This window comes from Azospirillum formosense, from assembly GCF_013340925.1.
GTDB classification, from domain to species: Bacteria; Pseudomonadota; Alphaproteobacteria; order Azospirillales; family Azospirillaceae; genus Azospirillum; species Azospirillum formosense.
Map to the genome: position 1 here is coordinate 1 of NZ_WHOR01000006.1, position 54,949 is coordinate 54,949.

Annotated in this window: 49 protein-coding genes, 1 tRNA gene and 1 pseudogene; 38 read left to right on the top strand and 13 right to left on the bottom strand. The window is 68.9% G+C overall.

Annotation, left to right across the window (positions count from 1 at the left end):
* Nucleotides 1-70 precede the first annotated feature (70 nt).
* Both GBZ26_RS01655 and GBZ26_RS01660 read left to right on the top strand, forming a co-directional pair.
* The gene (locus GBZ26_RS01655) at nucleotides 71-319 is read left to right on the top strand and encodes a hypothetical protein (protein ID WP_247884747.1); all 249 of its coding nucleotides are present in this window, start codon (nucleotides 71-73) and stop codon (nucleotides 317-319) included.
* A 124-nt stretch (nucleotides 320-443) separates the two neighbouring features.
* Nucleotides 444-1,625, top strand: coding sequence for an aminotransferase (locus tag GBZ26_RS01660; RefSeq protein WP_174437311.1), 1,182 nt, complete (start codon nucleotides 444-446; stop codon nucleotides 1,623-1,625).
* A 6-nt stretch (nucleotides 1,626-1,631) separates the two neighbouring features.
* On the opposite strand, the gene GBZ26_RS01665 is transcribed toward GBZ26_RS01660, so the two are convergent.
* A complete protein-coding gene (locus GBZ26_RS01665) occupies nucleotides 1,632-2,297 on the bottom strand; it encodes an ATP-dependent Clp protease proteolytic subunit (RefSeq protein ID WP_174437312.1) in 666 nt (221 codons plus the stop codon).
* 167 nt (nucleotides 2,298-2,464) lie between these two features.
* On the opposite strand from GBZ26_RS01665, the gene GBZ26_RS01670 reads away from it, so the two are divergent.
* From GBZ26_RS01670 to GBZ26_RS01715, 10 genes are all read left to right on the top strand, one after another.
* On the top strand, nucleotides 2,465-3,304 hold the full coding sequence (locus GBZ26_RS01670; protein ID WP_174437313.1) for a CE1 family esterase: 840 nt from the start codon (nucleotides 2,465-2,467) through the stop codon (nucleotides 3,302-3,304).
* A gap of 102 nt (nucleotides 3,305-3,406) precedes the next feature.
* Nucleotides 3,407-4,261, top strand: coding sequence for an ABC transporter ATP-binding protein (locus tag GBZ26_RS01675; RefSeq protein WP_051140198.1), 855 nt, complete (start codon nucleotides 3,407-3,409; stop codon nucleotides 4,259-4,261).
* A 24-nt stretch (nucleotides 4,262-4,285) separates the two neighbouring features.
* Nucleotides 4,286-5,095, top strand: coding sequence for an ABC transporter permease (locus GBZ26_RS01680; protein WP_174437314.1), 810 nt, complete (start codon nucleotides 4,286-4,288; stop codon nucleotides 5,093-5,095).
* 33 nt (nucleotides 5,096-5,128) lie between these two features.
* Nucleotides 5,129-6,148, top strand: a complete 1,020-nt coding sequence (locus GBZ26_RS01685; protein WP_174437315.1) for an ABC transporter substrate-binding protein — start codon at nucleotides 5,129-5,131, stop codon at nucleotides 6,146-6,148.
* A gap of 121 nt (nucleotides 6,149-6,269) precedes the next feature.
* Nucleotides 6,270-6,701 (top strand): ArsC/Spx/MgsR family protein, encoded by a 432-nt coding sequence (locus tag GBZ26_RS01690; RefSeq protein WP_174437316.1) that lies wholly within the window; start codon nucleotides 6,270-6,272, stop codon nucleotides 6,699-6,701.
* A 33-nt stretch (nucleotides 6,702-6,734) separates the two neighbouring features.
* Nucleotides 6,735-8,849 carry a hybrid sensor histidine kinase/response regulator gene (locus tag GBZ26_RS01695; protein WP_174437317.1) on the top strand — a complete coding sequence of 705 codons (2,115 nt, stop codon included), beginning with the start codon at nucleotides 6,735-6,737 and terminating at the stop codon, nucleotides 8,847-8,849.
* Nucleotides 8,850-8,862: 13 nt separating this feature from the next.
* Nucleotides 8,863-10,815 (top strand): response regulator, encoded by a 1,953-nt coding sequence (locus tag GBZ26_RS01700; protein ID WP_174437318.1) that lies wholly within the window; start codon nucleotides 8,863-8,865, stop codon nucleotides 10,813-10,815.
* A gap of 145 nt (nucleotides 10,816-10,960) precedes the next feature.
* Nucleotides 10,961-13,585, top strand: coding sequence for a hybrid sensor histidine kinase/response regulator (locus tag GBZ26_RS01705; RefSeq protein WP_343207192.1), 2,625 nt, complete (start codon nucleotides 10,961-10,963; stop codon nucleotides 13,583-13,585).
* Between the two features lie 14 nt (nucleotides 13,586-13,599).
* Entirely contained in the window at nucleotides 13,600-15,489 is a 1,890-nt protein-coding gene (locus tag GBZ26_RS01710; RefSeq protein WP_174437319.1) for a response regulator, read from the top strand.
* A gap of 232 nt (nucleotides 15,490-15,721) precedes the next feature.
* A complete protein-coding gene (locus GBZ26_RS01715) occupies nucleotides 15,722-17,407 on the top strand; it encodes a methyl-accepting chemotaxis protein (protein ID WP_174437320.1) in 1,686 nt (561 codons plus the stop codon).
* A gap of 19 nt (nucleotides 17,408-17,426) precedes the next feature.
* Here GBZ26_RS01715 and GBZ26_RS01720 read toward each other — a convergent pair whose 3' ends face one another.
* Nucleotides 17,427-18,305: an alpha/beta hydrolase gene (locus GBZ26_RS01720; RefSeq protein ID WP_174437321.1), complete on the bottom strand. Its 879-nt coding sequence runs from the start codon at nucleotides 18,303-18,305 to the stop codon at nucleotides 17,427-17,429.
* Nucleotides 18,306-18,382: 77 nt separating this feature from the next.
* Nucleotides 18,383-19,027 (bottom strand): dienelactone hydrolase family protein, encoded by a 645-nt coding sequence (locus GBZ26_RS01725; RefSeq protein WP_174437322.1) that lies wholly within the window; start codon nucleotides 19,025-19,027, stop codon nucleotides 18,383-18,385.
* A gap of 200 nt (nucleotides 19,028-19,227) precedes the next feature.
* Between GBZ26_RS01725 and GBZ26_RS01730 the strand changes: the two genes are divergently transcribed.
* Entirely contained in the window at nucleotides 19,228-19,677 is a 450-nt protein-coding gene (locus tag GBZ26_RS01730) for a cupin domain-containing protein (RefSeq protein ID WP_343207193.1), read from the top strand.
* Nucleotides 19,678-19,699: 22 nt separating this feature from the next.
* Here the strand turns inward: GBZ26_RS01730 and GBZ26_RS01735 are convergent, their stop codons facing one another.
* Nucleotides 19,700-21,166, bottom strand: a complete 1,467-nt coding sequence (locus tag GBZ26_RS01735) for an FAD/NAD(P)-binding protein (protein WP_174437323.1) — start codon at nucleotides 21,164-21,166, stop codon at nucleotides 19,700-19,702.
* Nucleotides 21,167-21,386: 220 nt separating this feature from the next.
* Between GBZ26_RS01735 and GBZ26_RS01740 the strand changes: the two genes are divergently transcribed.
* Together GBZ26_RS01740 and GBZ26_RS01745 are read left to right on the top strand one after the other, a co-directional pair.
* Nucleotides 21,387-21,686, top strand: a complete 300-nt coding sequence (locus GBZ26_RS01740; RefSeq protein WP_174437324.1) for a hypothetical protein — start codon at nucleotides 21,387-21,389, stop codon at nucleotides 21,684-21,686.
* A gap of 58 nt (nucleotides 21,687-21,744) precedes the next feature.
* Complete coding sequence (locus tag GBZ26_RS01745; RefSeq protein ID WP_174437325.1) at nucleotides 21,745-25,074, top strand: PAS domain-containing protein; 3,330 nt, start codon at nucleotides 21,745-21,747, stop codon at nucleotides 25,072-25,074.
* Between the two features lie 16 nt (nucleotides 25,075-25,090).
* Here the strand turns inward: GBZ26_RS01745 and GBZ26_RS01750 are convergent, their stop codons facing one another.
* Together GBZ26_RS01750 and GBZ26_RS01755 are read right to left on the bottom strand one after the other, a co-directional pair.
* On the bottom strand, nucleotides 25,091-25,618 hold the full coding sequence (locus tag GBZ26_RS01750; RefSeq protein WP_174437326.1) for an isopentenyl transferase family protein: 528 nt from the start codon (nucleotides 25,616-25,618) through the stop codon (nucleotides 25,091-25,093).
* 96 nt (nucleotides 25,619-25,714) lie between these two features.
* The gene (locus tag GBZ26_RS01755; protein ID WP_174437327.1) at nucleotides 25,715-25,999 is read right to left on the bottom strand and encodes a hypothetical protein; all 285 of its coding nucleotides are present in this window, start codon (nucleotides 25,997-25,999) and stop codon (nucleotides 25,715-25,717) included.
* 92 nt (nucleotides 26,000-26,091) lie between these two features.
* On the opposite strand from GBZ26_RS01755, the gene cutA reads away from it, so the two are divergent.
* Nucleotides 26,092-26,406: a divalent-cation tolerance protein CutA gene (gene cutA, locus GBZ26_RS01760; protein ID WP_174437328.1), complete on the top strand. Its 315-nt coding sequence runs from the start codon at nucleotides 26,092-26,094 to the stop codon at nucleotides 26,404-26,406.
* A 121-nt stretch (nucleotides 26,407-26,527) separates the two neighbouring features.
* Nucleotides 26,528-27,742 carry an MFS transporter gene (locus GBZ26_RS01765; protein ID WP_174437329.1) on the top strand — a complete coding sequence of 405 codons (1,215 nt, stop codon included), beginning with the start codon at nucleotides 26,528-26,530 and terminating at the stop codon, nucleotides 27,740-27,742.
* 4 nt (nucleotides 27,743-27,746) lie between these two features.
* Here the strand turns inward: GBZ26_RS01765 and GBZ26_RS01770 are convergent, their stop codons facing one another.
* From GBZ26_RS01770 to GBZ26_RS01780, 4 genes are all read right to left on the bottom strand, one after another.
* Nucleotides 27,747-28,409 carry an SPOR domain-containing protein gene (locus tag GBZ26_RS01770; RefSeq protein ID WP_174437330.1) on the bottom strand — a complete coding sequence of 221 codons (663 nt, stop codon included), beginning with the start codon at nucleotides 28,407-28,409 and terminating at the stop codon, nucleotides 27,747-27,749.
* A 145-nt stretch (nucleotides 28,410-28,554) separates the two neighbouring features.
* Nucleotides 28,555-29,844, bottom strand: coding sequence for an O-acetylhomoserine aminocarboxypropyltransferase (locus GBZ26_RS01775; protein ID WP_038528179.1), 1,290 nt, complete (start codon nucleotides 29,842-29,844; stop codon nucleotides 28,555-28,557).
* Nucleotides 29,845-29,862: 18 nt separating this feature from the next.
* The gene (locus tag GBZ26_RS30070; RefSeq protein WP_246653587.1) at nucleotides 29,863-30,381 is read right to left on the bottom strand and encodes a CoA-binding protein; all 519 of its coding nucleotides are present in this window, start codon (nucleotides 30,379-30,381) and stop codon (nucleotides 29,863-29,865) included.
* Entirely contained in the window at nucleotides 30,378-31,196 is an 819-nt protein-coding gene (locus GBZ26_RS01780) for an enoyl-CoA hydratase (protein ID WP_174437331.1), read from the bottom strand. The genes GBZ26_RS30070 and GBZ26_RS01780 overlap by 4 nt, the downstream gene beginning before the upstream one ends.
* A 261-nt stretch (nucleotides 31,197-31,457) precedes the next feature.
* On the opposite strand from GBZ26_RS01780, the gene GBZ26_RS01785 reads away from it, so the two are divergent.
* From GBZ26_RS01785 to GBZ26_RS01810, 6 genes are all read left to right on the top strand, one after another.
* A complete protein-coding gene (locus GBZ26_RS01785) occupies nucleotides 31,458-31,928 on the top strand; it encodes a PaaI family thioesterase (RefSeq protein ID WP_109070212.1) in 471 nt (156 codons plus the stop codon).
* Between the two features lie 196 nt (nucleotides 31,929-32,124).
* On the top strand, nucleotides 32,125-32,589 hold the full coding sequence (gene rplM / locus GBZ26_RS01790) for a 50S ribosomal protein L13 (RefSeq protein WP_014240247.1): 465 nt from the start codon (nucleotides 32,125-32,127) through the stop codon (nucleotides 32,587-32,589).
* Nucleotides 32,590-32,593: 4 nt separating this feature from the next.
* The gene (gene rpsI, locus GBZ26_RS01795; protein WP_014240248.1) at nucleotides 32,594-33,076 is read left to right on the top strand and encodes a 30S ribosomal protein S9; all 483 of its coding nucleotides are present in this window, start codon (nucleotides 32,594-32,596) and stop codon (nucleotides 33,074-33,076) included.
* Between the two features lie 135 nt (nucleotides 33,077-33,211).
* Complete coding sequence (gene argC, locus GBZ26_RS01800) at nucleotides 33,212-34,264, top strand: N-acetyl-gamma-glutamyl-phosphate reductase (RefSeq protein WP_174437332.1); 1,053 nt, start codon at nucleotides 33,212-33,214, stop codon at nucleotides 34,262-34,264.
* Nucleotides 34,265-34,299: 35 nt separating this feature from the next.
* Nucleotides 34,300-34,818: a gamma carbonic anhydrase family protein gene (locus GBZ26_RS01805; protein ID WP_094306453.1), complete on the top strand. Its 519-nt coding sequence runs from the start codon at nucleotides 34,300-34,302 to the stop codon at nucleotides 34,816-34,818.
* A 213-nt stretch (nucleotides 34,819-35,031) separates the two neighbouring features.
* Nucleotides 35,032-35,619, top strand: a complete 588-nt coding sequence (locus tag GBZ26_RS01810) for an OmpA family protein (RefSeq protein ID WP_174437333.1) — start codon at nucleotides 35,032-35,034, stop codon at nucleotides 35,617-35,619.
* A 179-nt stretch (nucleotides 35,620-35,798) separates the two neighbouring features.
* Here the strand turns inward: GBZ26_RS01810 and GBZ26_RS01815 are convergent, their stop codons facing one another.
* Entirely contained in the window at nucleotides 35,799-37,598 is a 1,800-nt protein-coding gene (locus tag GBZ26_RS01815) for a PHA/PHB synthase family protein (RefSeq protein WP_174437334.1), read from the bottom strand.
* 233 nt (nucleotides 37,599-37,831) lie between these two features.
* Between GBZ26_RS01815 and GBZ26_RS01820 the strand changes: the two genes are divergently transcribed.
* From GBZ26_RS01820 to glpX, 6 genes are all read left to right on the top strand, one after another.
* Entirely contained in the window at nucleotides 37,832-38,227 is a 396-nt protein-coding gene (locus tag GBZ26_RS01820; protein ID WP_174437335.1) for a hypothetical protein, read from the top strand.
* A gap of 359 nt (nucleotides 38,228-38,586) precedes the next feature.
* Nucleotides 38,587-39,039, top strand: a complete 453-nt coding sequence (locus tag GBZ26_RS01825) for a MarR family winged helix-turn-helix transcriptional regulator (RefSeq protein WP_246653589.1) — start codon at nucleotides 38,587-38,589, stop codon at nucleotides 39,037-39,039.
* The gene (locus GBZ26_RS01830; protein ID WP_174437336.1) at nucleotides 39,036-40,385 is read left to right on the top strand and encodes a multidrug effflux MFS transporter; all 1,350 of its coding nucleotides are present in this window, start codon (nucleotides 39,036-39,038) and stop codon (nucleotides 40,383-40,385) included. Before GBZ26_RS01825 ends, GBZ26_RS01830 begins: the two co-directional genes overlap by 4 nt.
* Before the next feature lie 154 nt (nucleotides 40,386-40,539).
* Nucleotides 40,540-41,814, top strand: a complete 1,275-nt coding sequence (locus GBZ26_RS01835) for an LL-diaminopimelate aminotransferase (RefSeq protein ID WP_174437337.1) — start codon at nucleotides 40,540-40,542, stop codon at nucleotides 41,812-41,814.
* Nucleotides 41,814-43,121, top strand: coding sequence for a homoserine dehydrogenase (locus tag GBZ26_RS01840; protein WP_174437338.1), 1,308 nt, complete (start codon nucleotides 41,814-41,816; stop codon nucleotides 43,119-43,121). Before GBZ26_RS01835 ends, GBZ26_RS01840 begins: the two co-directional genes overlap by 1 nt.
* A 43-nt stretch (nucleotides 43,122-43,164) precedes the next feature.
* Nucleotides 43,165-44,157 (top strand): class II fructose-bisphosphatase, encoded by a 993-nt coding sequence (glpX, locus tag GBZ26_RS01845; protein WP_174437339.1) that lies wholly within the window; start codon nucleotides 43,165-43,167, stop codon nucleotides 44,155-44,157.
* A 147-nt stretch (nucleotides 44,158-44,304) separates the two neighbouring features.
* Here the strand turns inward: glpX and GBZ26_RS01850 are convergent, their stop codons facing one another.
* Nucleotides 44,305-45,396, bottom strand: a complete 1,092-nt coding sequence (locus GBZ26_RS01850) for a glycerol dehydrogenase (RefSeq protein WP_174437340.1) — start codon at nucleotides 45,394-45,396, stop codon at nucleotides 44,305-44,307.
* A gap of 224 nt (nucleotides 45,397-45,620) precedes the next feature.
* Between GBZ26_RS01850 and recJ the strand changes: the two genes are divergently transcribed.
* The 4 genes from recJ to GBZ26_RS01870 all read left to right on the top strand — a co-directional run bounded on the left by recJ (nucleotide 45,621) and on the right by GBZ26_RS01870 (nucleotide 49,033).
* Nucleotides 45,621-47,420, top strand: a complete 1,800-nt coding sequence (gene recJ, locus GBZ26_RS01855; protein WP_174437341.1) for a single-stranded-DNA-specific exonuclease RecJ — start codon at nucleotides 45,621-45,623, stop codon at nucleotides 47,418-47,420.
* A gap of 123 nt (nucleotides 47,421-47,543) precedes the next feature.
* Nucleotides 47,544-47,619, top strand: a tRNA-Glu gene (locus GBZ26_RS01860).
* Nucleotides 47,620-47,865: 246 nt separating this feature from the next.
* Nucleotides 47,866-48,705 (top strand): aldo/keto reductase, encoded by an 840-nt coding sequence (locus tag GBZ26_RS01865; protein WP_174437342.1) that lies wholly within the window; start codon nucleotides 47,866-47,868, stop codon nucleotides 48,703-48,705.
* A 121-nt stretch (nucleotides 48,706-48,826) separates the two neighbouring features.
* On the top strand, nucleotides 48,827-49,033 hold the full coding sequence (locus GBZ26_RS01870) for a hypothetical protein (protein WP_114859934.1): 207 nt from the start codon (nucleotides 48,827-48,829) through the stop codon (nucleotides 49,031-49,033).
* A 91-nt stretch (nucleotides 49,034-49,124) separates the two neighbouring features.
* Here the strand turns inward: GBZ26_RS01870 and oxlT are convergent, their stop codons facing one another.
* On the bottom strand, nucleotides 49,125-50,426 hold the full coding sequence (oxlT, locus tag GBZ26_RS01875) for an oxalate/formate MFS antiporter (RefSeq protein ID WP_174437343.1): 1,302 nt from the start codon (nucleotides 50,424-50,426) through the stop codon (nucleotides 49,125-49,127).
* 488 nt (nucleotides 50,427-50,914) lie between these two features.
* Here oxlT and GBZ26_RS01880 point away from each other — a divergent pair, with 488 nt between their 5' ends.
* The 5 genes and pseudogenes from GBZ26_RS01880 to GBZ26_RS01900 all read left to right on the top strand — a co-directional run.
* A complete protein-coding gene (locus GBZ26_RS01880) occupies nucleotides 50,915-51,844 on the top strand; it encodes a histone deacetylase family protein (RefSeq protein WP_174437344.1) in 930 nt (309 codons plus the stop codon).
* Nucleotides 51,845-51,999: 155 nt separating this feature from the next.
* On the top strand, nucleotides 52,000-52,482 hold the full coding sequence (locus GBZ26_RS01885; RefSeq protein WP_174437345.1) for a GNAT family N-acetyltransferase: 483 nt from the start codon (nucleotides 52,000-52,002) through the stop codon (nucleotides 52,480-52,482).
* Nucleotides 52,483-52,742: 260 nt separating this feature from the next.
* Nucleotides 52,743-53,768, top strand: coding sequence for a 2-dehydropantoate 2-reductase (locus GBZ26_RS01890; protein ID WP_035673330.1), 1,026 nt, complete (start codon nucleotides 52,743-52,745; stop codon nucleotides 53,766-53,768).
* A gap of 99 nt (nucleotides 53,769-53,867) precedes the next feature.
* Nucleotides 53,868-54,323, top strand: coding sequence for a CBS domain-containing protein (locus GBZ26_RS01895; protein WP_174437346.1), 456 nt, complete (start codon nucleotides 53,868-53,870; stop codon nucleotides 54,321-54,323).
* A 253-nt stretch (nucleotides 54,324-54,576) separates the two neighbouring features.
* Nucleotides 54,577-54,949: pseudogene (locus GBZ26_RS01900) on the top strand (NAD(P)(+) transhydrogenase (Re/Si-specific) subunit alpha); the annotation flags it as partial.

Sequence of the window (54,949 nt, forward strand, 5' to 3'; positions counted from 1 at the left end):
GGCGGCCGGCCCCATGCTGCGGCTGGTGCAGCTCGGCACATAGACGACGGCCGGCGCGTCGGCGGGCGCCTTGGCCTGGGGCAGCGGCGTGAAGTTGGCCGAGGGGGGGCAGGGGGGGCGGCCGATGGTGGGCGGGGAGTCCGGCGTGGCCGGTCTGGCGGGCCTGCTCTGCGCCGCGGCGGACCCGGCGACCCGAGCCAGTCTGGGCCTCGCCCCCGACGCCCGCGTGCTGGTCTTCGGATCGGAAGGGGCGACCGACCCCGAGGTCTATGAGTCCCTGGTGGGCCGCAAGCCGGACGCGGTGCTGGGCGGCGCCTGACCCCTGCTCGGCCCTGCCGGGCCTGCCATGCGCGTTCCCCTGTTCTGGTCCCTTGCGCGAGCCCGGCGGGGCGTCCACCATGGCGCCCCATAAAAATCGGACCCCGCAGACTGGACATCAGGGAATGGACCGCAGAGACGTCAACCCGCTCGTCGCCGCCACGGAGGCTCCGCCCATCGCCGAGGCGTGGCGCTGGGTCGAAGGCCGCAGCTTTCCGGCGGACAAGCCGCTGATCGACCTCTGTCAGGCGGTGCCCGGCTATCCGCCCGCCGACGCGCTGACCGCCCATCTGGCCGAGCAGGTGCGGGCGCCGGACACGGCGCGCTACACCGCCATCGACGGCATCCCGCCGCTGACCGCCGCGCTGGCCCGGCGCACCGGCTCGCTCTACGGCGCGGAGGTCGCGGCGAACGAGGTGCTGATCACCGCCGGCTGCAACCAGGCCTTCGCCGTCGCGGTGATGGGGCTGGCGCGGGCCGGCGACAACGTCATCCTGCCGGCGCCCTGGTACTTCAATCACAAGATGACGCTGGACATGCTGGGCATCGAGGCCCGGCCGCTGGCGTTGCGCGAGGAGAACGGGCTTATCCCCGACCCGGCGGAGGCCGAGCGGCTGATCGACGCCGGCACCCGCGCGCTGGTGCTGATCTCCCCCAACAACCCGACCGGCGCCATCGCCCCGCCCGACGCCATCGCGGCGCTGTACGAGCTGTGCGAACGGCGCGGCGTCAAGCTGCTGCTCGACGAGACCTACCGCGACTTTCCGGATTGGCAGGGGCGGGCGCCGCACGGGCTGTTCCAGCGGCCCGGCTGGCGGCGCACGCTGGTCCAGCTCTACAGCTTCTCCAAGGTCTACAGCCTCGCCGGCTACCGGGTCGGCGCGGTGATCGCCGACGCCGGCCTGCTGTCCCAGGCGCGCAAGGTGATGGATTGCCTCGCCATCTGCGCCCCGCATGTCGGACAGAAGGCGGCGCTGTTCGGACTGGAGACTCTCGACGGCTGGGTGGCGGAGAAGCGGGGCGACATCCTGGCCCGCGTCCACGCCTTCCAATCGGCGATGGAGGCCAGCGGCACCGGGTACCGCATCGCCAGCATCGGCGCCTATTTCGCCTATGTCCGGCATCCCTTCGCCGGCAAACGCGCCCACGACGTGGCCGAGGGGCTGGCCCGCGATCACAACATCCTGTGCCTGCCCGGTTCCATGTTCGGTCCCGGCCAGGACGATTATCTGCGCTTCGCCTTCGCCAACGTCGACGCGGCGGTCATGCCGGAGATCGCCCGGCGCCTCAGGGAAAGCGAAGCGTAAACGACGTCAGCGGATCAGGTGGGTGACGATGTTGGCGCCCACCGCCGCCAGATGGTCGGCGTTGTCGCGGTAATCGAGGCTGCCGGAGAAACCGCCGGCGGCCCGCACCCGCTCGATCCAGGCGGGGGCGACGCCCAGAGCGACCAGACGCTTCACCATCTGGTCGGTGGAGCGCAGCGTCATGCGGCCGTTCTCGGCCAGACGCGGGGCGTGCACCATGAACTCCGCGGTCGGCGCGGCATAGCGCGGGTAACCGGCCAGATAGAGGCCGACGCACATGCTCTCGCAGGACTGCCCGCCGGCCACGCGGGTGGCGACGGCACGCCCGGCCTGCCGTTCCGCCAGCATCAGGTCGATCATACGGTAACCCGCGGTCGTGAAGCCGCCGGGACTGGACAGTTCGACCACCACCGGCTGGCCGGCCGGAACGCTGCGCAACGCATCGGAGAAGCGCTGCTCAACGGCCGGGGTGATGATGCCGTCGAGACGCAGCGTGGTGGAATCCATCTGATCGACGCGGACCAGCGTGGCGTCAGGGAAGTCGGAGGCGACGGGCGGCGGCGCCGGGTTCGGACGGTTCACCGACAGGCTGTCGGCGGTCGCGGCCCCAGACGAGCCGACGGCCAGCAGCAGCCCCAGAACCATCATGCGTGCAGTCGCGCGAACCGGCATCGAAACCTCCTTGCTCTGGGAAGGAGGGTGCCGGGAAATGCTTGCGTGATGGTTAACGCCAAGCCTGCCCAAAGGTGCAACGTCCTTCGCCGCAGGCTGTTTATGGAGGAAGGCGATCGTTTGGGCTGTGAATGGTGAAACAATTTTGCGCATTTTGCGCTACGGCCGTGCTGATTCTGTGGGCCTTCCAGGGCTTATCGGCGGAATTGGTTAACAATGTGGCGCCGCAGCAATTTTCGCGCGGCTGCGGAGCGCCGACGCCGGAGACGGCGCCCGACCATGTGACCCTGGACGGCGCGGCGCGCGGCATGATCGTGGCCGTGCCGGAGGGTTACCGCTCCGACCGTCCGCACAGCCTCGTCGTCGCCTTCCATGGGCGGACCAACAGCAACGCCGAGGTGCGGCGCTACTTCGGCCTGGAAGAGCAGGCGGAGGAGCCGGCGATCATCGTCTATCCCGCCAGCTTGAAGGACGCCCGCGGCTTGAACGTCTGGTCCGACCCCGGCGACCCGCCGGACCGGCTGCGCGATTTCCGGCTGTTCGACACCGTTCTGGAGAGTATGGCGGCGTCCTACTGCCTGGACCTGGGCCGGGTGTTCGTGGTCGGCCATTCGCTGGGCGGGTCCTTCGCAAACAGCCTCGCCTGCGCGCGGGGCGGGGTGATCCGCGGATTGGCCAGCGTCGGAGGCGGGGCCGCGCGGCCCAAGGACTGCGGCGGGCCGGTCGCCGCCATGGTCCTGCACAACCCGCGCGACGAGCAGGTGCCGCTGTCCGAAGCCCTGCGCCTGCGCCGCGCGCTGCTGGCCCAGGACGGATTGCCGACGGGCAGCGAGCTCGACGAGCCGCGCCGCTTCAATTGCCGCCGCTACGGCGCCGACGGAGAGACGAACCTGGTGCTGTGGTGCCCGCTGGCCGACGACCGGACGCGCAACGGGCGCTTTTACCCGCACCAATGGCCGCAAGGGGTGGGTCCGGCGATCATGGCGTTCTTCGCGCGTCTGGATTGATTCCCATCGTCCGCGGAAACGATTGTTGCCAGCGCCCATTGCCGATACCGTCTCATTCCGCCAAGATGCGGTGAAAACGACCATCAGGGACGGAACGCATTGATGTCAGACAGCGCCGCCGTGGCGGCCGCCCTGCGGACGGAGGGGGCGGACAAGGCCGCGCTCCGCCTGGACGGCGTGACCTGCACCTTTCCATCGCCCGACGGACGCGGGCAGACCTACACGGCGGTTCAGGGCGTGACCCTGTCGGTTGCCGCGGGGGAGTTCGTGTCCATCGTCGGGCCGACCGGCAGCGGCAAATCGACGATCCTGAACGTCGCGGCGGGGCTCCTCGCCCCCAGCGCCGGGCGCGCCCAGACCTTCGGGGAGCCGGTCGACGGCATCAATCCGCACGCCGGCTATATGTTCCAGGCGGACGCCCTGATGCCCTGGAAGTCGGCGCTTGAGAACGTTGCCGCCGGGCTGGAATTCCGCGGCGTGCCGCGGCGCGAGGCGGAGGAGCGCGCCCGCCCCTGGCTGGCCCGCGTCGGGCTGGACCGTTTCGGCGACCGCTACCCCCACCAGCTCTCCGGCGGGATGCGCAAGCGCGTGGCGCTCGCCCAGACGCTGATCGTCGATCCGAAGATCGTGCTGATGGACGAGCCCTTCTCGGCGCTCGACATCCAGACCCGGCAGTTGATGGAGAACGAGCTGCTCGACCTGTGGTCGGCGGACCGCAAGTCGGTGGTCTTCATCACCCACGACCTGGAGGAGGCCATCTCCATGTCCGACCGGGTGCTGGTGCTGTCCGCCGGTCCCGGCGCCCGGCTGATCGGCGAGTACCGGGTGGATCTGGAGCGCCCGCGCGACGTGGCGGAAATCCGCATGACGCCGCGCTTCCTCGACCTGCACCGGGAAATCTGGGGGCAGCTGCGCGAGGAAGTGCTGAAGGGCTACGCCCAAACCAAACTGAAATAACGTCCAAGCCGACGTGAGGACCCCATGGCCGTGGCCCGTGTGAAACGCCTGCCGAGCCGCCCGGTGATCTTGCTTCTGCAGGTCGCCGTGCTGATCGGTTTCTTCCTGATCTGGCACGTCCTGACCGCGACGAAGATCCTGAGCCCCTTCTTCTTCGGCACGCCGCTGGCGGTGCTGGAGCGCACCTGGAGCGACTTCGCGTCCGGGGTGATCTGGTACCATCTCGGCATCACGCTGCTGGAAACCGCGCTGGCCTTCGTCATCGGCACGGTGGCGGGAATCGCCTTCGGTTTCTGGTTCGCCCGCGCGCCCTTGGTCTCCATCGTCTTCGACCCCTACATCAAGGCGGTCAACGCGCTGCCCCGCGTGGTGCTGGCGCCGATCTTCGCGCTGTGGCTGGGCCTCGGCATCTGGTCCAAGGTGGCGCTGGGGGTGACGCTGGTCTTCTTCATCGTGTTCTTCAACGTCTACCAGGGCGTGAAGGAGGTCAGCCCGGTCGTGCTGGCCAACGCGCGGATGCTGGGGGCGAGCAACCGGCACCTGTTCCGGCACGTCTATCTGCCGTCCGCCCTGTCCTGGGTCTTCTCCAGCCTGCACACCGCGGTCGGCTTCGCCATGGTCGGCGCGGTGGTTGGCGAGTATCTCGGCTCCGCCGCCGGCCTCGGCTACCGCATCCATCAGGCGGAAGGGGTGTTCGACACGGTCGGCGTCTTCTCCGGCATGCTGGTGCTGACGATCTTCGTCGTGGTGATCGACACCGTGGTGACCGTCATCGAGAAACGCCTTCTGCACTGGCGCCCGCAGGAGGCGCAGACGACCAACGCGCAGGGATGACCGCGCCGTAGAAAAACATTTGGGAGGGAAGCCATGCGTATGAAAAGCGTGATCGCCGCCGCGGCGGTGGTCCTGGCCTTCGGGATCGGCGGGGCGAACGCCCAGCAGGTCGAGAAGAAGGACCTGAAGCTGGCGGTCGGCGGCAAGCCGCTGCTCTATTACCTGCCGCTGACGGTGGCCGAGCGGCTCGGCTACTTCAAGGAGGCCGGGTTGAACGTCGAGATCAACGATTTCGGCGGCGGCGCCAAGAGCCTCCAGGCGCTGGTCGGCGGTTCGGCGGACATCGTGACGGGTGCCTTCGACCACACGGTGCAGATGCAGGCCAAGGGCCAGCCGATCACCGCCGTCGCCCTGCTGGGCCGCTATCCGGGCATCGTCCTGGCCGCGGTCAACAAGGCCGGCACGATCACGTCGATCAAGGAGTTGAAGGGCAAGAAGATCGGTGTGACCGCCCCCGGCTCCTCGACCAACTTCATGGTCAACTATCTGCTGACCCAGCACGGCATGACGCCGGAGGACGTGTCCTTCATCGGCGTCGGCGGCGGCCCCAGCGCGGTGGCCGCGGTGAAGCGCGGCGAGATCGACGCCATCGCCAACCTCGACCCGGTGATCAGCCAGCTGGAGGCCGACGGCGACGTCACCACCATCGCCGACACCCGGACGGAGAAGGGCACGCTCGACACCTACGGCGGGCCGTACCCGGCGGCGGTGCTCTACACCACGCCGGCCTTCATCAAGGAAAACCCGAAGACCACCCAGGCGCTGGTCGACGTTTTCGTGCGGACGCTGAAGTGGCTGGACCAGGCCAAGACCGAGGACGTCCTGAAGGTCCTGCCGCCGGAATATTTCCTCGGCAACCAGACGCTCTACGCCCAGGCCTTCGAGCATTCGAAGCCGACCTACTCGCCCGACGGCCGCTTCTCCCAGGAGGGGGCGGAGGCCGCCTACAAGGTGCTGAAGGCCTTCGACAAGGCGGTGGCGGCGACGGACATCGACCTGTCCAAGACCTACACGAACGCCTACGTCGAGGAGTCGCTGAAGCGCATCAAGTGATTGGCGAACAGCCGATCCGCTCGACAATCCGGGGGTGCGACATTCCGTCACCGGCACCCCCGGTTTCCGCGCCGGTAGACTGGACCTAATTCGTCCTGTTTCGATGCGGAGCACCAACCCCATGACGGAAGTGATCTTTTACGGTCTGTCCGGCTGCACGGCGAACGCCAAGCAGAAGCTTCAGCTCCAGGCCGCCGGCCACACGCTGGTGGAGCGCGATCTGGCCGCCGAGCCCCTCACCGCCGAAACCCTGCGCCCCTTCTTCGAGGACCGTCCCGTCGAGGACTGGTTCAACCGCCGCGCCGCCGCCGTGAAGACCGGCGCCGTGAAGCCCGGCGAACTGGACGAGGAGTCGGCGCTGGCCGCCCTGCTGGCCGACCGCGACCTGATCCGCCGCCCGCTGCTCCAGGTCGGGGCGGACCGCAAGGCCGGCTTCGACCCCAACACGCTGCACGCCTGGATCGGCCTGACCGCGTCCGGCGAAAGCTGCGACGACAAGCATTCGCGCGGCGTCTGCGACCACGGCCATCACCATTTCCCGAAGCAGGGCTGAGCGCGGAATCAACTGGCGGGGAGACCGGGGGTGATGGTTGAATGCCGGGTTATGGACCGGCCCGACCAAGAGCTTGCGGAACTCCTCGACACCCTGGGCGCGCGGCTGTCCGCCGCGCCGCCCGGCGCGCTGGATCACCTGCGGGAGCCGTTGCGGGCGCTGCGGAGCCAGCTCGACGCGGTCTTGGAGGCCCCGACGAGCCCACATCTGGGCGATGGTGAGGGCAAGGGCGAGGGCGAGGCGCATTTCCGCGCGCTGCTGTCCGACGCCATCGGCTGCGTGTCCGAAGGGTTCGTGCTGTTCGGCGCCGACGGGCGGCTGGTGCTGTGCAACGACCGCTACCGCGCCGCCTACCCGCTGCTGTCCGACCATCTGATTCCCGGCGTCCGTTTCGCCGACCTGCTGCGGGTCGCGGTGGAGCGGGGGGCGGCCGGCGACGATCTGGGCGATCCGTCCGACTGGATCGCCGAGCGGCTGAACCGCCACACCCGCAGCGGGCCGCCGACCGACCACCGGCTCGGCGACGGGCGCTGGTACCGCATCAGCGAGCACGCCACGCGCTTCGGCGGCGTGGTCAAGATCCTCACCGACATCACCGAACTGAAGCGCCACGAGGAGGCGCTGGCCGACAGCGAGGCGCGTTACCGCCGGCTGGTCGAGATGGCGCCCTACGGCATCCTGATCTGGGACGGGCTGCGGCTGCGCTTCACCAACCGCTCCGCCGCGCTCATCCTGGGAAACAGCGATCCCGACGCCATGCTGCGCATCCCGCTGGTCGAGGCGACGGAGTTCGACGGGGTGCAGCGCCTGTTCGACTGGCTGCCCCCGCCCGGCAGCGGACTGGAAGCCCCGCCGCCGGTCGAGGCCCGCTTCGTCACCGCGCAGGGCGCCCTGCGCGAGCTTGAGGTCGGCATCCACCCCTTCGCGGTCGAGGGAGAGGCGGCGTGGTTCCTCGTCCTCACCGACATCACCGGGCGCAAGCAAGCGGAGCGGGCGATCCAGCAGGCGCAGAAGATGCAGGCCATCGGCCAGCTGGCCGGCGGCATCGCCCACGAGTTCAACAACATGCTGACGGCCATCGGCGGCTTCGCCCAGATGGCCCGCCGCGCTCCGCAGGACCGCCCGCGGGTCGAGCAGTGCCTGACCGAGATCGTCAAGGCGACCGACCGTGCCTCCGGCCTGACCGCCCAGCTTCTCAGCTTCGGGCGGCCCGGCCAGACCGACGCGGCGCGTCCCGTGCGCGTCGGCGCGGTGATCGACGATCTGCGCCGCTTCCTCGGCCCCACGCTGGGCGAGCGCCACCCGCTGCGGACCGAGGGCGCCGGGGGAGGGGCGGTGGTGACCATCGACCCTGCCCTGCTGCACCAGTCGCTGCTCAACCTCGTGCTCAACGCCCGCGACGCCATGCCGGAGGGCGGGCCGATCACCATCGCGGTGGAGCGGACGGACGATCCGGGAGTCACCATCACCGTTGGCGACACCGGTTGCGGCATCGACCCGGCGGTGATCGACCGCATCTTCGAACCCTTCTTCACCACCAAGGAGCCGGGGGCCGGGACCGGGCTGGGGCTGGCGCTGGTCTATTCCACGGTCGCGCGGGCGGGTGGCGACGTCGAGGTGGACACGGATCTGGGGCGCGGCACCGTCTTCACGCTCCGCTTCCCGGTGGAGGACGTCGCGGAGCCGCAGGACGCGGACGCTCCCGATCTGGGCGCCTTCGGTCTTGACGACGCGTTCCCCCTCGACGCGGAGGGCGACGAGATGGAGGGGCTGTCGATGGCCGCCACCGTCCTTCTGGTGGAGGACGAGGCGCAGGTGCGCGACTTCATCCGCCTGACGCTGGAGGACATGGGGATGCGGGTGGTCTGCGCCGCCGACGGCACCGAGGCCCTGCGCGCCTACGCCGACCATGGCGGGGCCTTCGATCTGCTGGTGACCGACCTCGTGATGCCGCAGGTCGGTGGGGCGTCGGTGGCGCGCGCCCTGCGCCGGGAGAATCCGGACCTGCCGGCCGTCCTGATGTCCGGTTACCCGCCGGAGACGGAAAGCCTGGACGACCTGCTGGCAGAAGGATGCCGCACCGTCTTCCTGCGCAAGCCGATCAACCCGGACGAACTGGCCGACACGATCCACGCGCTGCTGATCTGATGGCGGGGCATCGATGAGCGCCGTTCCGCCGTCCTCCACCCTTTCGACCGATGGCATTCCCATCGGCGTCTACGACGTCGACGCGCTCCTCGGCGAGCTGAGCGGCGACGCGCCGGTGGAGTCGCCGGAGTCCGCCGTCTGCGTCCGGGTCGAGGAGATCTTCACCCCCGCCGCGCGTTTCCTGATCGCGGAGGAACTGGCGGAGTTCCTGGAGGCGCGCGGCATCACCCCGACCGAGTTCCTGCACAAGGTGGAGCCGCAACGCTCCTTCCTCGACTGGCCGCGCCGCGCGCAGGTGCTGGAGCGGGTGGCCCAGCGGCAGGCCCGCCCCGGACGCCGCTCTCCCGCCATGCGGCTGGCGGAGCTGAAGCGGCTGGAGCAGGAGGTTTTGGCCGTCACCGCCCGGCGCGCCCACAGCGGCACCTCCCTGTCCATCGACGCCAAGCAGTTCGCCGCCACGGTGGCCCAGACCATGGCACGGACGCCGGGCTTCGCCGGGCGTCACGCCATCGATTGCTGGCTGTCCGCCTGGCTGGGGGAGGGGCGCAACCACGAGCTTCGGCTGGTGCGCATCCTCTCGCTCGACGGGGACGGGCTGTCCGGCGAGGGAATCGCCATCCTCGACCAGGTCGTCGGCGAGATGCTGGCCAACGGGCTGGTGGTCGAGGCGCTGTTCGGCTGGGCGGACGGGCTGCGCGGCGTGCTCGACGCCGTGGCGATGGTCTGGCGGGGCGAGGCGCCGTCGCACCCCGACGCCCCGGCGGTCCTGCACCGCCTGTCCGCCTTCGTCGCCCGCCATCAGGCGCGCGCCGCCCGGTTGGGGCTGGAGGCCGGTGTGCACCACGCCCTGTTGGGGGACGCGCCGCTGTCCGGCACCAAGGCGGAGCCGAACAGCGTGGCGGCGGTGCTGGACGAGCTATCGGCGATCAGCCTTCTCGCCTCGCGCCTGACCGTGAAGGGCGGGGTGATCGGCGGGGAGCGCACGACACGGCTGATCGACCGGCGGGTGGCGCTGCTGCTGTCCGGCGCGCGGCTGGAGGCGGTGCTGCACGCCAAGAGCCACTACGCCCGCATCGTCGATCTGCTGGCCTTCGAGGGGGCGGTGTCGGGGGAGCGCAGCCGGCGCATGATCGTCGCCCACTTGCGCCGCCATCTGGAGGCCCGTGACTTCACCCAGCGCCTGTTCGAGACGGCCCGCACGCCGCGCGCCCGCATCAAGGCGCTGGCCGACCTGCAACGGCGCGTGGCGCGCTCCACCTTGCCGGAGGCGCTGCGCGAGCGCTACGTCCGCATGCTGGACGAGATCCAGAACACCTTCCTGCGCACCAACAAGGTCTTCGCCCGCATCGCCAAGGACCGCCCGCCCCACGTCGACGAGGTCATGGAGTTCGCCAGCCTGCTCGCCGAGGGCGCCTTCACCGAGGGGAAATGCGTGGCGGCGGCGCGCGAGCTGGTCGGACACCATGTCCGCTCCACCGCCTTCCTGCGCGGCTACCTCGCCCGCTGCAAGGACGCGACGGAGCAGCGGGCCGAGCGCTTCGCCCAGTTCTTCGCCACGCTGGCCGGCGCCGGCCTGCCGATGCTCGCCATGAACACGCTGCGCGTCCTGCTGGCCGACGACGAGCCGGCCGCGCGCGGCTATGTCGAGATGATCCTGCGCGATCTCGGCATCACCGACCTGACCATCGCCCAGGACGGGCGCGAGGCGCTGACCCAATTCGAGGAGCGGCAGGGCGCCTTCGACCTCATCGTCTGCGACTGGAAGATGCCCCGTCTGTCGGGGCTGGATTTCCTGAAGCTGGTCCGCGCGGTGCGTCCCGACATGCCCTTCCTGATGGTCACCGCGCTCGCCACCATCATCGCGGTGGAGGAGGCCATGGCCCACGACGTCACCGCCTACATCGCCAAACCCTTTTCTCCCGAACAGCTCGAGGAGAAGATTCTGGTTCTGGTCAACCGGCGCTGAGCGGTGAAAATCGTATGCTCACGGTAGAATCCAATCGTACGAAGGCGAACAGCGAAACCGGCTGTTAACGGCTCACCTCCTATTACGGGTCTATGCAAGGCACGCCTTGCGCGTCGGTACACCCATGACGATGGAGCGGAGCTCCGTGGATCTTTCCGGCCGGGGCGGGCTGCCCCCCACCGACACCGACCTCGACGTCCGTGCCGTCCGGCCGGCCGGGGAAGCGGCGCCGCGCCGCGGGCTGGGCGGGCTGACCGACCTGCTGTTCCTCATGCTCGGCGCGGCCGGCCTGCTGGCCGTGATGATGCCGGAAGAGGGCCGCGACCGGCTGATGCTGCCGCTCGGCGTGATGACGCTGGCGATGGCGGCGCTGGCCGTGCTGTCGGTGCGCCGCGCCCGCGCCGCGGCGGCGGCGCAGGATCGCTCCGCCCGCCTGCTGCGCGCCGCGAACGAGGAGCTGGCCGCCAGCCGCCAGCGCTTCCGCGACTTCGCCGAGGCCGCGTCCGACTGGTTCTGGGAAAGCGCCGCCGACCACCGTTACACCTACGTGTCGGAACGGCTGCCGGCGCTTCTCGGCGGCGACCCGGAGCCGGTGTTCGGCGATTCGCTGCTCGACCTCGGCGCGCTGGTCGAGGACGCCGACACCTGGCTGGACCATCTGGCCGACATCGAGACCGGGAAGGCCTTCCGCGACCTGGAGGTCACGCTGCGCGACGGGGCGGGCGACACCCGCGTCTTTCGCATCAGCGCCCAGCCCTTCACCGACGCGGACGGTCGGTTCGCCGGCTACCGCGGCACCGGGATCGAGACGACCACGGAGACGCTGGCCCTGGTCGAGGCGCGCTTTATGCAGTCGGTGGTGCACGACGCGCTGTCCAGCATCTCCGAGGGCTTCGTGCTGTTCAGCCCGGACGACCGGCTGATCTTCTGCAACGAGCGCTACCGCAGCGCCTATCCGAACCTGGCCGACGTGCTGGTGCCCGGCACCGCCTTCAAGGACATCCTGCGCGCCGCCGCCGAGCGCGGCGGGTACGAGGGCGACGACCGCGAGATGGCCAACTGGATCGCCGAGCGGATGAAGCGCCATCTGCTGCACACCGATCCGGTGGACGGGCGGCTGTCCGACGGGCGCTGGTACCGCATCAGCGAGCACGCCACCGGCTCCGGCGGCATCGTGAAGATCCTGATGGACATCACCGAGCTGAAGCGGCGCGAGGAACAGCTCGCCGGCCAGACAGAGCGGCTGGAGGCCACCGTCAGCGCGCTCAGCGAGAGCGAGAAGCGCTACCGCCAGCTGGTCGAGCTGGCGCCCTACGGCATCGTCCTCTGGGACCGTCGGGCCATCCGCTTCGGCAACGCCGCCGCGGCGTCCATCCTGGGCGTGGGCGGCAGCGGCGGGCTGGAGGGGGTGGACCTCAACCGCTTCATTGTCGAGGCGGAGACGGTGACGGCGCGGCTGGGGCTGGGCGCGGAGGGCGAGCACCAGAGGGTGGAGTGCGCGGTCGCCCGCCCGTCGGGGGAGCACCGCCATGTCGAGATCGGCGCCTTTCCCGCGGTCTACCAGCGGGAGGCGGCGGTTCTCCTGGTGCTGAACGACGTGACCGAACGCCGCCGCGCCGAGGCGGAGCTTCAGAAGTCGCAGAAGATGGAGGCCGTGGGCCGCATGGCCGGCGGCATCGCCCACGAGTTCAACAATATGCTGACCGCCATCGGCGGATTCGCCCGGCTGGCCGAGCGGGCGCCGGACGATCCGGCGCGCGTCACCACCTGCGTGCGGGAGATCGCCAAGGCGTCCGACCGGGCCGCCGCGCTGACCGCCCAGCTTCTCGACTTCTCGCGCCGTCGTCCGTCGGACGAGACGGAGGTGGTGGCGCTGGCCCCGCTGGTGCGTGACCTGAAGATCTTCCTGAAGCCGCTGATGAGCGCCGGAATCGACCTGGACATCCGCATCGGCGACGGCGACGCCCACGCCGTCGCCAACCCGGTGATGCTGAACCAGGCCATCCTGAACCTCGCCCTCAACGCGCGCGACGCCATGCCCGACGGCGGGCGCCTGACCATCGCGCTGGACAGTGCCTTGCCGGATGGCGCCTTCTTTGAGCGCCACGGCGCGCTGGCGCACGGGCGTTACGCCGTGATCCGCGTCATCGACGAGGGCTGCGGCGTGCCGGAGGCGGTGCGCGACCGCATCTGGGAACCCTTCTTCACCACCAAGGAGCCGGGCAAGGGCACCGGCCTCGGTCTGTGGATGGTCTACGGCACCGCCCGGCAGGCTGGCGGGGCGGTCGAGATGGAGGCCGGAGCGGATGGGCGCGGCAGCGTCTTCTCCATCCATCTGCCCGCCGTCCCCGCTCCCGTTCCGGCCGGTTCGCTGGCGGACGGGCTGGGGCTGGGCGAGGACGAGGGTGCCGCCATCCTGCTGGTGGACGACGAAGAGTCCGTGCGCACCTATGTCCGGCTGGCGCTGGAGGAGGCCGGCTGCACGGTGACCGAGGCGGTGGACGGGCTGGACGCGCTGGAGCGCTGGGACGAATGCGGCGGGCTGTTCGATGCCGTGGTGTCTGACATGTCGATGCCCCGCATGAACGGTCTGGAGTTGAGCCGCGCCCTGGCGGAGCGCAATCCGGACCTGCGCATCCTCTTCCTGACCGGCTACGCGTCCCATGAAACGGCGGCGGACATGACGGCACAGCCGGGCCGCCGGATCGTCATGAAGCCAGTGGCCCCGGACCGCCTGATCGAGGCGGTGCGCGGGCTTCTGGCCGAATGAGACGGGGTTAGGGCATGGCATCGGACCAAAGCATCGCGGACGGTCGGGACAGCGGCCGCGACACGGACACGGATGGCGGAAGCGACGCCGCCGTCTGCCGGAGTCCGGACGACTTCTATACCCCGCAGGGCCGCGACAGCATCGGCCGGCATTGCCAGCGCTATTTCGACGAGAACGCGCTGACCCCGACCGAACTTCTGCACTCCCCCCGCCACCAGCAGAGCCTGTCCAACATTCCGACCTTCGTCGCCATCCTGCAGCAGGCGGAACGGGCGATGGATCGCAAGGGCGCGCTGACCGCCCTGGTCAACGAGGTCGCCCGGCTGACCCGCGAGCGGTTGAAGGACGCCCAGCCGCCGGACCTGACGCCGGCCAGCTACGCCGCGACGGCGGAGCGGCTGATCGCCGCCCGCGACGCCTTCACCGGGCGCTTCATGGTCGATGCGGCGCTGACCACGCACCTGTACCAGGGCCGCAGCTTCGCCGAAAAGGCGCGGCTCCTTCTGGAACTGGCGGACGGACTGGAGGACGCCGACGCGCTGGCCCCGCTCGACCGCCTGCTCGGCGAGATCCTGCGCAGCGACACCGGCACCGCCTCCTGTTCCCTGGACGCGCCCTTCGTGGACCGGGTGGACATGATCGTGTCGCTGATCGCCGGGGACAAGCCGCTGTCCGACGAGGCGCCACCGGTCTTCCGGGGGCTTGAGACGCTGGTGCGCCGCACGGCCATGCCGGTGCTGAGCGACAGCCTGATCGTCGCGCTGCGCCGCGAATTGTCGAAGCCCGACCGCTTCACCATCACCAGCGCCGGCGACCTGTTCGGGGTGGAGGCGGTGCAGCGGGAGATCATGGCGCTGAGCCAGGTGTCGCAGCGGCTGCGCACGGGGGAGGGCTATTTCGGCGGCGCCCGGACGGAGACGGCGCTCCAGCGGCGCAGCGCGCTGCTCGTCAACGAGGACACGCTGCCCGAGATCACCAAGGGACGGACGCTGATGCAGAAGCTCCGCATCCTGTTCGTCCTGCAGAGGATGCCGCTGTCGCCCAGCGCCGAGCGGGCGGTGAACGGCTATCTGACCCAGTTCTTCGACGGACGGGATTTCGCCGGGCGCCTGCTCGACTGCTGGAAGGAGAAGACCGAGAAGCTGAAGGGGCTGGCGGAGGTCCAGAAGCTCGTGCTCGACAGCGCCTTCGCGGAGGACGCCCGCGAGCACATGGCCGGGCAGATCGACGAGATCCAGAACGCCTTCATCCGCACCCAGCGCCTGCTGAGCCCCCTTCAGGGCAAGGACGAGCCGAACCCCGACACGGTCCTGGAGATGGTGCGGCTGGCCGGCGACGGCGCCTTCTGCCGCGGCAAGAGCCGGGCGGCGGTCGCCAAGGCGCTGTACCGGCAGGTGCACCGGCCGCGCTTCGTGCGCTCCTTCCTGCTGGGCGCCACGGGCGGCAAGGAGCGCTCGGCCCGCGCCTCCTGGATGCGCGGGGCGCTGGGGGTGGTCGGCGTGCCCTTCATCGACCTCGGCGCCATCCGCGTTCTGGTCGTCGACGACGAGGAGGGGCCGCGGCACTTCGTCGAATCGGTGCTGCGCGACCTCGGCATCGGCCACATCGACACGGCGTCGGACGGGCAGGAGGCGCTGCTCCGGCTGGCCGGGGATGGGGCGTACGACCTGATCGTCTGCGACTGGATGATGCCGAAGGCCAGCGGCCTGGACGTGCTGCGCCGCGTGCGCGAGGTGCGGCGCGAACTGCCTTTCCTGATGGTGACGGCGCTCGCCACGCTGAAGGCGGTGGAGCGGGCGCTGGCCCACAATGTCAGCGCCTACATCGCCAAGCCTTTCACCCCGGAGCAGCTGGAGGAAAAAGTCTTTCTCGTCCTGACGCAAAAGTCGGCTCCCGGCGCGTGATCGGAGCAACCAAAGCTGGCCGCCATATTCTTTTATGTCTCCTGCCGGCTATCAATTTTCTGGAGGAGACGTCAAAACAATCTCAGCGGTTGTTTTGAAATTGTTCAATCTTCTTTGCGATGAATTAAATAAAACTATTAATAAATGAGTCACTATTGCTTCGATAGCATTCCGGCAAAGAAACGGCCCGCGCGCCACCGCCCGTTGGTGCGGATTTGTCGGAAGGGTTGTCATGTTCGATAATTTGTCCATCCGCTCGAAGCTCTGGGGATTGGTGGCGCTGGCGAGCATCGCGACGGCGGCTGTCGTCGGCGCCGGCCTCTGGCTGAATTACCAGCGCATGCACGCGGACCGCGTCCAGTCCCTGCGCTTCATGGTGGAGGCCGCCCACAGCATGGCCGCCGCCTACGAGGCGGAGGCCGCCGCCGGCCAGATCACGCGGGAGGAGGCGCAGGCGCGCTTCAAGCGGTCGCTTCTCGGCATGCGCTACGGCGGGCAGGAGTATCTGTTCGCGATCACCCTGGACGGCTTCGGCTTCGCCCATCCCAGCTCGAAGCTGATGGGGCAGGACGTGTCCGGCGTGAAGGACACCAAGGGCGCGCCGATCCTGATGGACATGGCGCGCATCGCCAAGGCCTCGGGGGAGGGCACCTACGGCTATTTCTGGAACGTCGCCCCGAACAGCGACGAGACGGCGGCGAAGCTGTCCTACATCAAGATCTTCCAGCCCTGGGGCATCTACATCGGAACCGGCGTCTTCATCGACGACATCCGCGGCGCTTTCCTGAGCACGCTGTGGACCGTTCTGGCGGTGGCCGGTCTTCTGGCGGTGCCGGCGGTCTGCCTGATCGCGCTGGTCGGCTTGCGGCTCAGCGCCACGATCCGCAGCCTCAGCACCCGCATGCACGCACTGGCGGACGGCGACCTCTCGATCGCTTTTCCCGAGGCGAGCCGCCGCGACGAGATCGGCGCCATGGCCAGCGCCGCCCGCGTGTTCCTGAGCAACGCCGAGGAGAAAAAGCGCCTGGAAGCCGATCAGGCCGCCGCGCTGCGCCGCTCGGAGGAGGACAAGCGCCGCACCCTCGCCGGCCTCGCCGAACGGTTCGAGCGGAGCGTCGGCGAGGTGATGAAGGCGGTGTCGCACGAAACCGAGGCGATGGAGCACGAGGCCCAGGAGATGACCCGCGCCGCCGGGCAGACCGACCGGCTGGCCGGCACGGTGGCGGCGGCCACGGAGCAGACCTCGGCCAACGTGCAGACGGTCGCCGTGGCGACGGAGCAGTTGTCGGGCTCGGTGGGCGAGATCAGCCGCCGGGTCGCCGATGCCTCGCGGATCGCGCGGGACGCCGCCACCGCGTCGGAGCGCGCCACCGGCAAGGTGACCGGGCTGGCCGAGGCGGTCGGACGGATCGGCACCGTGGTCAGCCTGATCAACGACATCGCCGCGCAGACCAATCTGCTGGCGCTCAACGCCACCATCGAGGCGGCCCGCGCGGGCGAGGCCGGCAAGGGCTTCGCGGTGGTCGCGGGCGAGGTGAAGAGCCTCGCCAGCCAGACCGCCCGGGCCACCGAGGAGATCGCCGCCCAGGTCGCCGGCGTCCAGTCCGCGACCGGCGAGGCGGTGGCGGAGATCGGCGGGGTGGCGCGGGTGATCGAGCAGGTGAACGGCATCGCCACGATCATCGCGTCGGCGGTGGAGGAGCAGGGGGCGGCGACCCAGGCGATCAGCCGCAACGTGCAGCAGGCCGCCGAGGTCACCCGCGACGTGGCGCGCGACATCTCCGGCGTGACCGCCGCCGCCGGGCAGTGCGGGAAAATGGCCTACGCCGTGCTGGAGGCGTCCCGGCAACTGGCCCAGCAGTCGGAAACCCTGAACGGCGAGATCGGCGGCTTCCTCAGCACCCTGCGCACGCAGTGAACGGTGGGGCGCCGGGCCGTCAGTCGGCGGCGGCGCGCGCGCCCGAATCCGAAACCGTCGCCGTCGGCACCGACTTCTCCCGCGCCGGCTTCTCCCGCGCCGGCTTCTCCAGAACGGTCGCCTCCACCCAGTCCGCGACGTGTCGGGCGACCGCTTCCCAGCCGGGTTCGAGCATCATGCTGTGCCCCATCGCCGGGAAGAACACCGGCTCCGTCCGGAAGGCGCGGGCGGTGGCCTCGACCTGGTCCCTGGGGATCAGCCGGTCCTCCTCCGCTCCCAGAACCGCCACGCGGGCGCCGCGGGCCGGCAGCAGCGGGAAGGGAATCCAGCCGCCGATGTCCAGAAGCACGCGCTGCGACTCCTCCTGCATCAGCGGCTCGTAGCGCTTGGCCAGCTCCAGCGGCACCCGGTCGGAGAACATGGCGCGGCGCACCGCCTCCGCCTCGATGCCGTTGGAGAAGGTCATCAGCATGCCCATCTGCTGGAACACGTAGGGATCGCTCCAGGCCAGCCGCATCGAGGATTCCAGCAGGCCGTGCGGCGGGGCGGAGGCCATCAGGACCGCCCCGGGGAAGCGGCGGCGGGTCAAGGCCCGCTGGACCACCATGCCGCCCATGGAATGGCCGATCAGCACCGGCGGCGCCGAGCAGGAGGCCACGGCGGCCAGCACATCCTCCACGTAATCGGCGATGCCGAAGCTGTTCAGCCGCCCCCGCCCCTCGCTGGCGCCGTGGCCGCGCAGGGACACGGCGTGGGCTTCCCACCCCTGCTCGGCGAACCAGGGCAGGAAATGCTCGTCCCAGATCCAGGCGCCGCAGAAGGCGCCATGGACGAACAGCAGGGGCACCGGCTTGGCCGGTCCGGCGGGGCGGTGGCTGAGAATTTCGAGCTGGGGCATGGGCGGTCCGATCCGGGTGCCGCGATGCGGCAGGGAAACCAGAGGTAGCCCGCATCGCTCCCGCTGTCGACCCGCGCTCAGCCGTTGGCAGCCTTGAGCAGATGAGTGGTGAACCAGGAGCGCGCGGAATCGGCCACCTGATCCAGTTTTCCGGTTTCCTCGAACAGACGGCCGGCGCCCGGCACGATCTCCAGCGCCTTGATGCAGTGAAGCCGGGCAAGGGCGTCGTTGTTGAGGTCCAGCGCCGGGGCGTCCTTGCCGCCGACCACCAGCAGGGTGGGTGCGGCGACGGCGTTCAGCCACTCCTCCGCGAGATCGGGGCGCCCGCCGCGGCAGACCACGGCGCCGATTCCATCATGCTCCGCGGCGCGCCCTGCCGCGATCAATGCCGATGCCGCGCCGGACCCGGCGCCGAAGAAGCCGATGGGCTTGCGCTCCACCGCGGTGGTGGCGCGCAGGTGGCGGACGGCCAGCAGCAGCCGTTCGGACTGGCGGTGGACGTCGAACTGGTTGGCCGGGTCGGCCTTTTCCCCCTCCGTCTGCAGATCCACCAGCAGCGTCGCAAATCCCGCGTCCCGCAAACGCGCGGCGACGCGGACATTGCGCGGACTCGTCCGTCCGCTGGAAGTGCCGTGGGCGAAGATCACCGCAGCTGCGAAGCCGGCGGGTGCGGAGAATTGCCCCGCGAGGCCGAGCGGTGGAATGTACAGCGTCGTCTCCATGCGCCTTTCCCCCTTCCGTTGGGCCTTGCCTCGATGAGGTAACCGGCCGGTGGCTTAACAAGCCGGATGGTCCGTCCGTGCCCGACGGCCTACAGTGATGGTCCCGGATCAATTCCAGAGATCGGTATCGATCCCCGGCGAAGGGAGCCCCACCTTTGTCAGACAAGCCCTCCGTCCCCGTCATTCCCCCAGAGCCTCCGGTGCTCGACCCCGCCGCCGTCGGGGCGAAGCTCGGAGCCACCGGTTATCCTGAGCCGTTCCGCGCCGCGGTCGCCGGACGCCTGCGCAAACGGCTGGGCAACCCGCTGGGGATCACCAACTTCGGCGTCAACCTGACCCGGCTGGAGCCGGGCGCCGCCTCCGCCCTGCGGCACTGGCACACCCGCCAGGACGAGTTCGTGTATGTGCTGGAGGGCGAACTGACCCTGGTCACCGACGCCGGCGAGACGATCCTGCGCCCCGGCATGTGCGCCGGCTTCCCGGCCGGAAAGCCGGACGGGCACCAGCTCGTCAACCGTTCCGACGAGCCGGCGACCTACCTGGAGGTCGGCGACCGCACGGCCGGGGACGAGGCGCATTACCCGGACGAGGATCTGCGCTACGACAGCGCGACGGATCTCTTCACGCACCGCGACGGCACTCGCTGGTGAGGGGGCCGGTGACGCAGTTTGCTCAGGGCGCCGCCCGCGCGCCCAGCAACACCGGCTCCGCCAGCGGATAGGCGGGGCGCCGCAACTGGGCGATGTGCCGGGCGGCCTGGGCGCATTGGCTGCGCAACTCGGGCACCGCGGTCATCTCCCAGAACGGCGGGCGGCTGATCGGGCCGAGCGCGAACAGTCGGTCCGACTCCCGTCCGTCCTCGCCGATCAGGGCGCCGTCCACGGTGACGTCCAGCCCCAGCCGCAACGGGTCGGGCCGCGCCAGACCGCGCGTCAGCAGCGCCTTGACCAGCGGATGGCTGATCCGGCTGAAGTCGCATTCGGTGCCGGTGGCGTTGACGATGGCCCCCACCGTCCGGGTCCATACGGTTCCCTCCGTCCCGCGGGTGCGGACGGTTGCCTCAACCCCGTTCGGGACGAGAGTCAGCGTCTGGAGGTGCCCGGCGCGGATGGTCAGCCGCCCGTTCGCGCGAAGGGCGGCGATGCGGGCCGCCACCTCGGGTGCGATACGGTGGCGGTGGACCTCCCAGTAGGGGCGGACGTGGCGCAGGAAGCGCCGGCGCTCCTCCGTCGGCAGGTGGCTCCAGATCAGGTGATGGTAGGGCCGCAGCGCGTCGAAGGCCGACCGCCAGTCGATGCCCGTCTCCCGCGCGCGGCGGACATCGGCCTTCAGGGCGATCAGGACGTCCAGCACGGTGCGCGGCATCACCTGCGGGTGGATGAAGCTCTTGAACGGCCGCGTCTCCTCGTGCATCTGCGGCAGCAGGCCACGGCGCGACAGGGCGAGGATGGGGCCGCGGTGCCCCTGGTCCTCCAGCGACAGGACGGTGTCCACCATGGTCAGCCCGGTGCCGAGGATCAGCACGGGCGCGTCGGGGGCGATCGTGGCCAGCGCCGGCCAGTCCCAGGGCGAGGCAACGTAGCGGCTGGAGGCGTAGACCTCCGGCGCCGGCACCGGCGGCGGCGAGGGAGCGAAGTGGCCGACGCACAGGACCGCCGTGTCCACCGACAGGCTGGTCCCGTTGCCCAGCCGCAGCCGGGTGCCCCGTGCGTCCGACGCGATGTCCACCGCCTCCGCCTGCGACACGGTGAGCGAGACGTGGGGCGGGGCGGCGGCCAAGGCCTCCCGCAGGACGTCCTGGATGTAGGCGCCATAGCGGGCGCGGGAGACGAAAGCGTGGCCGCTGGGCGGCACCGCGCCGGCCTCGCCGTCTTGTGTCCCGTCGTCCTGGGCCCACAGCCAGCGCAGGAAATGCCGCGGGTCGTCCGGGTAGGCGCTCATGTTGTAGGCGCGCACGTTCAGCAGATGGGCGGCGTTGGGCGTGGAGTAGGCGAGCCCGGCGCCGACGCTGGGCGTGCGTTCGATCAGGTGCAGGCTGGTCGGCTCATCGGCGTGGCGCATCAGATGCGCGGCGAGGACGCTGCCGGTGAAGCCGGCTCCGACGATGGCGATGCGGCGTTTCGAAGGGCGTGCTGACAACGTCGTCGCTCCTCTGCTCTGGCCGTGCGAAGGGGGCGGTGATCCGGTGCCGTGGCGCCGGAAGGCCCGGCCGGCCACTGTTCGGTGCAGGATTGTGCAGGTCAACCGCAATTCCGGTGTATCAAGTTCCCCTGGACACCGTCGGCGGGATTTTGGTTAACAAGAAATTAACTATAAGCAGGGAGTGTTTCGCACCTTCGAACCATGTACGGCAGGACCGATGCGCGACCACCCCTTCCGACCCGCCCATGCCTTTCCGCCCGATACCGACCAGGCTCCATCCGCTGCGCGTGAACCCGACGTGCAGTTGGCCGCCATGGTGCCGCAGAGCGTTAAGCGCGCTGTCCGGCGCCGCGCGGAGGAGGAGGGGACAACCGTCCGCAGCGTCCTTCTGCGCGCTTTGAAGCACGCCGGGATTGCCGAGGTGGAGGAGTCGGAGATTGCCGACCGCCGCATCGCCGCCGGGGCCGAACGCTCCGGTGTGTGGAAGGCAACCCGCAGCCCCACCGGGACCCGTTGACGGGAGCATCCCGTATCCCGCACGGTTTCACGGCATCACTTTCCGAAAGCCGTCCTGCATGAGCCTTCTTCACCGCCTGTTGCTGCTCGTCCTCGTGGCGATGATTCCGGCGGCCGTCATCGAGGTGAAGAACGAATTGGCCCTGCGTGCCGCGCGGGAGGCGGAAATGGGGCGGGACGCCCTGCACCTCGCCGCGCTGTTCGAGGCGGAGCAGCACCGCATGATCGACGGGCTGCGGCAGGTGCTGAGCACGTTGGTGAAGGCCGGCCCGGCGCGCGCGCCCGGGTCCCCGGCCTGTCAGGCGATGATGGACGACCTGCGCGCGTCGTATCCCGGTCATCTCGGCATCGTGGTCGCCGGGTTGGATGGTGTGGTGCGTTGCTCGACCGACCGCGCCTCTCTGGGGACCTCCATCGCCGACCGCGACTATTTCCGCGATGCGCTGGACAGCGATCGCATGACGCTGGGCGAGCATGTCTTCCGCCGCACGGACGGCCGCTCCGCCATGCCCGTGGCGCTGGCCTTCAAGGATGATGAGGGCCGGGCGGCGGGCGTTGTGGCGGCGATGACCGACATCTCCTGGATCGTCGATTTCCTGTCCAGGCCGCCGCTGTCCGACAACGCGCGGATCACGCTGGTGGGGCGCCACGACCGGGTGGTGGCCCAGGTGCCGCCTGTGCCGGAGCAGGCGGACGGTGCGCTGCCCCCTTCCCTTGTCGCGCTGCTGTCCCGCGACGACCCCGGTGTGGCCGAGGTGACCGGACAGGATGGGCGGCCGCACATCGTCGCCTATCAGCCGGCCGGGCAGGACCCGGACGGCATCGGTGTCGTGGTCAGCCTGGACAGGGACGAGGTTCTAGGTCCGATCCGCGGCGCGATGGTTCAGGCGATGACGGGCATTGCCTTGGTCCTGCTGCTGACCCTGCTCACCGTCTGGTGGGGCGCCCGCCGGTTCCTGCGGCGGCCCGTGGCGGCACTGGTCGCGACGGCGGAGCGCTGGAAGGCCGGCGACCTGACGGCGCGCAGCGGCGTGGCCGACCAGTCGTCCGAACTCGGCACGCTGGCCCGCGCCTTCGACGGCATGGCCGAGGAACTGGCCCGCCAGCAGCGGGTCCGGGAGCAGGCCAGCGCGCGGGTCCACAAGATGGCCGCCGTTCTGGGCAGCATCACCGACGGCGTGTTCGAGGTGGACCGCCGCTGGCGCATCACCTTCATGAACGAGCGCGCCCGGACGCTGATCGCCGGAGGGCGTGACCTGATCGGCCAGGAACTGTGGGACGTTTTCCCGGAGGTCGCTGCCAGCGCCTTCGGGGAGAATTACCGCCGCGCCATGCGGGATCAGACGCCCGTCGAGTTCGAGGACTATTGCACGGCCTTCGAATCCTGGTTCGCCGTGCGCGCTTTCCCGTCTCCGGACGGGCTGGCCGTCTTCTTCCAGGACACCACCGCCCGCAAGTGGGGGGAAGCGGCGCTGCATTCCGCCAACCGGGAAAAGAGCGCGCTGCTCGCCCAGTTGAACAGCCTGCTGCAGAACGCGCCGGTCGGCTTCGCCTTTTTCGACCGCGAGCGCCGTTACATCCGCATCAACGAGCAGTTGGCCGACAGCAACGGCATCCTGGCGGAGGCCCATATGGGCCGCAAGTTGGCGGACCTTTTTCCCGTCGTCGCGGCCAGCGTCGAGCCGCTGATCGACCGGGTCTTCGACACCGGCGAGCCGATTCCCTACCGCGAGGTGATGGGCGAGACGCCCAAGGAGCCGGGCGTGACGCGCCATTGGCTGATCGCCCTATTCCCCGTGCATGAGGGGACGGAGGTCGCGGCGGTCGGCGCCGTCGTGATGGAGGTCACCGACCTGCGCCGGGCCGAGACGGCGCGCCGCCAGAGCGACGAACGGTTCCGGTCGGTCTTCGAACTGGCCGCGGTGGGCATCGAGCGGGTGGGGTTGGATGGCCGCATTCTCGACGTCAACGCCAAGATCTGCGACATCGTCGGCTTCCCGCGGGAGGAATTGCTGCGGCGGACCTACCGCGACATCACCGATCCAGCGGATCTTCCGGCGGAGGAACAGTTGATCGAGCGGCTGCTTTCCGGCGAGCTGGCCAGCTATGCCCTGGAGAAGCGGTATCGCCGCAAGGACGGCGGGGCGGTGTGGGTGCGGGTGACCTCCTCGCTCGCCCGGATCACCGGCACGGAGCCGGCCTACCGAATCACCGTCGCCGAGGACATCACCGAGCGCAAGGCGATGGAGGCCGAATTGCGCTCCGCCCGCGACGAGGCGGAGCGCGCCAACCTCGCCAAGTCGAAGTTCCTGGCCGCTGCCAGCCACGATCTGCGCCAGCCGCTCCAGTCGCTGTTCTTTTTCACCGCCGCCCTGTCGGCCCATGTCGCGTCCCCCGCGGGCACCAAGATCCTGACCCATCTGGAGCAGGGGCTGGACGCGTTGAAAGGGCTGCTGGACAGCCTGCTCGACGTGTCGCGCCTCGACGCCGGGGTGGTGACGCCGGTGTTCGAAGATTTCGACGTGGCGGAGGTGATGGACCCGATCCGCGCCGCCTACGCGCCGGTCGCCGCCGGCAAGGGCATCGGCTGGCAGGTGGAGGTCGCCGCCGGGCGGGTGCGCAGCGACCGCACGCTGCTGGGCCGGCTGCTGCGCAATCTGGTCGAGAACGCCATCCGCTACACCGACAGCGGGCTGGTGCGGGTGCAGTGCCGTCCGGACGGGCGCTTCCTGTCCATCGTCGTCCAGGACACCGGCATGGGCATTCCCGACGACCATCTGGAGCGGATCTTCGAGGAGTTCCATCAGGTCGGCAACCCGGAGCGCGACCGCAACCAGGGGCTCGGCCTCGGTCTCGCCATCGTGCGGCGCCTGTCGCGGCTGCTCGACCACCCGGTGGAGGTGCGTTCCGCGGTGGGCAAGGGTTCGGCCTTCCGGGTGCTCGTGCCGATGGGCGAAGCGGTGGTGGCCGCCGCCGCGGGCGCGGGGAGTGAGGCGCCGGGGATGGGGCAGGGCCGCCTTGCCGTGCTGGTGGACGACGACGCCATCGTGCTGATGGGTCTTCAGCTGATCCTGACGGAGTGGGGTTATGCGGTGCTGGCGGCGGGCAGCGCCGATCAGGCCATGGAGCGTCTGTCGGCACAGACCCGCGTTCCCGACATCGTGATCGCCGATTACCGGCTGCGCGAGGGGCGGATCGGGACCGAGGTCATCCTGCGTGTGCGCGAGCGCTACGGCGCCGGGGTTCCGGGGGTGATCCTGACCGGGGAGACGGGGCCGGATTGCCTGCTGGACGCCACCGCCCACGGGCTGACCGTGATCCACAAACCGGTCACCCCCCGTGAACTGGCGGCGGCGGTGGACCAGCAATTGAAGGCCGTGCCGGCGTGAAGCGCGCGCCGGGGCCTTATCGCGTGAGGCCCCAGCACCGGTACCATGCGTTCAACTCCCGCGCGGAGTTGATCCGTATCTTCGGCAGGTCGGCCTGATCGAAGGTGCGCAGATTTCTGTCCCGGTTTCTCGGGGTGGTGACGGCGATGTGGCGGATCATCTCCCACTTGATGCTGTCCCGGCGGCCCTCCAGCGCGCCGCGCCGTTCCCGTTCGAACAGGGTTCGGCGGAAGTAGCGCAGCAGGCTGAGCGGCATGGGCACATCCAGGTAGATCAGCCCCGTCGCCCGCTGGAAGCGCTGCGGGATGCAGCGTGAGTAGTTGCCCTCCATGACCCACCGCTCGCCGGCGATGGCCGTGTCGTGCAGGGCGATGAACTCGTCGGTCGGCCGCGGCACCCAGTCCGTATCGGGGGCGTGGTACAGCCGGTCGAGATGGACGACGGGAAGGCCGTGCTGCCGCGCGATCGCTTCGGCGAGGGTGGATTTTCCGCTGTTGGACGGCCCGAGGATGCAAATGCGTTGGCCAAGGTCCGAGAGCTGCATGGATTGATACCGTCACAAAACAAAGTCCGGTCGGGCCGCGAGCGTTCGCGGACCCCAACATGGTGCATACGGAGTGTTTCGACACCCGTCCGGCGGTCACTCCGCCTGGGCGAGTTCCTGCGCTGCGGGACGGGGGGCGAGGGCGGCCCGGCCGGTGTCGGTCAAGCGGCAGACCAGCCAGTCGGGCTTCAGCGGGTTGTGGAACCAGCGCTCCGCCCAGCCGGATTTCAGGCAGCTTTCGATGGTCTGGCGCTTGACGCGCTGGCCGTCGCCGTCGAACAGGGGCAGCTTGCCGCCGGGTTGGTCCAGGCCGTTGCGCAGCCACGCCGCCTGCGCCTCGGTGGGGCGGCGTCGGGACGTGGTGCGTCGGGGTGCGGCCATGGTTCGTCGCCTCGAAAGATGTTGCGGCCTGGCTGTTGCGCCCTGGCGGCCTGTGGCAAGATTCGGGCACTCTACATCGAAAGGGTTCGGCCATGGAATTCGTCTTCGCCTACATCACGGCCGGATCGCGGGACGAGGCCCGATGCATCGGCCGTGCGCTGGTCGAGGAGCGGTTGGCCGCCTGCGCCAACATCCTGGACGGAATGACCTCCATCTATCGCTGGCAGGGCGTCATCGAGGAGGCCAATGAGGCGGTGCTGATCGCCAAGACGCGGGCGGAGCTGTTCGACCGGCTGGCCACGCGGGTGCGGGAACTGCACAGCTACGACGTGCCCTGCGTGGTCGAGCTGAGGGTGGGGCGTGGCAACCCGGCCTATCTGGACTGGCTGCGCGACGAGACCGCCTGAGCCCCGCTGCCGGCCGCCGCATGCCCGCCATGACGGCGGCGCATTGGACCGCCTCCGACCCGCGTGCCACCTTCGCGAAGGTTGCTTTCAAGCGCAAATCATCCGGATGCGGAGAATTTCCATGACCGACACATCGGCGCGTCTGTCGATCGGCTTTTCCTGGGTCGGCCACGCGCTGATGCACATCGTGACGGCCCTGTTCCTGACGGTCGTCCTGGTGCTGGAGCGGGAATGGAAGCTGCCCTACGACGAACTGATCCGTCTGTGGACGCTCGGCGCGCTGATGATCGGCGTCGGCGCGCCGCTGGCCGGCTGGCTGGGCGACCGCTGGAGCGAATGCCGGATGATGGCGGTCTTCTTCCTGCTGACCGGGGCGGGGACCATCGCCTGCGGCCTGACCGACGGTCCGGAGGCTCTGCTGTGGGCGCTGGCGGTTCTCGGGCTCGGTTCCTCCATCTACCACCCGGTGGGCATGGCCTGGATGGTCAAGAACGCCACCAACCGCGGCAAGGCGCTCGGCTACCAGGGCATTTTCGGCACCATCGGCATCGCCTCGGCGGCGGTGGTGGCGGGCGGCCTGACGGAATGGCTGGGCTGGCGCTCGGCCTTCCTGATCCCGGGAGCGATCTGCCTGGGGCTGGGCGTCGTGCTTGCCCTGCTGATCGCGCTGGGCAAGGTGGAGGATCGCCAGGGCGACGTGAAGCCGATCCCCAAGGCGTCGCGCGGCGACGTGATCCGCGCCTTCTTCGTGCTGTCGGTGACGATGGTCTGCGCCGGGCTGATGTTCAACGCCATGCAGGTGGTGCTGCCCAAGCTGTTCGAGGCGCGGCTGAGCGACCTGCTGGGCGGCAGCACGCTGGGCGTCGGCGGCGTGGTGACGGCGGTCTATCTGTTCGCCGCCCTGCCGCAGCTCATCGGCGGGCATCTGGCGGACAAGTACCCGCTGAAGCGCATCTACACCCTGTGCCTGCTGGTCCAGGTGCCGATGATGGCGGCGGTGGCGGTCCTGGCCGACCTGCCGCTGGTCGGTGCGGCGGCGCTGGTCGTCGTCGCCTCCCAGGTGCAGATCCCAGCGGAGAATCTTCTGCTCGCCCGCTACACGCCGGAGAGGCACCGCGGGCTGGCCTATGGCGCCAAGTTCATCCTGTCCTTCGGCGCCGGTCCGCTGGCCGTGCAGCTCGTCGCCCTGGTCTATGAGCGGACGGGCGAGTTCGTGATGCTCTACGTCACGCTGTCGGTTCTGGCGCTGGTCGCCTTCGCGGCGGCGCTGCTGTTGCCGCGCGACCGGGATGTTCCGGTCAAGTCCGCCGCGGCCCCTATGGCGGCAGCGGAGTAACGGCTCACATTTTGTCCGGCAGGCTGGGGTGGGGCGCGTCGCCGGGCAGATCGGCGACCACCGTCCACCCGGTCCAGGTCAGGAGCCACGCGTCGCCGACCCCGGCGGCGCGGATCTCGGCCAAGCGGCGCAGGGCGGTCGGCCGGTCCTCCGGCGGCAGGACGAGGCGGTGGATGCGCCGGCCCTGCACGTCGGCCGCCACGATGTCGGCCTCCGGATGGCCCAGCCGCGCGCGCTGGGCTTCCGCCTGTCCACGCTTGGAAAAGCTGCCCGCCACCACGAGGAAGCGCCGTTCGGTGGGGCGCGGCATCGGCGGGCTCGCGGCGATCTCCACCTCCGCCGTCACGGGAAGCGGTGCGGGCGGTGGCGGAGTGGGGACCGGCGAAGGTTCCGGCTCGGGAAGGGGGACCGGCACGCTCTCGGCGCTGCGGACCACCGGCACGATCACCGGCTTGCAGACATAGCCCTGGCTCAGGACGCGGAAGGTCGCGCAATCCTGCTGCAGCATCGCCGACAGCATGTGGTCGGTGCTGCTCTTGCTGGTGCCGACATACAGCAGCCCGTCGACCGCGAAGGACGCGGCGGTCATTGCCACCGGCGCCCCCGCGCAGCCGCCCAGCCCCAGCAGCGCGACCGCCGCCACTCCCCGCCTGAGCCGTCCGCTCATGCCCCGCTTCCCCGCCCTGTTCGCGTCAGGGTCGGTGCTATGACCTGCGGAGGTCAATGGAACGGCCAGCGCTCAGCCCTTCGCGTCATGTCTACCTCTTGCGTGGTATCCCCCGTCCGCCGGGGCGGACGGGGGGAGGCTGACATCAGGCGGCGGACAGCGCGCGGTCGAGGTCGGCGATGATGTCCTCAACGCTCTCCAGGCCGATGGACAGGCGCAGCACGTCCGGGCCGGCGCCCGCCTGGGCCTGACCTTCCGGCGACAGCTGGCGGTGCGTGGTCGAGGAGGGGTGGATGATCAGCGACCGGCTGTCGCCGATGTTGGCGAGGTGGCTGAGGAGCTGGACATTCTCCACCACCTTCACGCCGGTGTCGAAGCCGCCCTTGACGCCGAAGGTCAGCACGGCGCCGGCACCCTTGGGCAGGTACTTCTTGGCGAGCGCGTTGTACTTGGACGACTCCAGCCCGGCGTAGCTGACCCAGCCCACCGCCGGGTGGCTTTCCAGGAACTGCGCGACCTTCAGGGCGCTGTCGCTGTGGCGCTGCATGCGCAGCGGCAGCGTCTCGATGCCGTTCAGCGTCAGGAAGGCGTTCAGCGGCGCCTGGCTCGGCCCGAGGTCGCGCAGGCCGACGGCGTGGCCGTGGATGGTGAAGGCCAGATGACCGAAGGTCTCCTGGAACTTCAGACCGTGATAGCCGGCGTCCGGCTCCGACAGGGCGGGGAACTTGCCCGACTTGCCCCAGTCGAAGGTGCCGCTGTCGATGACCACGCCGCCGACCGAGGTGCCGTTGCCCGACAGGAACTTCGTCGTGGAGTGCACGACCAGCGTGGCGCCCCACTGGATCGGGTTGATCAGGTACGGCGTCGCCAGCGTGTTGTCGACGATCAGCGGAATGCCGGCCTCGTCGGCGATCTTGGCGATGGCCTCAAGGTCGGTGACCACACCGCCGGGGTTGGCGAGGCTTTCCACGAAGATCGCCTTGGTCTTCGCGGTGATGGCGGCGCGGACGTTCTCCGGCTGGTCGGTGTCCACGAAGACGGACTTCCAGCCGAAGGCGCGCGGGAAGCTGGTGCCGAGCTGGTTGAGCGTGCCGCCGTACAGCTTGCGCGAGGCGACGATCTCGTCGCCCGGCTCCATCAGCGGGAACAGGGCGAGCAGCTGCGCGGCGTGGCCGGAGGAGGTGGCCGTGGCTCCGGCGCCGCCTTCCAGGTTGGCGAGCCGCTCCTCCAGCACCGACACCGTCGGGTTGGTCAGGCGGGAGTAGATGAAGCCGACCTTCTGGAGGTTGAACAGCGAGGCCGCGTCGTCCACGTCGTCGAAGACGAAGCTGGTCGTCTGGTAGATCGGCGTCTGGCGCGCCCCGGTGGCGGGGTCGGGGGCGGCGCCGGCGTGGATGGCGCGGGTCTCGAAACCGAAGGACTTCTGCTCGCTCATAATGGCTTCCTCTGCTTTTTACATCAGTTTTTTGAAGGATTTGGCCGGTGCGGCCTTCTTGGACGTCAGGATGTTGGAGTTGACGCCGATGCGCCCGATCTCGTGGAACAGGCGCTGAAGCTCGATCTTGGGGCAGCGGTTCATGACCACGGTCAGCCCCGCCGCCTCGGCCCGCGCCGCCGCCTCGTCGTTGCGCACGCCGAGCTGCATCCACACCACCTTGGCGCCGACGGCGATGGCCTCGTCCGTCACGCCCGCGGCGGCGGTGGCGTTGCGGAAGACGTCCACCATGTCCGGCGGCTCCGGCAGCTCCGACAGGCTGGCGTAGACCCGCTCGCCGAGGATGGTCTGCCCGGCCAGCTTCGGGTTGACGGGAATGACCCGGTAGCCTTTGTCGCGCAGGTACTTCAGCACGATGAAGCTGGCCTTCACCGGGTCGTTCGACGCGCCGACCAGGGCGATGGTCTTCACCCGGTCCAGAACGCCGCGGATGAAGTCGTCGCTGTAGCCGTCGTGCGAGGGGGCGGGGCCGCTCATTGGCCGCACCACACCGGAGGGCGCTTCTGCAGGAAGGCGTCGATGCCCTCCTCGGCGTCGCGGGCCAGCATGTTCTCGGTCATCACGCGGGCGGCGTAGGCGTAGGCCTCCTCCACGTCCAGCTCGATCTGGCGATAGAAGGCCTCCTTGCCGATGGCGAGCGTCAACGGCGACTTTGCGGCGATCTTGCCCGCAGCCTCCGCCACCACGGCGTCGAGCCGGTCGGCCGGCACCGCGCGGTTGACGAGGCCGATGCGCGCCGCCTCATCGGCGCCGATCAGGTCGCCGAGCAGCAGCATCTCCATGGCCGCCTTGCGGCCCACGGCGCGGCTCAGCGCCACCATGGGGGTGGAGCAGAACAGGCCGATGTTCACGCCCGGCGTGGCGAATCGCGCCGTGTCGGCGCAATAGGCGAGGTCGCAGGTGGCGACGAGCTGGCAACCCGCCGCCGTGGCGATGCCGTGGACCTTGGCGATCACCGGCTGGCGGATGCGGCTGACCGTCAGCATCAGTTTGGAGCACTGGACGAACAGCGATTCATAGGCCGCGCGGTCGGGGTTGGCGCGCATCTCCTTGAGGTCGTGCCCGGCGCAGAAGGCCGACCCGGCCCCGGACAGCACCACGGCGCGGACCGTGGAGTCCTGGTGGATGGCGTCCAGTTCCGCCTGCAGCGCGCCCATCAGCCCGACGGACAGGGCGTTGCGCGCCTGCGGGCGGTTCAGCGTCAGGGTCGCGACCCCGTCGCGATCCTCGCGGAGAACCAGCGGCGCGTCGTCGCTGTTCGGGACCCTGGCGGCGGGTGGGGTGTCGTTCATCGCTGTCCAATCCTCCCGGATGTTTTGATCGTTGGCGGGAACAGTACCCCGACCGCTCCCGCCACGGAACCGGGTGTGTGGTCTGTTCATCTAACGGTGCCAGGGCGGATAACTCAACCTATTTGTTGATCGAATTTGTAGATTTAAAGCCGCCTGATGTTGGGTGGTTGTGTGAAAATGGCGCGCCGCCGTGAGGCGCTTGGCGGGCCGGACGATGTCCGCCATGATCGGGGCTCCATAAGAAGAGCCATGGGTGAGGGAATGAGCGCGCCGGTCGTGTCCGCCGAGGAACTGGAAGCCCTGATTCGCGAGGGCGTGCCGCTGGTCGGCAATTACGGGATCACCATCGAGCAGCTCGGCGCCGGGACCGTGCGCATGAAGCTGCCCTACAACGACAGTTTCGTCCGTCCCGGCGGCACGGTGACCGGGCCGGCGATGTTTGGGCTGGCCGACGTGGCGCTCTACGCGGCGGTGCTCAGCCTGATCGGGCGGGTGGAACTGGCCGTGACCACCAGCATGACCATCAACTTCCTGCGCCGCCCGGCGCCGGTCGCCATCACCGCCGACTGCCGAATCCTGAAGATGGGCAAGCGCCTGGCCTACGGCGAGGTCCTGCTGTTCTCCGAGGGCGATCCGGAGCCCGTCGCCCACGCCACCGGCACCTATTCGATTCCGCCGCACGACCCGGTGACGCTCGCGGTATCTGGATACCACGATCCGGAAAGCGCCTGAAAACGCCAATGATATCAACGGCTTTGCTTTCACGGTAAAATGATACCGCGACCGTAGGTCGTTGATGCGAAACGGATATTTTTCCGTTGACAGAGTCCCCCTGCGCTGCGTACAAAACCGGCCGCTTCGGCGCCCCGGGGATTGAACGTCCAGTTTCGGTGGCCCGCCGATCCACGTTTAGTCAACGAGTGTGGCGATGAAGACCTTCAATCTGAAGCCGACCGACATCGAGAAGAAGTGGTACGTCGTCGATGCCGACGGCCTCGTTCTCGGCCGGCTTGCCAGCATCCTGGCGAACATCCTGCGCGGCAAGAACAAGCCGACCTTCACCCCGCACATGGATTGCGGCGACCATGTCGTCGTGATCAACGCGGAGAAGGTCAAGCTGACCGGCAACAAGCGCCAGGACGACATCTTCTACTGGCACACCGGTTATCCGGGCGGCATCAAGGGCCGTTCCAAGGGCCAGATCCTGGACGGCAAGTACCCGGAGCGCGTGATCGAGAAGGCCGTGGAGCGCATGGTTCCGCGCGGTCCGCTCGGCCGCAAGGTGATGACCCACCTGAAGGTCTACAAGGGCGCCGCCCACCCGCACGAGGCGCAGCAGCCGGTCGCTCTCGACGTTGCGGCCATGAACCCGAAGAATAAGCGGAGCGCGTAATCCAATGGCTCAGGTTACCACCACCCTTTCCGGCCTGAAGGACATCGCTGCCGCTCCGGCCGCCGCCTCCGCCGAAGTGGTCGCCCCGAAGCTGGACGCCCAGGGCCGCGCCTACGCCACCGGCAAGCGCAAGGACGCCGTCGCCCGCGTGTGGATCAAGCCGGGCTCCGGCAAGATCGTCATCAACGGCCGCGACCAGGAAGTCTACTTCGCCCGCCCGGTGCTGCGCATGATGATCGCCCAGCCCTTCGGCATCACCGACCGCGCCGACCAGTTCGACGTGATGGTCACGGTGGCCGGCGGTGGTCTGTCCGGTCAGGCCGGCGCGGTCCGTCACGGCATCTCCAAGGCGCTGACCTACTTCGAGCCGGCGCTCCGTCCGCCGCTGAAGGCCGCCGGCTTCCTGACCCGCGACGCCCGCGTCGTCGAGCGTAAGAAGTACGGCAAGGCCAAGGCCCGCCGCAGCTTCCAGTTCTCGAAGCGCTAAAGCCTACCGCGGACCCGCGTTACTGCTGTACAAGCGAGGGGCGTCCCGACGGGGCGCCCCTTTCTTGATTCAGGTCTGTTTCATTCGTCTTCACCGTTCCGTGCCCATCCCCGTGCGTCAAAAGGAACAGCGTCCATGGCCAACAGCACTTCCCCCATCCGCGTCGGCATTCTCGGCGCGTCCGGTTACACCGGCGCCGAGCTGGTGCGCATGCTTCTGCGCCATCCCGGCGTGGAGATCTGCGCGCTGACGGCCGAGCGACAGGCGGGGAAGCCCATGGCGGAGGTGTTCCCACATCTGGGCCAGTTCAACCTGCCCGGCCTCGTGAAGATCGAGGAGGTCGCCTGGGACAAGCTGGACGCCGTCTTCTGCGCCCTGCCGCACGGCACCACGCAGGAGGTCATCGCCGGCCTGCCGCGCCACATCAAGGTGGTGGACCTGTCCGCCGACTTCCGCCTGTCCGACCCCGCCGAATACGCCACCTGGTACGGGCATGAGCACCGCGCCGTGGAGCTTCAGAAGGAGGTCGCCTACGGCCTGACCGAGTTCAACCGGCAGGGCGTGCGCAAGGCCCGCGTGGTCGCCAACCCCGGCTGCTACCCGACCTGCTCGCTGCTGGCCCTGCTGCCGCTGCTGATGGACGAGATGATCGAGCCGGGCGGCATCGTGATCGACGCCAAGTCGGGCGTCTCCGGCGCCGGGCGCGACGCCAAGCAGCAGAACCTCTTCACCGAGGTGTCGGAGGGCTTCAACGCCTACGGCGTCGGCCACCACCGCCACATGCCGGAGATCGAGCAGGAATTGCGGCTGGCCGCCGGGCGCCCGGTGACGGTCAGCTTCACGCCGCACCTCGTCCCGATGAACCGCGGCATGATGGCGACGATCTACGTCCGCATGGCCGACGGGGTGACCGCCGACGACCTGCGCGCCACCCTGACCACGCGCTACGAATCGGAGCCTTTCGTGAACGTCACGGCGGCGGGCATCGCCCCGGCGACCCGCCACGTCCGCGCCTCCAACCAGGCGCTGATCGGCGTCTTCCCCGACCGCACCCCGCGCGGCGCCATCATCGTCTCGGTCATCGACAATCTGGTGAAGGGCGCCTCCGGCCAAGCCATCCAGAACATGAACGTCATGTTCGGCCTGGGCGAGACGACCGGGCTGGAGCAGGCCCCGCTGTTCCCGTGACCGAAGAGAAACAGCCTGAGGAAAAGTTGCCCGCGATGTCCGGCCTGATATTGCCCTTCCAGGGCACACATCCGAAGATCGACCCGAGCGTCTATGTGGCGCCGACGGCCTCGGTCATCGGCGACGTGGAGATCGGGCCGGGCAGCAGTGTCTGGTTCGGCTGCACGATCCGCGGCGACGTGAACGAGATCCGAATCGGTGCCCGCACCAACATCCAGGACGGCACCGTCATCCATGTCGCTTCGGCGGGGCAGGGGACCTACATCGGTGACGACGTGTCGATCGGCCACATGGCCCTGTTGCACGCCTGCACGCTGGAGAGCGGCTGCTTCATCGGCATGCAGGCCTGCGTCATGGACGGGGCCTACGTCGAGTCGGGGGCCATGGTGGCTGCCGGGGCCCTGGTGACCCCTGGGAAGCGTGTGGCCGCCGGGCAACTTTGGGCCGGAAGTCCCGCAAGACCTGTGCGTGCACTAACGGAAAAGGACACATCTTTCTTCCCGGTAAACGTCCGAAACTACGTGCGGCTTGCTCAAATCTACAGAGAGGGCTAATACCTCTTTAGTGCGTCGCAGCACTGTGGCATACTAGCAACAGTGACACCGGCACGAAACGTGTAGGACTTCCGGAGGGTATGTTTGTACGTGGACAAACCCCACATGTTTCGCGTTTTGTCACGTTACATGCACGCGATATGTCCTATCGTTTGTGCGATTCGTCCTCCGCGAACCAAGCGGTAGGGAGTGTGTCTCTAAGGGAGTGGAGAAATGAACAGCTTCTTCCGCGCTACCATGGCCGTCGTGCCGGCCGCCGTCGTCGCCTTCGGCCTGACCGCCGGGGCTCAGGCCCAGAGCGCCGACACCGCCGAGTGGTGCAACCCGGTCATTGGCTGGAACAACACCCCGGTCCGCACGGCGGATGGCGGCTACGCCATCCACCAGGGCAGCTACAAGTGCCCGCCGGCCGCCGCTCCGGCGGTTGCCCCGGCCCCGGCCGCCCGCGCCCAGACCGAATACCTGGTCTTCTTCGACTGGGATAAGGCCAACGTCACCCCGGCCGCCGACCGCGTGATCGGCGATGCGGCCGCTGCCATCGGCAAGGGCGCCAACGCCCGCGTCCATGTCGTCGGCCACACCGACACCTCGGGTTCGCCGGCCTACAACCAGCGTCTGTCGGTGCGTCGCGCCGAGGCGGTGAAGCAGGCCCTCGTTTCCAAGGGCATCGCCGCCGGCGCCATCACCACCGAGGGCAAGGGCGAGAGCCAGCTCCTGGTGCAGACCGGCCCGAACGTCCGCGAGCCGTCCAACCGTCGTGCGCAGATCCTGCCGCGCGGTGCGAACGCCCCGTCGTCGTAAGGCGCAGGTTCCCTTTCGGGACACCAACCCCGGACCTCGGTCCGGGGTACTCGCCGATAAAGGAAAAGGCCCCGGACAATCGTCCGGGGCCTTTTCTTATGGGCCGTCTGTTGTGGACCGTCACGTCAACGGTGCCGGGCTTCCGGAGAGCGGCGGACCGCCCTCCGGAAGGCGGGATATCAGACGATGCGCACCTTGGCGTAGGAGCCGGGGGCGTCTTCCAGAACGGGCAGTCCACCCTTTTCCGGATTGCGCGCCGGGACCTTGCCGTCGGAGAAGGTGGAAACCCAGTTGTTCCACTCCGGCCACCAGGAGCCGGGAGTCTGCTGCGACGACGCCAGCCAGTCGTCCGAGGCCTTCGGCAGCTTGGTGTTGGTCCAGTAGCAGTACTTGCCGGCGGCCGGCGGGTTCACCACGCCGGCGATGTGACCGGAGGCCGCCAGCACGAACTTGACCGGACCGGAGAAGAGATGGGCGCCCATGTAGGTGGACTTCCACGGCGCGATGTGGTCCTCGCGGGCCGACAGGAAGAAGGACGGAGTCTTCACGTTGCGCAGGTCGATCGGCACTCCGCCCAACGACACCGCGCCCGGCTGCGCCAGAAGGTTCTTCTGGTACATGTTGCGCAGGTAGAAGCTGTGCATCGCCGCCGGCATGCGGGTCGAATCGCTGTTCCAGTAGAGCAGGTCGAACGGGAACGGGTCCTTGCCGAGCAGGTAGTTGTTCACGACGAACGACCAGATCAGGTCGTTGGCGCGCAGCATGTTGAAGGTGGTCGCCATCTTCGAGCCGTCCAGGTAGCCCTGCTGGGCCATCTGGCTCTCGATCATGGTGAGCTGCTCCTCGTCGATGAAGACCGACAGCTCGCCCGCTTCGGTAAAGTCCAGCATGGTGGTGAAGAAGGTGGCCGACTTGATGCGGTCGTCCTTCTTGGCCGCCATGTAGGACAGGGTGGAGGCGAGCAGCGTGCCGCCCAGGCAATAGCCGATGGCGTTCACGTCCTTCTCGCCGGTCACCTTCTCGATGGCGTCCAGCGCGGCCAGAACGCCTTCGAACATATAGTCTTCGAAGCCCTTCTGAGCCAGCTTCTCATCCGGGTTGACCCAGGACAGGATGAAGACGGTATGGCCCTGGTCCACCGCCCACTTGATGAAGCTGTTCTTCTCGCGCAGATCCAGGATGTAATACTTGTTGATCCAGGGCGGCACGATCATCAGCGGGCGCTTGTTCACGTCCGGCGTGGTCGGGGTGTACTGGATAAGCTGCATCAGATCGGTCTGGAAGACGACCTTGCCCGGGGTGACGGCGATGTTCTTACCGACCTGGAAGGCGTCGTAATCGGTCATGGAGATGCGCAGCTCGCCCTTGCCGCGCTCCAGGTCCTTCAGCAGGTGCTCCAGGCCCTTGACGAGGTTCTCGCCGCCCGTCTCGATGGTCGTGCGCAGCACCTCCGGGTTCGTCATGACGAAGTTGGAGGGCGCCATCGCGTCGACGAACTGGCGGGTGTAGAAGTCGACCTTCTTGGCCGTGTGGTCGTCCAGCCCGTCCACCTCGTTGACCGTCGACTGCATCCACCGCGCCGACAGCAGGTAGGACTGCTTGATGAAGTCGAACAGGGTGTTCTCGTCCCAGGCCGAATCCTTGAAGCGGCGGTCGTCCTTGGCCGGGGCGATGACCGGCTGGGACTCCTGACCGAAGAAGCGCTGGGTGGTGCGCTGCCAAAGGGTCAGGTAGTCCTGCCACAGCGTCATCTGCGCCTTCATCAGCTTGGCCGGGTCGGCCATCATGCGCGTGGTCATCTCCAGGAACGCATGGCCGACGCCCATCGGGTCGGGATTCTTCGCGCCGACGCCGTCCGAGGCCTGACGGGACAGGAAGTCGGTGACCAGCCGCTGGCTCTGCTCGGCGATGCGGGTCATCGCCCGCGACATCTCCACCGGGTCGGGAAGCTTGACGTCAGGGGCCTGGTTTTCGGCCATTGGTGCGGTCCTTCTTCTTTAGGCGAGTTTTAGGCTTCAGGAGGGACGTTGTGCGGTTTATACAGTGCCTGCCGGAAGTCTGTTCGGTCGGAGTGCGTTCCGGTCCTGGCATCCCGGACAGCTTATGCCATGTCCGTTCGAGCCGGGGTCCGTCATACACCTCTCGTATGAAGATTTCATTTCGCCCACCACCGTTCAAGCGGCCGGATGGGTTCGGATGTGGGGTTCGCAGAATGGAAACGGGTATCCGACGCGGCGTGGTGGCGAAGACGGGCCGGCTTGGGCCGGCGCTGTCCGTCCTGGTTGTCCTGGGGTTGTCCGCCTGTAGCAACCACGTGCTCGACACCGGGCTGATCGGCGCCGTGACCGGGCGCGACGTGCCCAGCCAGGAGTCGCCGGTGCGCGGCATGTCCGGCGAGAACCGGGAATACCCCAACCTCGGCACCGTCCCGCCGCGTCCCACCGACCTGCGGACGGAAGCGCAGCGCCAGCAGGATCTCGACCGTCTGGCCAAGGACCGCGAGGCCGCCAAGACCATGCTGCCAACCCCCATGGACGCTCCCCCGCCGCCGGACATCACGCCTGGACAGCCAAGCGCCGGGAAGCCCGCCCCCGGAAAGCCCAATTAAGGGCAGGGGTGTAGCAAAGGGCTGACGCCGCCAGTAATCCGTAAGTATACCTATGCGAAGCGTCCTTCGGCCTTTGATGGCGTCGCTTCGAAGGAAAGGGACGCGCCGGTCTTCGTCCGGTCGATGCGCAGTTCCGATGGCGGTGGCGCGGACCACGGAGCACCCATTGCTGCTGCCAAGGCGGAAAAACTACGTCCTGCGGTGGCGTGTCCGCAACAGATTTTAAAACTGCGACTATTTGGCGCGTCGGCTTCGCTTCACGTCGCGGGGATGGACGTTGCGCGGCCATGGCGCCGCGGCATGACCGCCCTGCGCCGCCCGCGGTTGCTGGAAATCATAAGGCGCCCTTACAATAAGGGATGCTTGATGAATCCCCCTTCGGAATGATCCTGATCGACTGCGCGCGGCTTCTGCGCGCGCGGTTCGACCGTGCCCTGGACGACGCCCGGCTCGGCCTCACGGCGGGGGAGGCGCGGGCTCTGGTCTATGTCTGCCGCCATCCCGGCTCGCGCCAATCGGTGCTGGCGACCCACATGTGGGTGGAGCCGATGACCCTGGTCGGCTTCCTCGACCGGCTGGAGGCGCGCGGGCTGGTGGTCCGCGAGCCGGACCCGGCGGATCGCCGTGCCAAGATCGTCCAGCCGACCCCACAGGCCGAGCCGCTGGCGCTTCAGGTTCTGGAGGCCTTCCGCACCGAACGCGAGTCGGCCATGGCCGACCTCTCGGCGGAGGAGGTGGTCCTGCTCAAGGACATGCTGAACCGCCTGCGCAACCGCATGATCGCCGACGACCGCGGCGGGGCCGGCCAATGAGCCAAGCCTCCGCGCAACCCGCCGCGCCGCCCGCCATGACGGAGACGCGGACCGCCGTCATCGGAACGCTGATCGTCACGCTGGGGCCGCTCAGCCTCGCGCTCTACACGCCGGCCCTGCCGATGCTGGTGGAGGCGTTCCAGACCACCCCGGCGGCGCTGAAGCTGACGCTCTCCGTCTATTTCTTCGGCTTCGCCTTTTCCCAGCTCGCCTGCGGACCGCTGTCCGACGCCTACGGGCGGCGGCCGGTCGCATTGGGCTTCTTCGTCACCTACGTGCTGGGCAGCGTCGTGGCGGCCCTATCGGGCAGCATCGAATGGCTGCTGGTCGGGCGGGCTTTGCAGGGCATCGGGGCGGCGGCGGGGATCGCCATCTCCCGCGCCATCGTGCGCGACCAGTTCACAGGGCAGCGGTCGGCGCGCATCCTGAACCTGATCGGCCTGATGCTGGCCATCGTGCCGGCGGTGGCGCCGACGCTGGGCGGGGTGATCCTGGGCACGGTGGGCTGGCACGCCATCTTCGTGGTGATGACGCTCTACGGCCTCGCCGTGCTGACCGTCTTCGCGCTGGGCACGGCGGAGACCAACCGGACGCGCGACCGCTCGGCGGCCCGGCCCGGCCCGGTGATCCGCAACTACCGCACGCTGCTGACCGACCGGCGCTTCATGCGGGCGGGGCTGGTCCTTGGCACGACGCTGGGTGGCCTCTACACCATGGCGGCGCTGCTGCCCTTCGTGATGATCGAGCGGGTGGGGCTGAGCCCCACCGTCTTCGGCTTCGCCATGCTGCTGCAGACCGGTTCCTACACGCTGGGGGCGACCCTGGCCGGGCGGCTGCTGCGCCGGGTCGACGCGATGCGGCTGATCCCCTACGGGCTGGCCTGCGTGGCCGTGGGCGGGCTCGGCTTCGCCCTGGCCCCCCTGACCGGTGAGCCGACCGTGGCGAGCGTGATGGGGCCGACCGCCGTCTGGGCCTTCGGCATCGCCCTGGTCATGCCCGGCGCCACCAGCGACGCCCTGGCCGGCTTCCCCCGCATGGCCGGAGCGGCCTCGGCGCTGATCGGCTTCATGCAGATCGGCGGCGGGCTGGCCGGCACGGCGGTGGCCGCCCTGTTCGTCGATCCCTACACCGCGACGACGGCCATCATGCCGGGCTTCGCCGCGCTGTCGCTGCTGTCCTACGCGCTGCTGCGCGTGTCGGCGTCCCGGCGCGGCCACCCGGCCAAGCCCGCTCGGCCGGAGGATCTGGAGGTCGCCGTCGACCCCGCCGCCCTGGTCGGCGCCGGCGGCGAGGAGATCGAGGAAGCGCTGCACCAGCGTCGGACGTCCGGCCGCAAGGGAGGCTGAAGACGGACTTCGGCGTCCGGGATGCCATGGGCAGCGCAGGAATGCGGCCGGACGCGAATTTTACCTCGCTTCTGAAGATGCGGGGCGGTAGATAAGTGGTCCCGGTCCGCAAATATGGGTTCGTGGCGTGGCCGGACAAGGCTTCGGAGCGTCCATGAGCGATTCAGAATTCCACCGGATCAAGCGGCTTCCGCCCTACGTCTTCGCCGAAGTGAACGCCATGAAGGCGCGAGCCCGAGCTGCCGGCGAGGACATCATCGACCTCGGCATGGGCAACCCGGACCAGCCGACGCCCCAGCACATCGTCGATAAGCTGATCGAGGCCGTGCGCGATCCCAAGACGCACCGCTACTCGAACTCCCGCGGCATCCCCGGCCTGCGCAAGGCGCACGCGGCCTATTACAAGCGTCGCTTCAACGTGGACGTCGATCCGGAGTCGGAGTGCATCGTCACCATCGGCTCGAAGGAAGGCCTCGCCAACCTCGCCCAGGCGATCACAAGCCCCGGCGACATCATCCTGGTGCCGAACCCCAGCTATCCGATCCATCCCTTCGGCTTCATCCTGGCCGGCGCCTCGGTGCGCCATCTGCCGGTGGGGCAGGCCAACGGCACCTCCACCGACATCGACAGCTTCATGATCATGCTGGAGCGCGCCGTGCGCCACAGCGTGCCGAAGCCGCTGGCGCTGGTGCTGAACTACCCGTCCAACCCGACGGCGGAGGTGGTCGGCCTCGACTTCTACCGCCCGATCGTCGAGTTCTGCCGCAAGCACGGCATCTACATTCTGTCGGATCTGGCCTACGCCGAGGTCTTCTTCGACGGTGAGCCGCCGCCCTCGATCCTGGAGATCCCGGAGGCGCGCGAGGTGGCCGTCGAGTTCACCTCGATGTCGAAGACTTACTCGATGGCCGGCTGGCGCATTGGCTTCGCCACCGGCAACAAGACGCTCATCACCGCGCTGGCCCGCATCAAGTCGTACCTGGACTACGGCGCCTTCACGCCGATCCAGGTCGCCGCGACCGCCGCGCTGAACGGCCCGCAGGAGTGCGTCGAGCAGGTGCGCACCATGTACCGCCAGCGTCGCGACGTGATGATCGAGGGGCTGGCCGCCGCCGGCTGGACGGTGCCGAGCCCGTCGGCCTCGATGTTCGCCTGGGCGCCGATTCCGGAGCCCTTCGCCCATCTCGGCTCGCTGGAATTCTCCAAGCTGCTGCTGCAGGAGGCCAAGGTGGCCGTGGCGCCGGGCATCGGCTTCGGCGAATACGGCGACGGCCATGTCCGTCTGGCGCTGGTGGAGAACGTCCACCGCATCCGCCAGGCGACCCGCAACATCAAGGAGTTCTTCCGCTCCAATGCCGCCGGTGCGGCGGCGAGCAAGGACCCGGCGGCGCGCGCCGCCCTCCTCGATCCGGAGAAAGCGAAAGTCTGATGTCCGACTCCCACAAAACAGGCCCCCTGAAAATCGCCGTCGCGGGCCTGGGCACGGTCGGCGCGGGCGTTCTGAAGCTTCTGGAGCGGCAGGCCGACCTGATCGGGCAGCGCTGCGGCCGCCGCATCGAAGTGGTGGCGGTCAGCGCCCGCTCGCGCGGCAAGGACCGCGGCATCGACCTGTCGGCGGTCGAATGGTACGACGATCCGGTGGCGCTCGCCGCCCATCCCGGCGCGGACGTGGTGGTCGAGCTGATCGGCGGGTCCGAAGGGCCGGCGAAGGAGACCGTCGAGCTGGCGCTGGAGCGGGGACGCCACGTCGTCACCGCCAACAAGGCGCTGCTCGCCCATCACGGCACCGCGCTTGCGGCCAAGGCGGAGGCCGCCGGCCTCGCCATCGGCTTCGAGGCGGCGGTGGCCGGCGGCATCCCGATCATCAAGGGGCTGCGCGAAGGGCTGGCGGGCAACCGGGTGTCGGAGGTGCACGGCATCCTCAACGGCACCTGCAACTACATCCTGACCGAGATGCGCACCACCGGCCGCGATTTTGCGGACGTGCTGGCCGACGCGCAGAAGCTGGGCTACGCGGAAGCCGACCCGAGCTTCGACATCGACGGCGTGGACGCGGCGCACAAGCTGGCGATCCTGACCTCGGTGGCCTTCGGCACGCCGGTGGACTTCAAGAGCGTCCATGTCGAGGGCATCCGCCACGTCTCGGCGGTGGACTTCGACTACGCCGACGCGCTCGGCTACCGGATCAAGCTGCTGGGCATCGCCCGGCGCACCGATCACGGGATCGAGCAGCGCGTGCACCCCTGCATGGTGCCGAAGGCAGCACCCATCGCGGCGGTGGACGGCGTGTTCAACGCCGTGATCGCCCAGGGCGACTTCGTGGACCGCGTGCTGTTCGTCGGCCGCGGCGCCGGCGAGGGGCCGACGGCCTCGGCCGTGGTCGCCGACCTCATCGACATCGCCCGCGGGCGTTCCACCCCCACCTTCGGCGTGCCGGCGGCCCAGCTTTCCGAGGCGCAGCCGTCGCCGATGGAGGCCCGCCGGGGGTCGTACTACGTACGCCTGATGGTCGTGGACCGTCCCGGCGTGATAGCGGATGTTGCGGCGGCGATGCGCGACCAGAACGTCTCCATGGAGCAGTTCCTGCAGCGCGGGCGCGCCCCCGGTGAAGCGGTGCCGGTGGTCCTGACCACCCATGACACCGACGAGGCGGCCATGCAGCGCGCGCTTGCCACCATCGCCGCCAAGGAGTCGGTGGTCGAGCCGCCGCGCATGATCCGCATCGAACAGTTTTGACCGAACCATAGAAGAACCGAGCATCGATTCGGGGGAGAACACCATGTCCGTTCATGTCGACCTGTCCGGTATGGACCGGAACCTGGCTCTGGAAGCCGTCCGCGTCACCGAGGCCGCCGCGCTGTCCGCGTCGCTGCTGATGGGCCGCGGTGACGAGAAGCTTGCCGACCAGGCCGCGGTCGACGCCATGCGCCAGGCGCTCAACACCCTCTACATCGACGGCACCGTCGTGATCGGCGAGGGTGAGCGCGACGAGGCGCCCATGCTCTACATCGGCGAGAAGGTCGGCGCCGGCATCGGCCGCGGGCCGAAGGTCGACATCGCGCTCGACCCGCTGGAAGGCACCACCATCTGCGCCACCGGCGGCCCGAACTCGCTGGCCGTCATCGCCATGGCGGACGAGGGCGGCTTCCTGAACGCGCCCGACGTCTACATGGACAAGATCGCCGTCGGCTCCGGCCTGCCGGAAGGCGTGGTCGATCTCGACGAGACGCCGGCCAACAACCTCAAGGCCCTGGCCAAGGCCAAGGGCACCGAGGTGCAGGAGCTGCTGGTCTGCATCCTGAACCGTCCGCGCCACGCCGAGCTGATCGCCCGCGTCCGCGAGGCCGGCGCGCGCATCATGCTGATCAACGACGGCGACGTGTCGGGCGTGATCGCCACCAGCCAGGCCGGGACCGGCGTCGACATGTATGTCGGCTCCGGCGGCGCGCCGGAAGGCGTTCTGGCCGCGGCGGCGCTGCGCTGCATCGGCGGCCAGTTCCAGGGCCGTCTGCTGTTCCGCAACGACGACGAGAAGGCCCGCGCCGCCCGCTGGGGCGTCAAGGACCTGAACAAGAAGTACAGCCTGACCGAGCTGGCCAGCGGCAACGTCATGTTCGCCGCGACCGGCGTGACCGACGGCGCCATGCTGCGCGGCGTCCGCCGCTTCCCCGGCGGTGCCACCACCCACTCGGTGATCATGCGCTCCAAGTCGGGCACCGTGCGCTACGTCGAGGCGCACCACAACCTGCAGCGCAAGCCGGCCATGGCCTGAGGCTGCTATCCCCTGTTCCTTCTCCCCTCCGGGGAGAAGGTCAGGATGAGGGGGCGGCCGAAGGCCGGAAACGCAGGCTCATCATCGTGCGTGGACGCCCTCCGGGCGCCCCCTCACCCAACCCTCTCCCCAGGGGGGCGAGGGCTTTTAACCCTTCCGCCGCCGTCCCTCGGCGTCGGCGGCCTTCATGGCGGCCAGGACGCGCTGCGGGGTGATCTCGTGCGGCTCGTTGTGGATGGTCTCGCCCTCCGCGCATGCCCGTTCCGCCGCCAGCAGCAGCCGTTCGTCCGACACCCCGCCAAGGCCGATCTCGGCCAGCGTCGTCGGCAGCCCCACCGCCTTGCAGAAGCCATAGACCTCGTCCAGCACCGCCGGCGGCCGGTCGGTCAGGATCAGCAGCGTCAGCGTGCCGAAGGCGACCTTCTCGCCGTGCCAGTAATGGTGCGTTTCCTCCAGCGCGGTCAGGCCGTTGTGGACGGCGTGGGCCGCCGCCAGCCCGCCGCTTTCGAAGCCCAGCCCGCTCAGTAGCGTGTTGGCCTCGACGATGCGCTCCAGCGCCGGGGTGACCACGCCCTGCTCGCAGGCCGATTTGGCGAGCACGCCATACTCCAGCAGCGTGTCGTAGCACAGCCGGGCCAGCGCGAAGGCGGTCATCGGGCCGACGCGACCGGTCATGTTGCCACCGCGCTTGATGCGGCAATCCTCCGCCTCGAACCAGGTGGACAGGGCGTCGCCCATGCCGGAGACGAGGAAGCGCACCGGAGCGCCCGCCACCACGCCGGTGTCGACCAGCACGAGGTCCGGGTTGCGCGGCAGCACGAGGTAGCGCTTGAAGGCTCCCTCTGGCGTGTAGATCACCGACAGGGCGCTGCACGGCGCGTCGGTGGAGGCCAGCGTCGGGACGATGGCGGTGCGCGCGTCCAGCGCGTGGGCGACCGCCTTGGCGGTGTCGAGCGCCTTGCCGCCGCCGATGCCGGCCACGACGTCGGCGCCCATGGCGCGGGCGAGCGCGGTCAGCCGCTCGATCTCATCGTCGGAGCACTCGCCCCGGAATTCCTGGATGTTCAGTTCGACGCGCCCGGCGGCGGCGTCGACCAGCCGGCCTTTCAGCGTCTTCAGGACGAAGCTGTCGGTGACGGCCAGGACCTTCTTGCCCAGCCGGGCCAGATCCTCGCCCAGGCTGTCGAGGGCGCCGTTGCCCTGGACGTAGCGGGCCGGAAAGATCGCCGTGGTGATCATGGTTCCCTCCTCCGCGTGGTGATGACCGCAGTGGAGCAGGGCCTCTCTCCACCCGCAATGACCTGCCTCAAGTTGCGCTGCGGCATGGGCGCCTGCCACCTTTGCGTACAGGCGCAGCGGCGCCGGACCCACTGCGTACCCACCGGGGGAGCCCCATCCGCTGGCCCGCTCGTCCCCCATCTGCTATGGCTTCGGCCTTTCCGATCCGTGGCATTCTGGGCAGCATGACCGACACCGTCCCCCCCTTCCTGAACGTCGCCCATTCCCTGTCCGGCAAGCGCTGGCAGGCGCGGCCCTACGACGAGCGGCTGGCCTGGGGGCTGGCGCAGGGGCGGGGGCTGCCGGAGATCGTCGGGCGGGTGCTTGCCGCCCGCGGGGTGACGGAGGAGGCGTGCGACGGCTTTCTGAACCCGACGCTGAAGGCGCTGCTGCCCGACCCCTCCCGCTTCAAGGACATGGACGTCGCGGCGGAGCGCATCGCCCGCGCGATCATGGACGGTGAGCCGGTGGCCGTCTTCGGCGACTACGACGTGGACGGCGCCACCTCCTCCGCGCTGCTGCGGCGCTTCTTCCGGTCGGTGGGGGCCGACCTGCGGATCTACGTGCCCGACCGCATGAAGGAGGGCTATGGCCCCAACGGCCCGGCACTGCTGCGTCTGAAGGCCGAGGGCGTGCGGCTGGTGGTGACGGTGGATTGCGGGATCTCCGCCTTCGCGGCGCTGGATGCGGCGGCGGAGGCCGGGCTGGAGGTGGTGGTTCTCGACCATCACGCGGCGGAACCGCGTCTGCCGCCGGCCGTCGCCCTGGTCAACCCGAACCGGCTGGACGAGGACGGCGCCTACCGCACGCTGTGCGCGGCGGGGGTCACCTTCCTGGCCGTGGTGGCGGTGAACCGGGCGCTCCGCGGCGCAGGATTCTACGCGGGCCGCAACGAGCCGAACCTGATGGAGTGGCTCGACCTCGTGGCGTTGGGAACGGTGTGCGACGTGGTGCCCCTGACCGGGCTGAACCGCGCCCTGGTGGCGCAGGGGCTGAAGGTGATGGCGCGGCGCGCCAACCCCGGCCTGTCCGCCCTGTCCGACGTCGCCGGGGTCAAGGAGAAACCGGACGCCTACCACGCCGGCTTCGTGCTCGGCCCGCGGGTCAACGCCGGCGGGCGGGTCGGCGCCTCGGACCTCGGGGCGCGGCTGCTCTCCACCGACGACCCCATGGAGGCGATGGAGCTGGCCCAGAAGCTGGAGGCCCACAACGCCGAACGCCGCGCGGTGGAGCAGGGCGTTCTCGCCGACGCCATGGCCCGGCTGGAGGAGCACGCCGAGGAGTTGGCCGAGTTGGTCTTCGTGGCGGGGGAGGGCTGGCATCCGGGTGTGATCGGCATCGTCGCCAGCCGCCTGAAGGAGCGTTACAGCCGCCCCGCCTGCGTCATCGCCCTGGAGGAGGGGGCGGACGGCACGGTGATCGGCAAGGCCTCGGGCCGCTCGGTGCGCGGGGTCGATCTCGGGGCGGCGGTGATCGCCGCGCGGCAGGAGGGGTTGCTGATGGCCGGCGGCGGGCACCGTATGGCGGCGGGCTTCACCGTGGCGGGAGACAAGCTGGCCGCCCTGCAGGCCTTCCTGACCGGCCGCGTCGCCGAGCAGGTGGCCGCGGCCCCGCTGGTGCCGACGCTGGAGCTGGACGGCGCGTTGTCCGTGGGGGCAGCGAACACGTCCCTGGTGGACCGCCTGAACCAGCTCGGCCCGTTCGGCACCGGCAACGCGGAGCCGCGCTTCGCCGTCACCGACGCCCGCGTGGTGCGGGCCGACGTTGTCGGGGCGAATCACGTCCGCTGCATTCTTCAGGGCGGCGACGGCGCCCGGCTGAAGGCCATCGCCTTCCGCGCGTTGGACAGCGAGATGGGAAAAGCCCTGCTGATGGGCCGCGGATCGCCCTTCCACCTCGCCGGCGTTCTGCGCATTGATCGCTGGAACGGGGCTGAGGGAGTCCAGCTCCTGATCGACGACGCCGCACCCTCCCAATCCATGTGAATGCAAACAAATTCGGAGCGGAGACCATGCATAGGGGGCATACGCGAACGAGGTAGAAAGGCGTTGGAAAAAACGCTTGCGCTCGGCCCGCCATCCCATTAGTAATCCCGCCACGCCAACGACGTCCCCATCGTCTAGAGGCCTAGGACACCGCCCTTTCACGGCGGCGACAGGGGTTCGAATCCCCTTGGGGACGCCACCTTCTCACAGGTTGGCACCAGTTTCGAAAGCTCAGCCCTTGGCTGAGCTTTTGTCGTTTCGGGCGTCATTTGCCCGATGCCTTTGCCGGCTGCGGCCGACCCGTTCGCCGCGCCCCGTTCGCCGCGATGTGGGCGCCGGCTTTTGCCACCCGCCGAAATAGCGTCAAGGGGCGGTTTCCAGGGGTGGCTCCGTGGACTAACGTTCCTCACGCCCTTCGAAGGGGCCAAGGGAACGGGAGACATCCATGACCTTTCCGACGACACGCCTTCCTTCGGGAACCGCCGTTCCGGTGCTCGGCCAGGGCACCTGGTACATGGGCGAGGACAGCCGCGACCGCGCGCGGGAGGCGGCGGCGCTGCGGCTCGGCCTCGACCTCGGCATGACGCTGATCGACACGGCGGAGATGTACGCCGACGGCGGGGCGGAGGAGGTGGTCGGCGAGGCCATCGCCGGGCGCCGCGACGAGGTGTTCCTGGTCAGCAAGGTGCTGCCGATGAACGCCAGCCGTCGCGGCACCGTCGCGGCCTGCGAGCGCAGCCTGAAGCGCCTGCGCACCGACCGCATCGATCTCTATCTGCTGCACTGGCGCGGCAGCCACGACTTCTCCGAGACCATCGCGGCCTTCGACACGCTGATGCGCGACGGCAAGATCGGCCAATGGGGCGTCAGCAACCTGGATCTCCAGGACATGGAGGAACTGGTCGGCGCGCTGGGCGGGGAGGGGGTGCAGACCAACCAGCTCCTCTACAACCTGACGCGACGCGGCATCGAATACGACCTGCAGCCCTGGTGCCGTGGCCGGGGCATTCCGGTCATGGCCTATTCGCCCATTGAGCAGGGGCGGATGCTGCGCCATCCGGAGCTTCGCCGCATCGCCGAGCGACACGGCGCGACGCCGGCCCAGGTCGGGCTGGCCTGGCTGCTGCGGCAGGACGGGGTGATCGCCATCCCCAAGGCGTCGGACCCCGCCCACGTCCGCGACAACAGGGCCGCCGCCGATCTGCGGCTCGACGAGCAGGATCTCGCGGACCTTGACCGGGCCTTCCCGCCGCCCCGCGGGCCGCGCCCGCTGGAGATGCTGTAGCGCGGCGAAGCGCCGCGCTGGCGGTGGCGGACTCGATTTCCCTGGCCGAACGGCCTATGTATGCTGCATTGCGGAATCGGGCATTCCTGAGTCCGCGTGTGGCTCTTCCGGGAATCGAAGCATGCTCGCCATCGTTCTTCTGTCCATGCTGCTGTCGGGCTTCGCCATCGTGGTGGCGCGGATTCTGACCGCCGAGGTCGCCACTGCCGGCATGCCGGTCCGCGATCCATGGTCGCCCCGGCATCTCCGCCGGGTGAAGAAGGCGCGCAAGGCGCAGGAGGAGATCGAAGGCGGCCCGTCCTGGGCGTCGTTCCCGCGCGGGCTCTGACCTCTCCCGAAGACCTTTTCCCCACAAGAAAATCGGGCCGGGAAATCTCCCGGCCCGATTGCGTTCGGGTGCTGATGGTGCGTCCGGTGCCTTACTGGGCCGGCTCCGCCGCCAGCTTCGCGGCCGGCAGGCTCTCGTTGATCTGGCGGGCGCGCATCGGCTTCAGGACGAAGATGGCCAGCAGGGCGGCGATGCCGTTCACCGCGGCGGCGAAGAAGAACACCGCCTGCCAGCTGCCGGTCGAGGCGACCGCCACGTTGGCGAAGGGAACGACCAGCGACGCGGTGCCCTTGGCGGTGTACAGCAGGCCGGCGTTGGTGGTGGCGAACTTCGAGCCGAAGGAGTCGCCGCACAGCGCCGGGAACAGGCTGTAGATCTCACCCCAGGCAAAGAACACCAGACCCGTCAGGATCACGAAGGCGACGGGGTTGTGGCCCCACTGGTTCAGCGCCAGGATGCCGACGCACTCCAGGGCGAAGGCGATGAACATCGTGTTCTCGCGGCCGATGTGGTCCGACACCCAGCCGAAGAAGGGGCGGGTGACGCCGTTCAGCACGCGGTCGATCGACAGGGCGAAGGTCAGCGCCGGCAGGGTCAGACCCATGATGCTGACGGGCACGCCGTCCAGGTGGAAGTCCTTGGCGATCGGGCCGAGCTGGGCCGTCGCCATCAGGCCGCCCGCCGCCACCATCACGAACATGGCGTACATGACCCAGAAGACCGGGGTCTTCAGCATCTGGACCGGGGTGTAGCTCTCGCGGGTCTGCGACACCGACGAGCGGGTGACCTCCGGAACCTGGCCCTTCTTCGGAGACGCCAGGAACCACGCCAGCGCGAGGATCACCGCGCCCTGGCCGATGCCGAAGGTCATGAAGGTGGCTTCATAGCCCGAGGAGTGGATCATGTTGGCGATGGGAACGACCGTGAGGGCCGAGCCGGCGCCGAAACCGGCGGCGGTCAGGCCCGCGGCGAGGCCGCGGCGGTCGGGGAACCACTTCAGCGCGTTGCCGACGCAGGTGCCATAGACGCCGCCGGCGCCGATGCCGCCCAGCGCCGCGCCCAGATAGAGCATGGCGAGCGAGTCAGCCACCGAGTTGACCGCCCAGGCCACGGCGCAGAGCACGCCGCCGATCAGGACGACGATGCGCGGGCCGAACTTGTCGACGAACCAGCCTTCGACGGGAACCAGCCAGGTTTCCATGACGACGAAGATGGTGAAGGCCACCTGGATGGCCGCACGGCCCCAGCCATGCTTCTGGTCGATGGGCTCGACGAACAGAGTCCAGCCATACTGCAGGTTCGCGATCATCGACATGCAGATGACGCCGATGACGAGCTGGAACCAGCGGCCACCGAGGGGCCCCTTCGGGGCCTCCGTGAGGGCTTGGTGCATTTCTCTCCTCCTAGAAGCGATCTCTTTGCGAAGCGGTCTTTTGCTTTTTTGAGTCGGGTTGTTTTTGTTCTTTGACCGGAGGCGTTCCCGTGGTGTGCCGGGTCGTCTCCATCGCCTTGGCTTGACCGTGGAACCGGCCGCTTGGTGTGGGCGGCTTAAGCTCGCGGGATGAGCGTTTTTGGCATTAGAGATATGGTATGCCAGATACAGTTTCCGGCGCAAGCTGTTTGTCAGCGTAACAAACAGACCCGACATGCGAGGGACGCTCTACCGCGTTCGAAGGCGCTGATAGCCCTTGCAGAGATAGGGGTTCTTATGCCTGGACGGTGGCGGTGCTGACGGTTCGTCAGCAAAGCGATTTGGCCCATTCTGGTATCTGGTATACATATAAGACAAGAGCGCGCGTCGATTCGGGATGGTCTGCCGCTTCTGCGCCGTCGTGCGATCGACCAGCTTCAAATCATCGGTACAGCGGAGGAGAGGACTCGATGACCACCGCCATTTTCACCCATCCGGACTTCCTGGCGCACGACACCGGCCCGGGGCACCCGGAGCGTCCCGAGCGAATCGCCGTGGTGTGGGAGGTTCTGAACCGCGACGAGTTCCGCAATCTGCCTCGCTTCGAGGCCCCGGAGGCGGAGGTCGAGCAGCTGCGCTGGGTGCATGACCCGGCCTATGTGGACGCCGTGCTGAACGCGGTCCCGGACAGCGGCCATGTCCGGCTGGACGCCGACACCGTGCTGTCCCCCACCTCGCGCTCGGCGATCCTGCGGGCCGCCGGCGCGGTCTGCGCGGCGGTGGACGCGGTGCTGGACGGGACAGTGAAGAACGCCTTCTGCGCCGTCCGCCCCTGCGGCCACCACGCCGAGCCGGCCCGCGCCATGGGCTTCTGCGTCTTCAACAACGTGGCGGTCGGTGCCGAGCACGCCCGCAAGCGGCGGGGCCTGACCCGCGTGGCCGTGGTCGACTACGACGTGCACCACGGCAACGGCACCCAGGCCATGTTCTGGGACGACGCCGACCTGTTCTTCGCCTCGACCCACCAGTCGCCGCTTTATCCCGGTACCGGCTCGATGAGCGAAACCGGAGTCGCCGACAACATCGTCAACGCGCCGCTGCCACCCCACTCCGGGACGGTGGAGTTCCGCCAAGCGATGGAGCGCCGCATCCTTCCCGCGCTGGAGGAGTTCAAGCCGGAGCTGATCCTGATCTCCGCCGGATTCGATGCCCACGCCCGCGACCCGCTGGCGTCGCTCAACTTCACCGGCCCGGATTTCGAGTGGGGGACCCGCAAGCTTGTGGAAGCGGCGGACCGCCTGTGCGACGGCCGCGTCGTGACAGTGCTGGAGGGTGGCTATGACATGGTGGGGCTCGCCGAAGGCTGCGCCGCGCATCTCCAGGCTCTGATGCGCGCCTGACCGGGGCTCGGACGGCGAATCCCAGGCGATTTCGAGGGACTTTGCGCAGCTGCGTCATAACGTCGGTTGCTTCCTGCACGGATTATCTGGTATACCAAATACCAGAGAGACGAACAGAGTCCCTCGAACACACAAAAAAACGGGAGTTACGCACGATGGACCAGCGGATCGCCGAACAGAACGCCGCTCAGAACGCTGCCGGCCAGCACACCATCGAGATCACCCTGGCGAAGACCGACGCCGACATCGCCGACAGCTACGCGGTGGTGAAGGAACTGCGCACCCACATGACCGACGCCGACGCCTACGCCGCCCAGATCCGTCGCCAGATGGAGGACGGCTACAACATGGCCCTCCTGCGCATCGACGGCGAGGTGGCCGGCTGCGGCGGCTTCCGCGTTCACGAGACGCTGTCGCGCGGCCGCTATATGTATGTTGAGGACCTGGTCACCTCGCCGAAGCACCGCTCCTTCGGTCTGGGCGACAAGCTGTTCGATTGGCTGGCCGGTCAGGCGCGCGAAAAAGGCTGCGCCCAGATGGAAATCATCTCCGGCGTCCAGCGCGGCGACGCCCACCGCTTCTATCACCGCAAGCGCATGACCGTTAAGGCGTTCCAGCTCGTCCTGCCGCTCACCTGATCCCACGCACCGGATGGACCCGCGAACCGGGCGTCCGGACGGGCCGGGCGTCCGGTTTTCCATGCTCGAACTTTCGTTGGAAAACCCAGGATTCTCGCCCGATTCCGGATCATGCCCCTCCCTCGACAGGGTCTATTTTGCCAGTTGACATCTGGTATCTGGTATACCAAACTCCGTATTTGTTCGGTGTGCTGATTGATTGGGGTTACTGCAAAGGCTGCGCGGCGCGTGGCCGATAATTGGGGGAGAGGAAACGGGTTATGAAGATCTGCATCTTTGGGTCCGGGGCCATCGGCGGGTATCTGGGTGTGCGTCTCCACCAGGCCGGCGCGGATGTCAGCCTCGTGGCGCGCGGCGCCCATCTCACGGCCATGCGTGAGAACGGCGTGAAGCTGATCGTCGGAGAGGAAGAAACGGTCGTCCACCCCCGCTGTACCGACAACGCGGCGGAACTCGGCCCGCAGGACTACGTCATTATCGGTCTGAAGGCCCACTCCGTTCCCAGCGTCGTCGACGCCATCCAGCCGCTGCTCGGCAAGGACACCGCCGTGGTCACCGCGGTCAACGGCATCCCCTACTGGTACTTCTACAAGAACGGCGGCGAGTTCGAAGGCCGCGTGCTCGACACCGTCGATCCGGGCGGCATCCAGTGGAACGGCCTGAGCCCGGAGCGTGCCATCGGCTGCGTCGTCTACCCCGCGACCGAAGTCGTCGAACCCGGCGTCATTCAGCACATCTACGGCGACAAGTTCTCGCTCGGCGAGCCGGACGGCAGCCAGTCCGACCGCGTGAAGAAGCTCAGCGCGGCCATGGAGGCCGGCGGCCTGCGCGCCCCGGTGCTCGACCGCATCCGCGACGAGATCTGGCTGAAGCTGTGGGGCAACCTCTGCTTCAACCCGATCAGCGCGCTCACCCACGCCACGCTGGACGTCATCTGCTCCGATCCGGAGACCCGCGCCGTCGCCAAGGCGATGATGCTGGAGGCCAAGGAGATCGGCGACCGTCTGGGCGTGCATTTCCGGGTGGATGTGGAGCGCCGCATCAACGGCGCCGGCGCGGTCGGCGCGCACAAGACCTCGATGCTCCAGGATCTGGAGCGCGGCCGTCCGATGGAGATCGATGCGCTGCTGTCGGTGGTTCAGGAGATGGGCCGCATGGTCGGCGTGGCGACTCCGACCATCGACGTGGTCCTGGCGCTCGTCCGCCAGCGCGGCGAGATCGCCGACTGCTACACCCGCCCGCAGCGGGCATCGTCCGAGGCCGCCCCCGCGGTCGCCGCCCAGTAGGGCGGACACCGTCCGGCCCCGCACACAGAAACCAACGCCCCCAACGACGAAGCGAAGCAACGCCGAGGGGCCGGACAATCGCTTCACAGGAGGAGCGTCATGAGGGTTGAAGACATTCTCCGCCGGAAGGGGACGCGCATCGGCACGGTGCGCATCAACGAAACCGTGGAAACGGCGTTGCGTCTTCTGAAGGCGGAAAACACCGGCGCGCTGGTGGTCAAGGACGTTTGCCGCACCGAAGGCAACACGGTCGTCGGGGTGATTTCCGAACGCGACATCGTGCGCAGCCTGACCGACCGCGGGCCGGGGATCCTGTCCCTGCCGGTCACGGCAGTGATGAGCCACCATCCCGTCTGCTGCACGCCCGGGGACTCCGTTCGTCACGTTCTCCAGCTGATGGACGAGCACACCATTCGCCACATCCCCGTCCTGGACGGCGCCTCGCTGGTCGGCGTGGTCAGCGTGCGCGATCTCATCAAGGCGCAACTCGACGCCGCCCCGCCGGACGCCGAACCGGGCGAGGTCGTCAGCTATCCCGTCGCCGCGGCCCAGTGACGAACGACGGCGCCCTTGGGCAGTTGTGTCCGGGGCAGCCTTCCCATGACGGCGGCGGAGCGGCTACCCGCGTCCATCTCGGGTGACCGCTCCGCCGCCCCGCGGGCCTGACGCCGGACACCGCCTCGTCGCTGGCCGGCATCGACATCATTCGAGAATTTGACCGGCGGGCCGCCCGCCGAGGCCGCCCGCCGTCGAGGCCGGAGCGCTGACGCCTCGTCCTGCCGATTGCTTTGGGAGGCAATCAACAACTATGAAAATCGCCATACCCAGGGAGCGGCGCGCGGGCGAGAATCGCGTCGCGGCGTCTCCGGAAACCGTCAAGAAGATCAAGGGTCTCGGCCTCGACGTCGTGGTCGAGACCGGCGCCGGTCTGGGCTCGAACCTGCCGGACCGGGTCTATCAGGACGCCGGCGCGGAGATCGCGCCGGACGCCGCGTCGGCGCTGGCCGACGCCGACATCGTGCTGAAGGTGCAGCGCCCGCTGCTGGCCGGGGAGGGGGACCTCGACGAGCTGGCGCTGATCAAGCGCGGCGCGCTGCTGTTCGCCATCCTCAACCCCTACAACAGCCGCGACCATGTGGCCGCCTACGCGGCGGCCGGGGTGAACGCCTTCGCCATGGAGT

Excerpts from the sequence above, each read along its gene's own strand:
- GBZ26_RS01660 (WP_174437311.1), top strand. The coding sequence starts at position 444 with ATGGACCGCAGAGACGTCAACCCGCTCGTCGCCGCCACGGAGGCTCCG.
- GBZ26_RS01665 (WP_174437312.1), bottom strand. The coding sequence starts at position 2,297 with ATGCCGGTTCGCGCGACTGCACGCATGATGGTTCTGGGGCTGCTGCTG.
- GBZ26_RS01675 (WP_051140198.1), top strand. The coding sequence starts at position 3,407 with ATGTCAGACAGCGCCGCCGTGGCGGCCGCCCTGCGGACGGAGGGGGCG.
- GBZ26_RS01680 (WP_174437314.1), top strand. The coding sequence starts at position 4,286 with ATGGCCGTGGCCCGTGTGAAACGCCTGCCGAGCCGCCCGGTGATCTTG.
- GBZ26_RS01685 (WP_174437315.1), top strand. The coding sequence starts at position 5,129 with ATGCGTATGAAAAGCGTGATCGCCGCCGCGGCGGTGGTCCTGGCCTTC.
- GBZ26_RS01690 (WP_174437316.1), top strand. The coding sequence starts at position 6,270 with ATGACGGAAGTGATCTTTTACGGTCTGTCCGGCTGCACGGCGAACGCC.
- GBZ26_RS01695 (WP_174437317.1), top strand. The coding sequence starts at position 6,735 with ATGGTTGAATGCCGGGTTATGGACCGGCCCGACCAAGAGCTTGCGGAA.
- GBZ26_RS01700 (WP_174437318.1), top strand. The coding sequence starts at position 8,863 with ATGAGCGCCGTTCCGCCGTCCTCCACCCTTTCGACCGATGGCATTCCC.
- GBZ26_RS01710 (WP_174437319.1), top strand. The coding sequence starts at position 13,600 with ATGGCATCGGACCAAAGCATCGCGGACGGTCGGGACAGCGGCCGCGAC.
- GBZ26_RS01715 (WP_174437320.1), top strand. The coding sequence starts at position 15,722 with ATGTTCGATAATTTGTCCATCCGCTCGAAGCTCTGGGGATTGGTGGCG.
- GBZ26_RS01720 (WP_174437321.1), bottom strand. The coding sequence starts at position 18,305 with ATGCCCCAGCTCGAAATTCTCAGCCACCGCCCCGCCGGACCGGCCAAG.
- GBZ26_RS01725 (WP_174437322.1), bottom strand. The coding sequence starts at position 19,027 with ATGGAGACGACGCTGTACATTCCACCGCTCGGCCTCGCGGGGCAATTC.
- GBZ26_RS01740 (WP_174437324.1), top strand. The coding sequence starts at position 21,387 with ATGCGCGACCACCCCTTCCGACCCGCCCATGCCTTTCCGCCCGATACC.
- GBZ26_RS01745 (WP_174437325.1), top strand. The coding sequence starts at position 21,745 with ATGAGCCTTCTTCACCGCCTGTTGCTGCTCGTCCTCGTGGCGATGATT.
- GBZ26_RS01750 (WP_174437326.1), bottom strand. The coding sequence starts at position 25,618 with ATGCAGCTCTCGGACCTTGGCCAACGCATTTGCATCCTCGGGCCGTCC.
- GBZ26_RS01755 (WP_174437327.1), bottom strand. The coding sequence starts at position 25,999 with ATGGCCGCACCCCGACGCACCACGTCCCGACGCCGCCCCACCGAGGCG.
- cutA (WP_174437328.1), top strand. The coding sequence starts at position 26,092 with ATGGAATTCGTCTTCGCCTACATCACGGCCGGATCGCGGGACGAGGCC.
- GBZ26_RS01765 (WP_174437329.1), top strand. The coding sequence starts at position 26,528 with ATGACCGACACATCGGCGCGTCTGTCGATCGGCTTTTCCTGGGTCGGC.
- GBZ26_RS01770 (WP_174437330.1), bottom strand. The coding sequence starts at position 28,409 with ATGAGCGGACGGCTCAGGCGGGGAGTGGCGGCGGTCGCGCTGCTGGGG.
- GBZ26_RS01775 (WP_038528179.1), bottom strand. The coding sequence starts at position 29,844 with ATGAGCGAGCAGAAGTCCTTCGGTTTCGAGACCCGCGCCATCCACGCC.
- GBZ26_RS30070 (WP_246653587.1), bottom strand. The coding sequence starts at position 30,381 with ATGAGCGGCCCCGCCCCCTCGCACGACGGCTACAGCGACGACTTCATC.
- GBZ26_RS01780 (WP_174437331.1), bottom strand. The coding sequence starts at position 31,196 with ATGAACGACACCCCACCCGCCGCCAGGGTCCCGAACAGCGACGACGCG.
- GBZ26_RS01785 (WP_109070212.1), top strand. The coding sequence starts at position 31,458 with ATGAGCGCGCCGGTCGTGTCCGCCGAGGAACTGGAAGCCCTGATTCGC.
- rplM (WP_014240247.1), top strand. The coding sequence starts at position 32,125 with ATGAAGACCTTCAATCTGAAGCCGACCGACATCGAGAAGAAGTGGTAC.
- rpsI (WP_014240248.1), top strand. The coding sequence starts at position 32,594 with ATGGCTCAGGTTACCACCACCCTTTCCGGCCTGAAGGACATCGCTGCC.
- argC (WP_174437332.1), top strand. The coding sequence starts at position 33,212 with ATGGCCAACAGCACTTCCCCCATCCGCGTCGGCATTCTCGGCGCGTCC.
- GBZ26_RS01805 (WP_094306453.1), top strand. The coding sequence starts at position 34,300 with ATGTCCGGCCTGATATTGCCCTTCCAGGGCACACATCCGAAGATCGAC.
- GBZ26_RS01810 (WP_174437333.1), top strand. The coding sequence starts at position 35,032 with ATGAACAGCTTCTTCCGCGCTACCATGGCCGTCGTGCCGGCCGCCGTC.
- GBZ26_RS01815 (WP_174437334.1), bottom strand. The coding sequence starts at position 37,598 with ATGGCCGAAAACCAGGCCCCTGACGTCAAGCTTCCCGACCCGGTGGAG.
- GBZ26_RS01820 (WP_174437335.1), top strand. The coding sequence starts at position 37,832 with ATGGAAACGGGTATCCGACGCGGCGTGGTGGCGAAGACGGGCCGGCTT.
- GBZ26_RS01825 (WP_246653589.1), top strand. The coding sequence starts at position 38,587 with ATGCTTGATGAATCCCCCTTCGGAATGATCCTGATCGACTGCGCGCGG.
- GBZ26_RS01830 (WP_174437336.1), top strand. The coding sequence starts at position 39,036 with ATGAGCCAAGCCTCCGCGCAACCCGCCGCGCCGCCCGCCATGACGGAG.
- GBZ26_RS01835 (WP_174437337.1), top strand. The coding sequence starts at position 40,540 with ATGAGCGATTCAGAATTCCACCGGATCAAGCGGCTTCCGCCCTACGTC.
- GBZ26_RS01840 (WP_174437338.1), top strand. The coding sequence starts at position 41,814 with ATGTCCGACTCCCACAAAACAGGCCCCCTGAAAATCGCCGTCGCGGGC.
- glpX (WP_174437339.1), top strand. The coding sequence starts at position 43,165 with ATGTCCGTTCATGTCGACCTGTCCGGTATGGACCGGAACCTGGCTCTG.
- GBZ26_RS01850 (WP_174437340.1), bottom strand. The coding sequence starts at position 45,396 with ATGATCACCACGGCGATCTTTCCGGCCCGCTACGTCCAGGGCAACGGC.
- recJ (WP_174437341.1), top strand. The coding sequence starts at position 45,621 with ATGACCGACACCGTCCCCCCCTTCCTGAACGTCGCCCATTCCCTGTCC.
- GBZ26_RS01865 (WP_174437342.1), top strand. The coding sequence starts at position 47,866 with ATGACCTTTCCGACGACACGCCTTCCTTCGGGAACCGCCGTTCCGGTG.
- GBZ26_RS01870 (WP_114859934.1), top strand. The coding sequence starts at position 48,827 with ATGCTCGCCATCGTTCTTCTGTCCATGCTGCTGTCGGGCTTCGCCATC.
- oxlT (WP_174437343.1), bottom strand. The coding sequence starts at position 50,426 with ATGCACCAAGCCCTCACGGAGGCCCCGAAGGGGCCCCTCGGTGGCCGC.
- GBZ26_RS01880 (WP_174437344.1), top strand. The coding sequence starts at position 50,915 with ATGACCACCGCCATTTTCACCCATCCGGACTTCCTGGCGCACGACACC.
- GBZ26_RS01885 (WP_174437345.1), top strand. The coding sequence starts at position 52,000 with ATGGACCAGCGGATCGCCGAACAGAACGCCGCTCAGAACGCTGCCGGC.
- GBZ26_RS01890 (WP_035673330.1), top strand. The coding sequence starts at position 52,743 with ATGAAGATCTGCATCTTTGGGTCCGGGGCCATCGGCGGGTATCTGGGT.
- GBZ26_RS01895 (WP_174437346.1), top strand. The coding sequence starts at position 53,868 with ATGAGGGTTGAAGACATTCTCCGCCGGAAGGGGACGCGCATCGGCACG.